Consider the following 52,552-nt stretch of genomic DNA (forward strand, 5'->3'; position numbering starts at 1 on the left):
AGCCAGCGGCCGATCAGCACACGCTGCTGGTTGCCGCCCGAAAGCGATTGCACGGGCTTGTCGACATCGGGTGTCGCGATCTGCAAGTCTTTCACGGTGCGCTCCGCGAGCTCTTGCGCACGCTTGCGGTCGATCTGTCCGAAGCGATCGCGCAGGCTCGCGATCATCGCGGTGACGACATTGTCGCGAATCGGCTTGTCGAGAAAGAGGCCTTCGTTCAGGCGGTCTTCTGGCACATAGCCGATGCGCTGCGCTTTCGCATCCGCGGGCGAATGCAGGCGCACGCGCATGCCGTCGAGCGTCACCGTCCCCATGTCGGCGGGCGCGACACCCGCAAGTGCACGCGCGAGTTCGTTGCGGCCCGAATCGAGCAGACCGGTCACGCCGAGAATTTCGCCCTTGTGCAGCTTGAACGAGACATCGGCGAACTGGCCCTTGCGGCCGAGGCCTTGTACATCGAGCACGACTTGCGTTGCGCCTGCTTCACCTTGCGCGCGATAGCGTTCCGTCGACAGATGCTTGCCCGTCATGAGCTCGCTGATCTGCGCCTTCGTGTAGTTTTCGATCGGGCCCTGCGCCATTTTCTGGCCGTCGCGCAGCACGATCACTTCGCCGCCGATCGCGTAGCACTCGTCGAGCTTGTGGCTCACGAACAGCACGGCGACGCCGTCCGCGCGCAAACGTGCGAGCACGGCGATGAGGTTGTCGACTTCCTTCTGTGTGAGCGATGTCGTCGGCTCGTCCATGATGACGAATTTCGCCTCGCTCGCAATGGCGCGCGCGATAGCGACGAGCTGACGCGTCGCGAGCGGCAACTGCTCGATGAGCGTCTTCTGGAAGTTCGCGTCGCCCGGCAGGCCGACTGCTTCGAGCGCGCGCGCGGCAGTTTGCGCAAGCGCACGACGATCGAAGGTGCGGGCGAGCCGGCCCGCATGTTCCGCGAGTTCGGACGTCAGCGCGACATTCTCCGCGACGCTCATGTTCGGCAGCAGCGACAAGTCCTGATAGACCGTCTCGATGCCCGCCGAAAGCGATTCGAGCGGCGAGAGCTTGCTGTGGCGCACGCCTTCGATCACGAGCTCGCCTTCATCGGGCGGCTGCGCGCCGGAAATGATCTTGATGAGCGTGCTCTTGCCGCAGCCGTTCTCGCCCAGCAAGTGATAGATCTGGCCGCGCTCGAACGCGAGGCTCACGCCGCGCAGCGCGTAGACGCCGGTGAAGCGCTTGTGGATATCGACGACTTCGAGGAGCGGTGTCGTTGTGGTCATGTCTGTCTTGGGCATGCGGCGCGCTCTTCAAGAAAGCGCGCCGCGCACGTCACATCAGAAGTTGTATTGCTTGTAGTTCGTCTTGTCGACATCGACCCAGCCGGTGCCTCGCACGATCACGCCCTTGCCCGGGCCTTTCGTCACGGTGACCTTGTTGTAGCCGGTGATGCCGAGGTCCGCGCCGTTTTGCACTTCCTTGCCGTCCACGAGCATCTGCGCAACCTTGTTCATCGCGAGACCGGCGAGCTTCGGATCCCAGAACGCGATGCCGTTGATCGCGCCGCTTTCGAGGAACTTGGCCGCTTCCGTCGGCAGGCCCGTGCCGTACACGCAGATCTTGCCGACCTTGCCCGCTTCCTCGACCGCGCGGCCGATGCCGATCACATCCAGCGACGACGAGCCCTGAAAGCCCGTCAGATCCGGGTGCTTGCGCAGCACTTCCTTCGCGACCTGATACGCGCGTTCGCCGTCATTGTTGGTTTCGAGTTTCGGCTCGACGAGATCCATCTTCGGATACTTGGCCTTCGCGTTGCCGATGCCGCCATCTGCCCATTGCACTTGCGAGCGCGAGCCGAGCGAGCCGACCAGCACCGCCCATTTGCCCTGCTGACCCATGCACTTCGACAGGCGCTCGTTCAGGCCCGCGCCGTATGCGGTGTTGTCGAAGGCTTCGATATCGACCATCGTGTTCTTGGCATTGTCCGCTTCATGCGTGACCACCTTGATGCCGCGGTCCATCGCCTTCTTGAGCGCGGGCTCGAGCGTCGGCGGATCGTAGGGCACGACGGCAATGGCCGTGACCTTCTTCGCGATCAGATCTTCGATGATCTTCAGTTGCTGCGCGGCGTCGGCGCGGCCCGGTCCCGTCTGATACGCGTTGATGTTCGGGTTCGCCTTGCCGAACTCCTTCACGCCCTCGTCCATGCGATTGAACCAGTTGATGCCGGTCACCTTCACGACCGTCACGATGGTTTCGTTCGTCGCGGCCTGCGCGGCCGCAATCGCGCCCGCTGCAAGTGCGATCGCCGTGAGCGCGGTGCCGAGTCTGCTGAGCTTCATTGCCTTGTCTCCGTTATGTACCGATTGGTCTCTTTGATGAATCACACGCAACACTAACGTCCCGTCGATGCGGGCGGCGGTGGAACATTGCTTTTGGGCGCGGCCCCGCCGATACCGAAGATCGCGCGCACGCGTTCGCCGCCCGCGAATGCGAGCGATGCGAGCAGCAGAAAGCCCCACGCGCAATCGCCGAAAAACTGCGATACGCCGAGCAGGTTGAAGAGGCTCGACAGAAACTGCAGGACGGTCGCGGCGAGAAACACGCAGACGATGCGTCCATAGCCGCCCGCCGGATTCACGCCGCCCATCACCGCGATCAGGATCGCAATCAGCAGATACGAGTTGCCGTAATCCCACTTGGCACTCGATGTATGCGTCGCGCTGATGAGGCCCGCGAGCGACGCGAGCACGCCGCACATGCCGTAGGTGAGAATCAGCATGCGCGCGCGCGGAATGCCCGCATAGAACGCGGCTTTCGGATTCGTGCCCATCAGATAGAGACGCAGGCCGAAAGGCGTGCGCTTCAGCACCCAGCCGAGCACCAGCACGGCGGCGACGAAGATCCACAATGAAATCGGCACTTGCAGGAAGGTGCCGTTGCCGATGTTCGACAGCGGATCGACATATTCCACGCGCACCGATGCGCCGTTGCTCAACACGACGGCGATGCCGGTGAACAGCAATTGCGTGCCGAGCGTGCAGAGAATCGGCGTGAGCTTCAGCTTCGCGATCACGACGCCGTTCAGCAAGCCGCCGATCGCGCCCATCGCCACGACGATGCAGATGAACACCGCCGTATAGAGCGCGGGCGAATCGTCAGCGGAGAGCATATGCGGCAGAACCATCGCCGCGACCATGCCGGAGAGATTCGCAAGCCCGACGCCTGAGAGATCGATACCGCCGTTGCCCGACACCATCGACAGCATGATGCCGAGCGCGAGCAGGCCGAGTTCGGGCAACTGGCCGCCCATCGACTGAAGATTGTCGATATCGAGGAACTGGCCGTGTGACAGCCACGTAGCGACGATGACGACGAGCACGTTCACGCCGATGAGGAAGTTGAACTGGCGATCAGCGAGCCACTTCGACGCTTTCATTGCGTGACGCTCCCTTGTTCGAGCAGCGCGTTGATCTCATCGAGACGCGGCATCGACGGCGCGGTGCCGGGGCGCGTCACGGAGATGCTCGCGAGCGCGCAGCCGAAACGCACCGCATCGACCGCGCTTTCGCCTCGTGCGAGCGCGGCTGCGAAGCCGCCCGTGAAACCATCGCCCGCGCCGGCCGTTTCGACGACGCGGCCGCAATCGAACGCCGGCACGAGCGTCGATTCATCCGACGTATGCAGTAGCGCGCCTGCTTCGCCGAGCGTGACGATCACCGCGCGTGCGCCCTTCTTCAGCAACACGTCGGCGGCGCGGCGCGCGTCATCGATATTGGCGATAGGCACGCCCGTCAGCGCCGTCGCTTCCGTTTCGTTCGGCGTGATGTAGTCGCACAGCGGATAGATGTCGTCGGCGAGCGGCAACGCGGGCGCCGGATTGAAGACGGTCGTCACGCCATGCTTGCGCGCGAGTTCCAGACCGCGGCGCGCAGCCGGAATCGGCTGTTCGAGTTGCGTGACGAAGACGCCCGCGCGCGCGATATCGTCCTCGATGGCATCGACGTCTTCGGGAGCGAGCGTGCCCGCCGCACCCGCCGCGACGATGATCGCGTTGCCGCCCGTGTTTTCATCGACGTAAATATGCGCCGCGCCTGTCGCAACATCGTTCATCACGGTTGCGCGCGAGGTGATGCCTTCGGCCGCCCAGGTCGCTTGTGCGATCTCGCCGAACGCATCCGCACCGATGCGCGTGCAGAAGATCACGTCCGCGCCCGCGCGTGCGGCGGCCACGGCCTGATTCGAGCCCTTGCCGCCCGGTCCCATCTTGAACGCGGAGCCCGCAACCGTTTCGCCGAGCAGCGGCATGCGTTCCGCGCGAAACGCGAGGTCCGTCACATAGATGCCGAGAATGACGACGCTTTTCATCGCGTGCCTCCTTCCGGCGCATCCGGTGCATCAGGTGCGAGCTGCACGCCCTTCTTGAAGATGAAGCAGCCGTAGCCGCGCGCTTCGCCCGTCGCGATCACGCAGTAGGCCTGCTTCGCGCGCTCGTAGAACGCGAAGCGCTCGATCGGCGCGAACGGCGTTTCACGGCCTTCCGCGTCGTCCACTTCGCGTTGCGCCTCGCGCTGCACGGCGGGCAAGGTAGTTGCATCGCCAACTATTTCCATGCGGCCCGCGGGATCGTCGACGAACGTATCGAGCGGCAGCACCGACAACACCGCGCGCACTGCACGCGGCGCGCTCGCGCCGTCGATGCGCAGCAGTTTGCCCAGCACCGTTTGCCGCGCGACGGAGTCGGCGGGAAAGTGAGCGTCGCAGATCACCACTTCGTCGCCGTGGCCCATCGCGGCGAGCGCGTAGAGGATATCGGCGTTCAAGAGCGGATCGATGTTCTTCAGCACAGCGTCTCCTCCATGCGTGGGCGTGTCTCGTCTCGAGATCTGCGCCCGTCAATGCTTCATTCAGTCTCCGTACGGCACCCAGATGTTCTTGACCTGCACGGCCTGGCGAAGGAACGGCAGTCCTTCGCTTGCGGCATCGTGCCAGTCGAACACGCGGCCCTGATCGACGAACGTGCGCTTCAGGTTGCCGGTCGATTCACGCTCGGCCATCGCCGAAAGCGACGCGCCGTGGAAGCACCAGAGCGCATCGACATCGTCGTGTTGCGCGAGCGTTTGCGCAAGAGAACGCGCATCGCCGGTGACGATGTTCAGCGCGCCGCCCGGCACGTCCGACGTCTCGACGACCTGATAGAAGTCCGTCGCCATCAACGGGCACGTCTCGCTCGGCACTACGACCACGCGGTTGCCCAGCGCAAGCGCGGGCGCAACGAGCGACACGAAACCGAGCAGCGGTGCTTCGTCCGGACACACGATGCCGATCACACCGAGCGGTTCGTGCATCGCGAGCGCGACGCCATGCAGCGGCGGCGCATGCACCGCGCCGTCGTACTTGTCGGCCCACGCGGCGTAGGTGAAGAAGCGCGCGATGGACGCTTCCACTTCACGCTTCGCATCGCGCTCGCTCGAACCCGCGCGCGCGACGAGCTGCTTCGCGAACTCATCGGCGCGCGCGCTCAGATTTTCCGCGAGGTAGTACAGCACCTGTGCGCGGTTGTGCGCGCTCGCCGACGACCACTTGGTCATGCCGCGCGCGGCGGCCACTGCATTGCGAATGTCCTTGCGGCTGCCCTCGCCCACTTCGCCGACGATCTCGCCCGCGGGCGAATGCACGAGCCGCGAATAACCGCTGTCGGGCCGCGCCTGCTTGCCGCCGATGAAGAGCTTCGCGGTGCGATCGAGCGCGCTGACGTTGCCGGCATCGACGAGCGAATCGGGTTGCGCCTGCAATGGCTTCGTTTCGCCGCGCACCGGGAGTCTGGCCCAGGCGCGCGGCTTCAGGTATTCGTAGATGCCCTCGCGTCCGCCTTCGCGACCGAACCCCGACTCGCGATAGCCGCCGAAGCCGACAGCCGCATCGAAGAGATTGGTCGCATTGATCCACACCACGCCGCATTGCAGGCGCGGCGCGACATCGAGCGCGCGGCTGATGTTCTCGCTCCACACGCTCGCGGCGAGACCGTAGCGCGTGTTGTTCGCGAGCGCGACGGCTTCTTCCGGCGTGCGGAAGCTCATCGTCACGAGCACCGGCCCGAAGATTTCTTCCTGCGCGAGCGTCGATGCGGGCGCGACGTTGGTAACGAGCGTCGGCGGAAAGAACGCGCCCCCCTCGGGGAACGTGGCACGCGCGGACTGATAGATTTCGCAGCCCTCGCTCTCGCCCTTGTCGACGAGCGCGCGAATGCGTTCGAGCTGCACGTCATCGACGACCGCGCTCATGTCGACGCCCTTGTCGAGCGAAGTCCCGACACGCAGGGTGTCCATGCGGCGCTTGAGCTTCTCGATGAAACGCGCTTCGATGCCTTCCTGCACGAGCAGGCGCGAGCCCGCGCAGCACACTTGTCCCTGATTGAACCAGATCGCATCGACGACACCTTCGACGGCGCTGTCGAGATCGGCATCGTCGAATACGATGAAGGGCGACTTGCCGCCGAGTTCGAGCGTCAGCGATTTGCCCGAACCGGCTGTCGTTGCGCGAATCTGGCGGCCCACTTCGGTCGAGCCCGTAAACGCGATCTTCGCGACACGATCATGCTCGACGAGCGCCGCGCCCGTGCGTCCATCGCCGGTGACGACGTTGAGCACGCCTTTGGGCAAGCCCGCGCGATGCGCCAGCTCCGCGAACAACAGCGCCGTCAGCGACGTGAATTCGGCGGGTTTCAGAACGACCGTGTTGCCGAGCGCGAGCGCCGGCGCAATCTTCCACGCGAGCATCAGGAGCGGAAAATTCCATGGCACGATCTGCCCGATCACCCCGAGCGGCGCCCAGTCTGCAAACTCCTTGTCCTGCAACTGCGCCCATCCCGCGTGATGCAGAAAGTGCCTTGCCACAAGAGGTATATCGATATCGCGCGATTCGCGAATGGGCTTGCCGTTGTCGAGCGATTCGAGCACGGCGAAAAGACGGCTATGCCGCTGCACCATGCGCGAGAGCGCATACAGATGCCGCGCGCGCCCCGCTCCGCCGATCGCCTGCCAGCCTTCGAGGGCGGCATGCGCGGCTTCTACGGCGGCATCGACGTCGGTCTGAGTGCCTTGCGCGATAGACGCGAGCGCGCGGCCCGTGGCCGGTTCGCGCGAATCGAATCGGTCGGCGTCGGCGCTGTCGCGCCATGCGCCGTTGATGAAGTGACCGAAGCGCCCGGCATGCTGATCGAGCCATGCGCGCGCGGCGCGATCGTCTTCCGGTGCGGGTCCGTATTCCATCGAGGAGAAGTATTCGGCAACGCTCATGAGGCTATGTATTGAAGTCCGTGAATCAGGCGACGGGATGACGGTTGAACGCCGAATAGCGTCCGCTCACATGATGTTCGAGCTGGCGTTCGATATCCGCGAGCAGGCTCGATGCGCCGATGCGGAACATGTCCGCTTCGAGCCATTCGCGCCCGAGCTCTTCCTTCATGAGGATCTGATATTCGAGCACCGATTTCGCGGTGGACACGCCGCCCGCGGGCTTGAAGCCGATCGCGACGCCGGTGCGGGCAAGGTATTCGCGAATCATGCGCACCATCACGAGCGACACATCGAGCGTCGCGTTGACGCTTTCCTTGCCCGTCGATGTCTTGATGAAGTCGGCGCCGGCCATCATGCAGATCATCGACGCCTTCGCGACGTTCGACAGCGTGCGGATATCGCCGGTCGCGAGAATCGCCTTCACGTGCGCATCGCCGCATGCCGCGCGGAAATCGCGCATCTCGTCGTAAAGCGCCTGCCAGTTGCCCGTGAGCACATGCTCGCGCGTGACGACGATGTCGATCTCCGAGGCGCCGTCTCGCACCGAGGCCTCGATCTCGCGCAGCTTGAGCTCGTGCGGATTGAGTCCGGCGGGAAAGCCCGTCGACACGGCTGCAACAGGAATGCCGCTGCCTTCGAGCGCTTTCACCGCTGTTTTAACGTAGCGGTGATAGACACACACGGCGCCTGTCGTGATCGAACCGGGCGCCATGCCGAGCGCGTCGAGCAGATCGTCGCGCAACGGACGGCGCGCTTTCGCGCACAGTCGTTCGACGCGACCGTGCGTATCGTCGCCGCTGAGTGTCGTGAGGTCGATGCAGGTAATCGCCTTGAGCAGCCACGCGGCCTGCGCATCTTTCTTCACCGCGCGGCGCGTGCCGAGCGTCGATGCGCGGCGTGCCACCGCCGACTGATTTACGCGCAACCCGTCGAGCCACGACAAATCGAACGGCACGCCGGGATTGCGCGCGCTGGCGTGAACCTGAGCCTTTCCGGGCCATGCGACGATGGACTTCGATGCAGTTTCCAGCATGAGATCGGTATGCCGGCGTCTTGTGCGACGCACAACAGTTTTTGATAGATTGATCTCAGTTTATAACATCGTTGTTAGGATCGTAACATAGGGAAAGTTCGGAGGCGCTTTGTTGAATGTTGTGGAACACAAACATTGAAACTGCCGCAATAAGTCGGGAACGAGATGTACCGGCCAACAAAAAAATCGAAACGCCAGATGCCATGGAGACGTGGAACAACCACGGCGTGGCAAACAATGGAGCAGCGAAGAGCTTCGCCATAGCCATACCGAGGAAGTACGAGGTTGCGCTCTTCTCCGTCACGTCAAGTGAACCGTAGAGAGACGAGCGGTCAATCTGTTGCCCACGCTGCCGTAGATTCGCGTACACGGCGTGCGTGCGCCACGCTCGAAATGTTATTGATCGAGTATTCGATCTCCATGTCGCCACTGCTCGTCAAGCGGCAGGAGCCCTACGCGCTGTCGCTCGTGCAGCGTCTTGCGTCCGTGCTTTGCGGACTCCGCTGACTCTCGCATTACCTCTTCGTACTTCAATCCGGTGCATCGCCGCGCGCGGCGGTGCATTCGTCCAGCCCTGCTCCCCTCTTTCAGTGCATGTCAGAAGGACGCAGTCCCGTACGTCGGGGTGCCTCACGCTGGCACGCTTCATGCCTAATGAATTTCATTCAAGTCACTTGAATGAAATTCTGGTTGTCTTCACAATAGCTCACATGCAAGGGGAGTGTCATGAACAAACGTCTTCGCCATTTGCTGACCGCGCTGACGGGCGCGCTCGCGCTCAACGCCGCCGCGCCGTCGTTTGCGCACGCGGACGATCTGCTCGCCCGCATCAAATCGAACAAGGAAATCACGATTGCGACCGAAGCGCGTTACGCGCCCTTCGAATACGTCGATAACGGCAAGATCGTCGGCTATGACGCCGATCTGATGGCCTACGTCCTCAAGTCTCTGCCCGATGTGAAAGTCAAGCAACTCGACCTGCCCTTTCAGGGTCTGCTGCCCGGTCTCGATGCAAAGCGCTTCGATGTCGTCGTGACAGCGGTGACCGTCAACAAGGACCGCGCGGATCATTTTGCCTTCACCGTGCCCGTTGCCGATGCGACCACCGGCGTACTCACCCGCTCGGCCGATGCGTCCATCAAAACTCCCAACGATCTTAACGGCAAGGTGGTCGGCTCGCAGACCGGCTCCGCGCAGTTGCAGGCGTTGATGGCGCTCGACAAGAAGCTGAAGGAAGCGGGCGGTCCAGGCCTCAAGCAGGTCAAGCAATACGTCGCGTTCGACGAAGCCTATGCGGACCTCGCCGTCGGCCGGCTCGATGCGGTCGCGCAATCCGTCGCCAATCTCGGGCCGTTGATAAAGTCGCGTCCGGGCGTGTTCGCGGTGCTGCCGCAGACAATCGGTCCGAAAAGCTACTTCGCATGGGTCGCGCGCAAGGATGCCGACAGCGCCGCCCTGCTCAAGCTTTTCAGCGATGGCATCGCGAAAGCGAACAGCGACGGGACCATGAAGAAGCTTCAGGAGAAATGGTTCGGCTCGACGATGGACGTTCCGGCCACGCTCCCCGCGCCTTCCATCTGACCTTGCCATGAACGGTCCCGATCTGCTCACGCGCTGCATCGGCTACTTGCCGCAGTTGCTCGACGGCGCGCTGACAACGCTCGTGCTGTCGTCGGTCGCCGTGTGCTGCGGCTTCTTCGTCGGCGTATTCGTCTACACGATGTCGGTCAGCGACAGCCGCCTGATGCGCGCAACGGCGCGCGTGTACGTCAGCGTGCTGCGCGGTACGCCAGTGCTCGCGCAACTGCTGGTGTTCTATTACGTGCCGTCCGCGCTCGGGCTGGAATTGCCGGGGCTCGCGGCAGCGGTGATCGGGCTGTCGCTCAACACCGGCGCGTATCAATCGCAGATTCTGGGCGCAGGTTTCCGCTCTATTGCGCCCGGACAGATCGAGGCGGCAACGACCTTCAATCTCACGCGGCGTCAGACCTTGTGGCATATCGAAGTGCCGCAGGTCGTGCGTGCGACGCTGCCGGCGCTGGTGTCCGAGATGATCGATATCGTCAAGGCGTCGGCGGTGGTGTCGGTCATTTCCGTGACGGATCTGATGCGCGTGGGACAGCAACTTTCGTCATCGACGTACCGGCCACTCGAGGTGTACGCAATGGCGGCGGTGTTTTATCTGGCGATCACGTCGCTGCTCGCGGGCGCGGGTCATGTGTACTCGCTGCGTGTAGCTCGGCGTCCGTGAGGCATCGGCATGCACAACTTCATCGCACTCATTCCGCGCTTCATCGAAGCAATGGGCATCACGCTCGAAGTGAGCGTGCTTGCGGCGCTCATCGGCATCGTCGCGGGCTTCGCGCTCAACGCGATGCGTCTCGCGCTCGGCCGTCCGTTCGCGCTCGCTTATGGCGCGTTCGTGTGGCTGGTGCGCGGCACGCCTTATCTGTCTCAACTCGTGATCGTCTATTTCGGGCTGCCAGTCATCGGCATTACCTTGTCGGCCGTGCAAGCCACGATTCTTTCGCTCGCGTTCTACTCGAGCGCTTACTTTGCAGAACTGTTTCGCGCTGCCTGGGCGTGCGTTCCGCGCGGCCAGCTCGAAGCCGCAGCCGCATTCGGCGTGAGCCGGCGCGACGCCTTTCGCTCCATCGAGTTGCCGCAGGCGCTCGCGTTCGCCGCGCCGCTGATCGCGAACCAGACCATTCTCGTCATTAAGGAGAGCGCGGTCGCGTCGATCATCACCGTGCCCGAATTGACGATGACGGCAAGCGATATCGTCGCATCGAGCTACACGTATATCGGTCCGTATGCGCTGCTGATCGCATGTTACTGGCTGCTCACGCAAGCCGTGTCGCTGATCGCGCAGGCGGCCACTTCCCGCATTTCGTTTCTGAAGAAGACATCATGAGCGACCTTCCCATTCTCAAGCTGCAAGCCGTCGGCAAGTCGTACGGGGAGAACCGCGTGCTCAAAGGCATCGACCTCGATGTCATGCGCGGCGAGATTGTCACGCTGATCGGGCCGTCCGGTTCGGGCAAGACCACTGCGCTGCGCTGCATGAACTTTCTCGAGGCCTACGACGAAGGCGAAGTGTGGATCAAAGGCCAGTTGCTGGGCTATCGATCGAAAGGACGCACGGCGAAGGACCGTGACAGCGAAGCCAGCATTGCCGACGTGCGCCGTCCCATTGCGATGGTCTTTCAGCAATTCAACCTCTGGCCGCACATGAGCGCGCTGGACAACGTCGCGACGCCGCTCGTGCTCGCCAAGAAGATGAGCAGGCGTGACGCGCGCGAGAGGGCGCAGGCCGCCCTCAGGCGCGTGGGCCTCGAACACAAGGCCGATGCCTATCCCGCGCGACTGAGCGGCGGACAGCAACAGCGCGTGGGCATCGCGCGGGCGCTGGCCATCGAACCCGAAGTGATCCTGCTCGATGAGCCTACGTCCGCACTCGATCCCGAACTCGTCGAGGAAGTGCTCAACGTGATCCGTTCGCTCGCGCAGGATGGCATGACGATGGTGATGGTCACGCACGAAATGAGCTTCGCCGCCAAGATCTCCGACAAGGTTGTGTTCATGGAGGCGGGAAAAATCGTTGAAGCCGGACCGCCCGCGCAACTGTTCGGCAATACGCGCACGCCGCGTTTGCAGCAATTCCTCAAACCGTGGCTCGAACGCAGCCTTGCGATTGCAGGCGAAGGAGCGACGTCGTGATCGCAAGACAAATAGCGGACGCCGTGAACCAAGACCGTCTCCTCGAATCGATCGATACGCTCGCCACTTTCGGTGCACGCGACGACGGCGGCGTGGACCGGCCCGCGCTCGGCGAACGCGATATCGAAGCGCGGCGCTTTCTGATCGAGCGTGCGCGCGCCCTCGGATGCGGCGTGCACGTCGACGCCTGCGCGAATCTGTTCTTCCGGCGCGAAGGCGATGCAGCACTTGCGCCGGTGATGACCGGCAGCCACATCGACACGCAGCCGACCGGCGGCAAGCTCGACGGCTGTTACGGCGTGCTCGCGGGCTTCGAAGTGCTCGCCGCAATGAACGATGCGAACGTGCGCACGCGCCGCCCGCTCGAAGTCGCGATCTGGACCAACGAGGAAGGCACGCGCTTCTCTCCGGGCGCGATGGGATCGAGCGCGTTCGTTGAGCCGTCGCGTATGGCGCGTTATGCGGACGTGCGGGATTCCGAAGGCATGACCTTGAGCGCGGCGCTGGACCATCACCGAAGCGCGTTTCCCGGATTGCCCCAACGCGCCCAGCATGAAGTCGCACATGCTTTTGTCGAACTTCACATCGAACAGGGCCCGCAACTCGAAGACGCCGATGTGCCGCTTGCCGTCGTCAGCGGCATTCAGGGCGTGCGCTGGTACGCGCTTCACGTGCAAGGCAGCGCAGCCCATGCAGGCACCACGCCGATGCCGCTGCGCCGCGACGCGATGACGCTCGCCATTGCGCTGCGTCAGGAGCTCGATGCCATCGCGCACGAACTCGGCCGCGCCGATACGCGCGTCACTTTCGGCCGCTGGAGCATCGAGCCGAACTCGATCAACACGATCCCGTCGGCGGTGAGCTTCACCATCGACTTCCGTCATCCGGAAGCGAGCGTGCTGGCCGCGTTCGACGAGCACGCGCACGCCATCGTGCAACGTCATGGCGCGCGCATCGAAGCATTGTTCACGCATGCGCCCGTCGCTTTCGATGCGTCTGTATTGTCGTGCATCGACGGAGCGTGCCGCGCACTCGATGCCCGCGCGCTGCATCTGACCTCGGGCGCGTTCCACGACGCGATGTATCTCGCGACGCATTGCCCGAGCGGGATGATCTTTGTGCCGAGCATCGACGGCATCAGCCACAACCCCGCCGAAGCAACGGACGCCGGACATCTCGCGCTCGGCGCACGCGTGCTCGCCCATTGCCTCACCACACTCTGCAACGACTAAAGGAGCCCATATGAACGCCCCCGCAACCACCCTCGCAAGCGCCGAAGACAACGGCCAGGAAAACGGCGTGAACGCCACGCTGAACGAACCGATTTCGCCGGACGGGACGCCTGAAATCGGCAGGACGTACACGGTGCCCGCGCGTTGCGGCCGCGCGGTGCGCGTGAAGGCGGGCCAGACCATCCGCATCGCGAATCCGCACGGCACTCAAGTGTGCGATACGTGGATCTTCAACGCGCAACATCTGAACGAATTCCTGTCGTTCGAACATACGCGCGCGTTCATCGACAAGATCATTCCGCAGCCGGGCGATCCGCTCGTGACCAACCAGCGACGCCCGATCGCAGAACTGGTCGCAGATACTTCGCCCGGCGTGCACGATACGCTGATCGCCGCGTGCGATCTGTATCGCTATCGCAATCTCGGTGTCGAGCATTATCACGACAACTGCGCGGACAATTTGCGGCTTGCGCTGAAGGCTATCGGTCTGCGCACGAAAGAAGTGCCCCAGCCGTTCAATCTGTGGATGAACATTCCAGTCAAGCCGGACTATTCGATCGACTGGCTGCCGCCCGTGTCGAAGTCCGGCGATTACGTGGATATCAAGGCCGCGATGGACTGCGTCGTGGTCATGTCGGCGTGCCCGCAGGATATCATTCCGATCAACGCGCTCAACCCGCTCGAAGTCGAGTTCACGGTGCTCCCGTAAGCGCGCCCTTCTCCTTTCGATGGTGTTCATTCGTGGCCAGCAAACGACCTTCCTCACCTGCAGCGCGTACTTCTCCTAAAGCCGACGCCGCGCCGGCCTCCGCCGCCGATGGCCTCGGCACGCGTCTGCGTCATGCGCGCATGGTGCGGCAGATGACGCTCAAGGTGCTCGCGGGAGCGGCGGGTTGCTCGGAAAGTCTTCTGTCGAAGGTCGAAGGCGGCCACGCGACGCCATCGCTCGCCACGCTGCACAAGCTCGCCATTGCGCTCGACACCAACATCGCGGCGCTGCTGTCCGCGCCGGCCCTCACGGCTTCGCCCGTTCAGCGCGCGAGCGAGCGGCCCTCGGTGCGCTTTCCGGGCACGCGAGCCGCTCCGGCGGCCGACAAACGCAGACGTGCCGAGGGCTCCATCCTGCTCGAACGACTCGTCGTGCCGAGTCCGGGCCAGTTGCTTCAGGGCGATATCCACGTTCTCGAACCGCTCGCGCGCAGCGACGAGCAGATTCATCACGTCGGCGAAGAGTTGGGTTATGTGCTCGAAGGCGAACTGGAACTCACGCTCGGCGATCAGAGCTATTCGCTCAAGGCGGGCGATTCGTTCTATTTTCCGAGCACCGAGCCGCACAGCTATCGAAATCCGGGCGATACGGTCGCGCGCATTCTGTGGGTCAACACGCCACCCACGTTCTGATCACTGAACTCCTATCATGGCCAGCACCGATCTTTCGCAGATGCAGTTGCCGCGCTTCGCGGGCATTCCCACTTTCATGCGCGTGCCGTTCGAGCGCGATCTCGCGGCGCTCGATATCGCGCTGGCGGGCGTGCCCTTCGATGGCGGCGTCACCGCGCGTCCGGGCGCGCGCTTTGGCCCGCGGGAAATCCGCAATATGTCGACGATGATGCGCGCCATCCATCACGTCACGCGCTTCAATCCGTTCGAAGCGTGCCGCGTGGCCGATATCGGCGATGTGCCCTTCGAGCATCTGTACGATCTCGAAGCCGCGCACGCCGATATCCGCCGCTTTTTCGAACCCGTGTTCCGTGCTGGAAAAATGGCGCTGATCGCGGGCGGCGATCACTCGATTACCTATCCGGTCTTCCAGGCCATCGCGCCGAAGCAACCGCTCGCGCTCGTGCATATCGATGCGCACACCGACACCTGGGACGCGTTCAAAGGCTCAAAGTTTACGCACGGCGCACCGTTCAGACGTGCGGTCGAAGCGGGTTTGCTCGATCCCACGCGTACTATTCAGATCGGCATACGCGGCGCGCAGAATACCGACGAAGGCTGGCGTTATTCTCTGGATCACGGCATGCGCGTGGTGTTCATCGAAGAGTTCGAGGAACGCGGGCCGGCGGCGATTGTAGAAGAAGCGCGACGGGTGGTGGGCGATGCGCCCGTCTATCTTTCGCTCGATGTCGATGGTCTCGATCCCGTCTTCACACCCGGCACCGGCACGCCGGAAATTGGTGGGCTGACGACGCGCGAAACGCTCGCGCTTTTGCGTGGGCTCGACGGGCTGAACTGGGTCGGCGGTGATGTGGTGGAAGTGTCGCCGCCGTATGATCCGAGCGGCAACACCGCGCTTGTCGCCGCAACCATGATGTACGAGATACTGTGTCTGTTCGCGGCACGTCAGGCGCGATCGAGCCGACGCTAGCACAGCTTCTGCTCGGAAGTTTAGAGAGCGGGTCGGACCGTTGGCGGCGTAGGTTCTGTACATTGGCTCATCAACAATGCCGTGCTCCTGTATCGAATCGAGTGAGCGGCTGGACCCCACGGGTAGCGTCGGTCTACCGGACTTCGTTTTGCTTTGCATGTCCCGGCGCCGCTTTTTCGGTACGAGTAACTCACGTAACGATTCCCACGTAATCGTGAACAGTTCAGCACGCGCTCGTCGAACGCAATTTTGGCTCGATCAATCTCTTTCGGCATCTTGACAGCCTGTAGCCTCGCCAGGCGGACAAGGATAGAGTTTAGGCTCCGTCGCATTCTCCACATTTCAGCAAGGCGCGTCAGGACATGGTTTCAAAGATCATTTGGGTCCTATTGCCGCTTTCGATGTATGCACTGTATGTCACCGTGTCGACGTGGCGCGGACGGACACCGTCGCGTCAGGCGCTCAATGTGCAAACCAGCCTGCTGTTGATCGCCTACCTGTTGACGACGGCAAGTCTCGGTGTGTTCTGGGTGGCCAATCAGCAGTTGCCGGTGTTCGACTGGCACTACCTGTTTGGCTACTGCACGCTGCTGCTTGTCTCCGTGCACCTGGTTTTCAATCTGCCGGCCGTGTTCCGCTGGCTGCGGCTCGCACCGTCCCAGCCAGCGCAGCAGTCCACCCGCGGTGGCAGGCACGGCCCGGTCGCGGTCGGCAAGGCGCTGACCGTCCTCGCCGCTCTCGGCATGGCGTTCTTCCTCGGCACGCGTCACGGCGCCAGCGAAGTCGCCGTCCGCTGGACCAACGCCTCCGAAGCCGGATCTGGACCAGTCGACGCCGTGGCCCGTTATCACGAATTCTCGTCCGAGTCGCGCAGCCGCGTGTTCCAGCGCGCGCCGGGGGTCGAATGGGGTGCACCGCCGCCCGCTTTCAAGCGCTACCCCGACGTGCCGCACATCGCCCTCGCGCGCGACAGGACCCACGAGCGCGGCCTGAGCGACGCGCTGCGCGCGCCCTCGTCGCGCGAACGGAGCCTGAGCGTTGCCGAGTTGGGCGAGATGCTATACCTCTCGGCCGGCATCACGGCGCGGCGCGGCGGCCTGGCGTTGCGCGCCTCTCCATCTTCCGGCGCGCTGTTTCCCAGCGAGCTCTATGTCCTGGCACACAAGGTCGAGGGCTTGCCGGCCGGGCTTTATCACTACGACCCGGAGCACGATCGGCTCGACGCGCTGGGCGCGGCTCCGCTCGCACTCGGCGCGCCTCAGGCAGACGGCGCCGACGCGGTCGTGGTGCTGACTGCGGTGTTCCGCCGCACCGGCTACAAGTACCGTGACCGGGCCTACCGCTATGCGGTTGCGGACGCTGGCCACTTGCTCGAGAATCTGCGGCTCGCGGGGCATCAGGCAGGAATGCGCGCGACGCTCGTCGCGCGCTTTGACGAGATGCTGGCCGCCAAAACCATCGGTGTTGATGGCCTCGAGGAAGGCGTGCTCGCCGTCATGGATCTGCGGCCCGCACCCAGCGCCGTGGACTCCACCGGCGAAGCTTTGCGCGCGCGCTTCGCAGCGCCGCCGGTTCCCTCCGGCCTGACAATCGGGGTGACGGGCATGGTGCACCGGGCCACGTCGCTGCAGCTATTGCCCGACGAGGCGGGCGCCGGGCATATCGCGCTACCGGCGCCTGAGCCCGCCGCCGCAGGCGTGACCGACACGATAGTCCAGCGGCGGAGCCAGCGGCGCTTCCTCGACGATGCGGTGCCGCTCGCGACGATGTCATCGATGCTGGCCGACATGGCGCTGCCGCCCCAGCTATCGGGCGCCATCCGTATCAATCTGGTCGTCAATCGTGTCGAAGGGCTTCGGCCGGGCGTGTATCGCTACCTGCCTCAGCACGCGCTGGTACGGGTGCGCGACAACGATTCCGCCGCTGCGGCTCAGGCGGCCGCATTGTCGCAGGACGTGATCGGCAACGCCGCCGTCGTGCTGGTGCTTTCCGCCGATCGCGCGCACATGCTGGCGGAAGGTGCGCGTGGTTATCGCCATGCCTTTATCGAGGCGGGGATGCTGGGCGAGCGCTGGCTGCTAGGCGCGGTCGCGCGCGGCTTGGCCGCCTGCCCGGTGGGCGGGTTTTACGACGACGAAGCGGCGGCCCTGATCGATGTCGATGGGCAAAGGGAATGGGTGTTGCACTTCGCGGCGCTCGGCGTGTCGACGGGAACGTAGAAGGCTCGCGCATGCTGACGGACGCGCTCGGGCCCACGCGCAGGTGCGCGAAGCGCGTCTCGAGGGTATGACAGGAACCGCTCACACGCGCTGGGCGACACACGGGGCGCACTCCCCGACATGCGAGGCACGCCGAAAAGCGCTTCATAGGTGACCAGCGAACGACGCCATTGAAGCCCCGCCCGAGCCGGAGCGTTGTGTCATTGTCGTGGACGAAGCGCTGCCGCCCGGCAAAGCCTCGAACGCCGCCGCAGTGGTGGCGTTCACGCTGGGCCAGCGCACAGCCATCTCGACCATTCCGTCAAAACCTTTCGAGCGGATGCACTGTGTCCCTGGTAGCCCGACGATCGTCGTCGAGTGAGTCTCATTCGATGATCGCGGCCGCGAATTCAACAACGGGCGCAAGGGATCTTGAAATGACGAATATCTTGGAGCTTCACGGTGCTCCGTCCGGCAACTGCATCCGCGCAGTGATCGTTCTGGAAGAAGCCGATTTGCTCTACACGATTCGATTCGTCGATCTCGCGACTCACGAGCAGAAGCAATCCGCACATCTGGCGCTGAACCCGGCGACAAAAGCACCTGTTTTGGTCGAGCAGACACAGGACGAAGCACCGTTCGTCGCAACCCGGTCAAGCTCGATCGTCTGCTACGGTGGAAAAGCGGCCGGTCGCCTGCTACCGGAAGATCATCGAATTCGCGCGTCGTTGACGACGACGAGTCATTCGGTCGATTTCGACGATGACCAACCTGATCGTGAAACCGATGAAAAGCGTTGCATCGGTTGGTGAAAGGCCTGGCCCGCAGCGCACGGCCATGCGCCATCACATCCGAAAGCGGTCACGCGTCGTCACGTAGTCGCTCGCGCCGAAGCGTCCCACCGGAAAGTAATGCTCCAGGCGGACGCGCCATGTATCGATATCGATGAGTTCGTCACGCGCATGAAGCATCAGCACGCGTCCGATGAAGATGTGGCGGCTCGCCGTTTCGAGCGTCTCCCATAACGCGCACTCGAACGCGACGGGCGCCTCGGCGATGCGCGGCGGCCTCACGCGCGTCGAGGCAAGCGTGCTCAAGCCCACCTGTTCGAGCTCGGAGACATCCGGGGCGAAGCGTTCGCCGCAGCGATGCATCTGCTGCGCGATGGCTTCATCGGCGAGATGCACGACGAACTCCTTTTCGCGCGGGACATTCACCGCGGTGTCCTTCAACGTCCCGTCCGCCAGCCGGTTGATGCTGATCATGACGATGGGCGGCTCTTCGCCCAGCATATTAAACATGGAGAACGGCGCGGCATTCACGGTGCCGTCCGCGCCGAGCGTCGTGACGAGCGATATGGGCCTCGGCACGATCAGACTCGCCATTAGCTGGTAACGCTGGTACTCGGTAATTGCTTCGAAATCGATTTCCATGTCACTCCACTGCGGTTCGTTGCGCGGGATCGATGCCGAGCAGATGCGCGAGTCCGTTTGCGCCCGGCATGCGCGATGTCTCGATGCGCGCCTCCAGGCTGCGCAGATGCGCCATCATGTGCGCGATCGCGCCCGCGGCATCGCGCGCTTCGAGGTGATCGAGGATGGCGGTGTGCTCGTCGTGCTCGCACGGCGCGTTGCCGGCCGGCTCGTAAGCGCCGACGATCAACGAGCAGCGTGAGATCAGTTCGCTGAGATAGTGTTCGAGGATCGCATTGCCCGCAAGCGTCGCAATACGCAGATGAAAAGCGCTCGCAAGCCGCGCCCACGATGGCTGATCGAAGCGATGCATCGCCTCGTGTTCCTCGTCGAGTTGTCCGCGCAACGCGGCGATATCGGCGGCGCTCGCGCGCTCCGCCGCGAGTTCGACGAGCGCACGCTCGACCGAACGCCGCGCCTCGAAAATCGCGCGCGTCTCCTCGCGGGTCGGCTGCGCGATCACCGCGCCCCTGTTCGGACGCAGCACGACGATGCCGTCGTATGCGAGCTTTTCCAGCGCGCGCCGCACCGCCGCGCGGCCCACGCCGAACAGCGCGCATAACTCGGGCTCGGGCAGTTTCGTGCCAGGCGCGAGCCTGCGATTGAGCACGCCTTCGAAAATCGACCGATAGACGCGCGCGTCCGCGCTCTCCTTCCCGCTCTTCATGCGGCCTGCGCCGGCATGGGCACGGCTTCTTCGACATGACGCGCGACCGCCCCGGGCGTCGCGAGCCAGATGTCCTCGCGCGCCGCTGCGATATGCGCCAGCGCACGCCGCAAATGCCGCAACCGGTACGGCTGCCCGACGATATACGGATGCAGCGCGATGCCCATCACGAGCGCCTGCGGCGTGCGCGCGCGCAGCGTCTGCTCGAGCATCTCGTCGAACTGGTCGATGATCATATCCGCGAAGTCGCGCATGTCCATGTGACGCGCCATGATCATCGGCAGGTCGTTCAGCTCCTGCGGATACGGAATCGACCACAGCGGGCCGCCGCGCGTGTTCATGCGTACGGGCCGGTCGTCGTGACACCAGTTGAGCGTGTAACGGAAACCCGTCTCGGCGAGCAGGTCCGGCGTGCGATGCGATTCGGAGATCCACGGCGAGAGCCATCCCGAAGGCGCTGCGCCGGAGCATTCGAGCATGCGTGCGCGGCAGTGCGAGAGCAGCGCGCGTTCGCCGTCTTCGTCGAGATCGCTCTGGCGCTGCGCGTTCGTGTGACCGTGCGCGATGAGTTCGTCGCCACGCGCGGCGCATGCTTCGACGAGCGCGGGACAGTGATCATAAAGCGACGTATTGATGAGCGTGCCCGCGGGCAGGTCGAGCGCATCGAACAGTTCGATGCAGCGCCACGCGCCCACACGATTGCCATACTCGCGCCAGCTGTAATTGAGCACATCGGGCTGCGGCGACAACGGCCCGAGCGCAGCGCCCAGCCCCTCGCCGAACGCGAAGTGTTCGAGGTTGAAGCCGAGATAGACCGCGAGGCCCGCGCCGTTCGGCCAGCGATATCCATCGCTTTCGTGGATCGGCCGATAGTCGAAGCGTCCATGCGTCTTCAACGGAGCGAAGTCGTTCATTGTCGAGTGTGATGAACCGGTTTGGTTATGTCGTGCCCCATAGCGGACCTGATCCGCACCTCGATCGCACACGCCAGGCGTCTGCAGATGCTGACGATCGGGGTCCGTGATCGTGTGCAATATGCGCGCCAATTCGTCGACACCTGCTGTCAGCGTATGTGGCAGCGTTCTGGTCGTGCGGCTCGACCGTGCGCCCGCGCACGAATGGCATATGTCTTGCAATGGCTTGCCCGCTGTATTCCATCAGCGTCTTCAACAGGACAAGCCTTCATGGTTCAACCGGCATCCACGGTGGTTCGCGCGAGCCCGGCCGATATCGAGCTCGTGCATGTTTCGAAGCGCTATGGCGATGCGCTCGCCGTCGACGCCATCGACCTGCGCATTCCCGGCGGAGCGTATTGCTGTCTGCTCGGGCCGTCCGGCTGCGGCAAGACGTCGACGCTGCGCATGATCGCGGGCCACGAATGGGTCTCCGAAGGCGATGTGCTGATCGGCGGGCGCAATGTCACGCGCGAGCAGCCGGTCGCGCGCGGCACGGCCATGGTGTTTCAGAGCTATGCGCTCTTCCCGCATCTCTCGGCGCTCGACAACGTCGCTTTCAGCCTCAAGGTGCGCGGCGTCGCGAAGGAAGCCCGCAGGAAGCGCGCGGGCGAACTGCTGGAACTCGTCGCGATGTCGGCCTACGCGAGCCGCAAGCCTGCGCAACTCTCGGGCGGACAGCAGCAGCGCGTTGCGCTTGCGCGAGCGCTCCTCAACGAGCCGCGCTGCCTGCTGCTCGACGAGCCGCTGTCCGCGCTCGATCCCTTCCTGCGCGTGCAGATGCGCGCCGAACTCAAGCGCTGGCAGAAGGAACTCGGCATCACCTTCGTGCACGTCACGCATTCGCAGGAGGAAGCGATGGCGCTCGCGGATCTCGTCGTCGTGATGAGTCACGGTCATATCGAGCAGAGCGGCACGCCTTTCGACGTATTCAACCGGCCGCGCACGGAATTCGTCGCGCGCTTTCTGGGCGGTCATAACGTGCTCGCCTCGAGCGGGCGGCTCTTCACGGTGCGCGCGGATCATCTGCGCATCGCGCCGCAGGGCGTCGCGCCCGGCACGAGCGCGGGCAACAGCGGTCTTCTGCGCATCGGCGGGCTCGCGTGCACGGTGCGCGAAGCGGAGTATCAGGGCACGCATCTGCGCATGACGCTCGATCCGCTCGACGGCTCTCCCGAGCTCGTCTCGATGATCAGCGACGCCGACTACGACGCGCAACGCGCCGGCCCCGGCGCGCGCGTGACGGTGTGGTGGGACGAGCAGAACGCGCATCCGCTCGCCGCGTGAACTCAGGCATTCACAACTTTAAATTCGAGGAACGTCCATGAACGACGAACAAGCCAGCGCACGCGAAGCAGACACCAAGAACGCAGGCATTTCACGCCGCACGTTCATCAAGGGCGCGGTGGCGGCGGCGGGCATCGCCGGGTTTCCGTATGTGCACGCGCAGGAGAAGATCACATTGCGCTATCTCGGCACCGCGGTGAACCAGAGCGCGGAGATCGCGAAGAAGTTCAAGGAAGATACGGGCATAGAGATTCAATACATTCCCGTCACGACCGACGACGTGACCAAGCGCATCATCACGCAACCCAATTCGTTCGATATCGTCGACACCGAATACTTCTCGCTCAAGAAGCTGATTCCCGCCGGTACGCTCGCGGGCATGGATGCGAAGCGCATCAAGCTCGCCGACAAGATCACGCCCGTATTGACCAAGGGCGAGGTGAACGGCAAGAAGATCGGCGATCAGGGCACCGCGCCGAAGAAGGTGATGTTCCTCAAGGGCGCGCGCTCGACCGAGTTCAGCGCGACGCCCACCGAATGGATGACGCTCATCCCCACGACGTACAACGCGGACACGCTCGGCATCCGCCCGGATCTGATCTCGCGGCCCGTGACGACATGGGCCGACCTGCTCGACCCGCAGTTCAAGGGGAAGGCCGCGCTGCTCAACATTCCGGCCATCGGCATCATGGATGCGGCCATGGCGATCGAGGCGACGGGTCACGTCAAGTACGGCGACAAGGGCAACATGACGAAGGCGGAGATCGACCAGACCATCAAGGTGCTGATCGAAGCAAAGCGCGCGGGACAGTTCCGCGCGTTCTGGCGCGACTTCAACGAGAGCGTGAATCTGATGGCGTCGGGCGAAGTGGTGATCCAGTCGATGTGGTCGCCCGCCGTCACCAAGGTCCGCACGATGGGCATCGCGTGCAAGTTCCAGCCGCTCAAGGAAGGCTATCGCTCGTGGGCCTCGGGCTTCGGCTTTCCCCGTTCGCTGCAGGGCAAGAAACTCGATGCCGCGTATGAATTCGTCAACTGGTTCCAGGACGGCTGGGCGGGCGCGTATCTGATGCGCCAGGGTTACTACCCCGGCGTGACCGAAACGGCCAAGTCGCACATGCAGGCCTACGAGTGGGACTACTGGATGGAAGGCAAGCCCGCGGCGCAAGACATCAAGGCACCCGACGGCCAGTTGCTGGAGAAGGCCGGCACCGTGCGCGACGGCGGCTCGTACAGCCAGCGCATGGGCGCGATCGCCTGCTGGAACGCGGTGATGGACGAGAACATCTACATGGTCCAGAAATGGAACGAGTTCATCGCCGCATAAGGGAGCGCCGCTCACGATGGCTTCAGTCGAATATCTCGAGCAGGCGAAACAGACGCCGGTGCGTCACCGGCGCGTGAGCGCGTGGCTGCAGGCGACGCCCCTCACGCTGACCTTCCTGCTGTTCTTCATCGTGCCGCTTGTGATCACGCTGATCGTGAGCTTCTGGGACTTCAACGAATATCAGATCATCCCGGCCTTCACCCTGAAGAACTACGCGGCGATATTCGACGGCTGCGGTTCGTCCACGGACGTGTGCGTGACCTTCAAGACGTACTGGTCGACACTCAGGTTCTGCGCGATCGTGTGGGCGGTGACGCTCGTGCTCGGCTTCGCGCTCGCGTACTTCCTCGCCTTTCACGTGCGCACGACCGCGATGCAGACCGTGCTGTTCCTCGTCTGCACCATTCCGTTCTGGACCTCGAACGTGATCCGCATGATCTCGTGGATTCCGCTTCTCGGGCGCAACGGACTCGTAAATCAGGCACTGATGTCGGCGCATCTCGTCGACCGGCCGATCGAATGGCTGCTGTACTCGAACTTCTCGGTCGTGCTCGCGTTCGTGCATCTCTACACGTTCTTCATGATTGTGCCGATCTTCAACGCGATGATACGCATCGACCGTGCTCTGCTCGAAGCGGCGCGCGACGCCGGCGCGAGCGGCTGGCAGGTCATCCGCGAGGTGGTGCTGCCGCTATCGAAGACGGGCATCGTGATCGGCTCGATCTTCGTCGTCACGATCGTGATGGGCGACTTCCTCACCGTGGGCGTGATGGGCGGACAGCAGATCGCCTCGGTCGGCAAGATCATCCAGGTGCAGACCGGCTACCTGCAGTTCCCCGCCGCGGCGGCCAACGCGATCATCCTGCTTGCCGTCGTGCTGATGATCGTGTGGGCGCTCACGCGCGTCGTCGATATCAGAAAGGAGCTGTGACATGGCGGGTGCAATCGCGCATCGGGAACATCGGCCCGCGAGCTTCTACTGGCTCTCGCTCCTCTTCGGGCTATTCGTGCTGTTCCTGTACGGGCCGGTCATCACGATCTTCATTCTGTCCTTCCAGGGTCCTGAAGGCGGTCTCACCTTCCCGATGCGCGGCGTGTCGCTGCACTGGTTCGCGGCGTTGCGCGACGGCGTCGGAGATATCGACATCTGGGCCGCGTTCGGACGCTCCGTGAAGCTCGCGCTCGCAGTAACGGTGCTGACCGTGCTGTTCTCACTGAGCGCGGGCCTTGCGTTCAGGCGGCGCTTTCGCGGCGATACCGCGGTGTTCTATGTCTCCGTGGCGAGCCTCATCATGCCGTCGATCATCGTATCGCTCGGCATCGGCCTCACCTTTCGCCTGCTCGATACGCTCATCAAATATCTGGCGAACGAATGGGGCTTCCAGTCGTTCGCGGATGGCTGGGCCACGTCGATGGGTCTCTTCACCTCGGCGCTCGGTGCGCATCTCACGTGGACGCTGCCGTTCGGCCTGCTCGTGATGTTCGCCGTGTTCAACCGTTTCAATCCCGCATACGAGGAAGCGGCGCGCGATCTCGGCGCTTCGCCGTGGCAGTCGTTCAAACACGTGGTGCTGCCGATCATCGGGCCTTCCGTGATCGGTGTCGGCATGTTCGGCTTCACGCTGTCGTGGGATGAAATAGCGCGAACCTCGCAGGCGATAGGCGACCAGAACACGCTGCCGCTCGAATTGCAGGGCTTGACGACATCCGTGACGACGCCCGTCATCTACGCGCTCGGCACGGTGACGACGCTGATGTCGCTTGCGGTGATGGTCGGCGGCCTGTTGATCGTGAGATCGATTGCAAAGCGCCGAAAGCTCGTCAACTGAAGGGCCTACGTCAGTTCGAGCACCCGCTCTCCCGCCACAAACGCGCTTCGGCCCGAACGCCTTCTGCGCGGCGAGCACGCCGTCGAGTCCGAATCCATCCAGCCCTTGTCCGTCTTCGAGCCGGGAATGAGCACGCCGACACGCATCGCGCCATCGGCGACGTACGCATCGGAGAGAAGGTTGCAAGCTCAACCTTGCAGCTCGCGATACTGCTCGCCCGCTCGAATATCTGCGCAAGACCAGCCGAGCGTCAGGGATTGTTTTTACTTTTCGTCACTAGGCGATTCTATGCATATAAGCCGGCAGGTCTGGATCGGGCAGCACAGCAAGCACTTTCAATCGCTGCCGCGTGCGTGTTTCGCCGTTCCTGAGGTGCGCCGCAAGCGCTTCGGACGCTGCGTCGAACTTTCCTTGCAACAACAGTTCAATGACCGTCCGGTGCTCGGTTAGCGTGCCCATTTCGGGATGCAAGCGGAACGCGTCATAGAAGGCGTGATTGACGATCAACGGCATGTGCGCATGGCTGATCGTCGCGAGCAGTTTGCGGTTCGATGCGCCCGCGAGAAACGTGTCGTGCAGCGTGGTTTCGAGGTGATGCAGCGCCGCGGCATGAACAGAGTCCGGATCGTCGATGGCGCGTTCGATATCGCGCAACGCCGCTTCGAGCTTCTCGCGCGGCAGCGTCGGACCGCTGGCGCCCAACGCGGCCGGTTCGAGCAGCACACGCAGTTCGTAATCCTGCCGCACGGCGCGCGCGGTGAGCGGTCCGCACAGCCAGTGCGAATACGCTGACTTTTCGACGAGTCCCCGATCGCGCAGACGGTTGAGCACTTCGCGCACAGTGCCGCGGCTCACGCCGAACGCTTCGGCCGCATGGCTCTCGTCGATGCGGAAATGCCCGAACACGATGCCCAACGAGATGGCGGCTTCGAGCGAGTCGTAGATGCGCTCGGCGTTGGTCGGAATATCGAGCGGCTCGGGCGGACGGTCGAAGCCCAGCGTTTCTTCGGAGATGGGCGCACGCAGCGGTTCCGGCGCGCTGCCGTCCGCACGCGCGACGAGATAGCCGCGCCCTTCGAAGGTGATGAGCAAGCCGCCCGCGTGCAGCATCTCGAACGCCTTTCGCACCGGCACGCGGCTCGTGCCGAAAATTCGTGCGACCGGCCCTTCCAGCAGCACGAGTCCCGGCGCGATATTGCCAAGTGCAATCGCCGATTTCAGTTGATCGTGAATCACGCGGTAACGAAGACGGCTGTCGGCTTCGGGCGAGACATCGGTCGAGCCGATGTCGGGCAGCCGGCGCGTTGCCGCGTCGGGTCGTGAAGATCGGGTGGCGCCTGCGCGTCTTGTCATCGTCGAACGAACTTCGCCTTCAGGACCGCATGAATTCGGTCCAGCGGCGCACGAGGTAGTTGTGCTCATCCATCACCGAATCCCAGACCGCGATTCGGCTCATGCGCGCGAGGTAGCTGCCGCCGTCCCGCATCTGACCCACGGGCACCAGATGCTTGCTGGTGGGGCCGGGAAGGTCGGCGCTCGCGCGGGCACCATCGTACCAGTAGGACCATTCGGCGGCGTCCATGTGCGCGCGCGAGCGTTCCGGATTGGAGATGTAGAAGCCCTGCCGCGCCACCGTCGCGCCTGCCCAACCTTCCTGCCACCAGTTCAGATAATCGTACGCGGCATCCAGCACACGGCCATGCGCGAGCCGCGATATGCCGATACCCCCAAACCACGCGCGATAACCCTCGCGCGGCCGAGCCAGCCGGAACTTCAAGCCCGCGCGCTCCAGTTCGATGGTCGCCGGCGACCAGATGCTTTGGATCGCCACCTTGTTCGCGATCATCAGTTGCGCGGCTTCGGCGAAACTCGACCAGAAGCCCGCGAAGTGCCCTCGCCGCTTGTAGTCTTTGAGAATGGCGATCAGCCCGTCGATTTCCTCGATATCCAGATTGCCGATGTCGTCGAAGCGCATGAGCCCGCTCGCTTCGACAGCCAGCGCCGCATCGATCGCGCCGATGGCGGCATCCGCCTGCAATGCGACGCGTCCTGACAACTCTGGCGCGAGTAACCACGCCCAGCTCTCGTCCGTTTCGGTGAGGGAGGCAGGCATGGCGTCTTCGAGATAAACGAAGCTGTCCGCGTTGTGCGTGAGGGGCAGCATGCTGATGCGCTCGCTCGCCTCGCGTCCGAGCGATCCGTCCGGCTGCACGTACAGCCGGTCGGCGGGCGCGCAGCCGGCGTTCGTGGCTTGATGTGCGGGATCCATCTGCCCCGTGCGCGGCAGGGCGTTGACTTCATTCCAGCGCCGGATGCGCGCCAGTTCGATGGGTTGCAGCGCGTGCGTCGGCCACACGCAGTCGAGGCTGTGGAACCACTGGTCGTAAAGCTCGTAGCGGTCGGGATGCATCGCGCCGTCGCGCTGTACCGCGCCGCCATCCTGCACGATAAAACGCAGCCGGATGCCGAGATCCTGCTCCGCGCGTTTGCGGATGTGCTCCTGCAGCGTCACGGTCGTGCCGAGCACCCGCAACTCGACTTTGGACGGATGCACGGCAGGCGCGGACGGACTTGGACGGACGGGTTTCAATCGACGGTTTCGGCTGTTCGGAGATGCCGGCACAGACGCCGGTAGGAATCGGCCACGGTCTCGCGCGTGAGACCCTGCGCGATGAAAACGAGCCGCGAACGACGCGCGCCTTCATCGGGCCACGCATCGAGATGCAAAACGGGGTGCACGAGATGATGCACGGCATGCACGACGACCGGTTGTGCCACACCGGTCAAGGCGAGTATGCCCTTGACGCGCAGAATGTTATCACCGTGGCGGTTGAGCAGCAGCGTGAGCCAGAGCGTGAACACGGGCCAGTCGAGCGGTGCATCGAACTCGATGCAGAAAGCGTTGAGCGCCTCCAGGCCTTCGCGGTGCCCGGGCATTGCGTTCAGTCGCGCGAGCGGGTTTTCGACCTCGCCGCGCGCGTCGTGCTCGCGCATGCCGGCGCGCCGCACGAAATCGGCGAAGTCGTGCGCGTTCGCCGCTTCGTCCAGGACGATCGATGCATCGGCGTCGTTCGTTCGCCATGCGATCCGCGCTGCCGGATTCAGTTGCGCAAGAGTCTTTTCGAGCACGCAAGCATCGCCCGCGAGATCCGCCTTGCTGATGACGATACGATCCGCCGCCGTGACCTGTGCGAGCCATTCCGGATGCCGCATGCGTTGCTGCCCCGCGTTCACGGCATCGACGACCGTGACGATCGCGGCAATCGAATAATGGCTCGACACGATACGGTCGCCCAGAAGCGTCGCGACGATCGGCGCGGGCGTCGCCAATCCCGTCGTTTCCAGTACGACGCGCGAGAACGGCGGCACTTCACCACGCGCGCGGCGCGAGAACAGCGCGGCGAGCGCATCCTTCAGTTCGCCGCGAATGGCGCAACAGACGCAGCCGTTGTCCAGTAATACGGTCTGCGCATCCACTTCGCCGATCAGCAGATGGTCCAGCCCGACCTCGCCGAATTCGTTGACGAGCACGGCGGTGTCGCGCGCGGCCTCGCCCTTCAGGACATCGGCGAGCAAGGTTGATTTACCGCTGCCCAGAAAGCCCGTCACGATGGTCACCGGAATCACGTCGTAGGCGAGGCTCATGCGTGCGCCTCCTCAGCGTCCTCAGCGTCGTCATCGTCGTCATCGTCGTCATCGAACAGGGTCAAAGGATCGAGCGGACGCCCGAGCATGCCTTCCGCCGCCTTCCACACCTGCATGAAGTCCTCGACGATGACCTGCGCGCCCGTCGGCGACGACAGCACGAACGACTGTCCGTGAAAATCCACGAGCTTCAGCCGGAAGCCTTCCAGCACACGGTTCGCATGCGCGACCTGCACGTACCGCTGCTGCCGCGCGCTCGCGCCTTCGCCCGCCGCCACCGTGTTCGACCAGTGGCGCCCGCCGCCGAGCAAACCGCACATACCGCACATTTCGCTGACTCCTTTCTTCAGGGCATGACATCGCCGGAATTGGGGCCGAGTGTCTGGCCGACGAACAGGTTGCCGCCGGGATCGGACGCGAGCAGCACGGCCGTCGGCGCGACTTCCTCCGCGCGGCCGAAGCGCCGCAACGGCAATTCCTTCGATTTCGCTTCCTTCCACGCTGCGCTGATGCCATCCACGAGCGGCGTCTCGATAGGACCCGGCGCAATCGCGTTCACGAGCACATTGTCGGGCGCGGCTTCGAGCGCGAGCGACTTGGTGAAGCCGATCACGCCCGCCTTCGCCGCCGAATAATGCGTGAGTTCCGCGCCGCCCTTGATGCCGAGCTGCGACGCCACGTTGATGATGCGCCCCCAGCGTTGCGCCGTCATCGACGGCAACGCGCGCCGCGAGCACAGGAACACGCTGCGCAGATCGACGCGCAGCATGTCGTCCCACATCCGCGTGGTGAGGTCGGTGCAGCGCGCCTGCGTCAGCATGCCCGCGTTGTTGACGAGAATGTCGATGCCGCCATACGCCGCAATGCAACGATCGACGATGCCGTGCGCGCCCGCTTCATCGCCCACATCGGCGATGACGGTGTCTACCTGCGCGCCGCTCGCGCGGCACAGGTCGGCGTGCGCGGCGAGACGCGCTTCGTTGAGGTCCGCGAGCACGAGGCGCGCGCCCGACTGCGCGTACGCCAGCGCAATCGCCGCGCCGATGCCGCTTGCCGCGCCGGTGACGACGGCGCGGCGGCGATCGAGTGAAAATGCCGATGCCATATCGTTGAGCGTCCTGTATGCGATGAATCAGCCTGGCCAGCGCACGGTCAGCCCGCCGTCCGCGATGATCGACTGGCCCGTGATGTACGACGCCTCCTCGCTCGTGAGATAGCGAATCAGCGAAGCGATTTCCTGCGGCCTGCCCACGCGCCCGAGCGGAATGCCCTTCGCGGCTTCGCGCAATCCGTCGGGTCCGAGCGAGTTCACGGCATCGAGCGATTGCGGCGTTTCGATGAGCCCCGGGATCACCGCGTTGCAACGGATGTTGCGGGGCGCAAGTTCCATCGCGATCGCGCGGCACAGGCCGGGCACGCCGGCCTTCGCCGCCGAATAGTGCGTGTGGTTCTCCCATCCGTACACGCCGCCCGCGATCGACGACACCGCCACCATCGCGCCGCCGTCCGGCATGTGACGCGCCGCCGCGCGGAAAGTGCGCATCACGCCGGACAGATCGACATCGAGCATCTGATGCCATTGCGCGTCACTCATCTCCGTCAGCGGCGACGCGCGCAGCAGCCCCGCATTCGCCACCGCGTAATCGATGCGCCCGAAGCGCTCCATCGCCGCGTTCGCGAAGGCTTCGACCTGCCCGGCCTGCGTGACGTCGACCGCATGCATCAGGCACTCGCCTCGCGCTTGCTCGACGGCATGCGCGGTGGCCTGCGGATCGTGCGGATCGCCGGGGAAATAACCGCCCGCGACCGCCACGCCGATCTGCGCGTACGCCACCGCCAGCGCCTGCCCGATACCGCTCGCCGCACCCGTAATCAAAGCTACTCTCACAGCATTCCTCCAGTCGGATTATTTGTTTTCGGCGGGATCGACGTGCCGCGCGAACAGGATCAGCACGCCGGACAGGAAACACGGCACCGCGCCGAACCAGAGCGCCGCGTGCAGCCAGTCGCCGCCGTGGCTGAGCATGTAGGTGACGCCGACGCCCGCGAGGATCGCGCCGATGGGGCCCATCGCGTGGACGATCGAACTGCCGGTGCCGCGAATGGCCGTGTGATAGCTCTCGCCGATGAAAAACAGCGCCGCCGAATACGGTCCGATCAGGAAGAACAGCCCGAGGCTGTATAGGGCGACCACGACGCCCGCGCTGCTCGGCCCGAACAGCATGCCCGCGAAAGCGAGCCCCCCGCACATCCAGCCGATGGCGAGCGTGTTGCGCCGCCCGATCTTGTCGCCGATGAAACCGTGGCTCAGATAGCCGCAATAGCCGATCACGTTCGACAGCACGAGAATCAGGAGCGAGTTTTCGAACGACACGTTATGTACCTGCGTGAGCACCGTGGTGCCGAGCACGCTGAACACCTGAATGGCCGACCAGTTCAGCAGAATGCCGCCGCCGAGCACGAGCGTCGCACGCAGCGCGCTGCCTCGGAACGCTTCGGCGAGACCGGCGCGGGCGTGCTCTTCGTAATCGACGGAATGGGTGCTCGCGAGCGAGCGCGCTTCGCCGTCCTGCCCTGCTTCGCGCAACTGCTTGATGCGCTTGTGCAGCAGGAATTGCGGGCTTTCCTTGAGCCGCCGTGTCATGAAGAAAATGACGATGGCCGGAAACGTCGCGAAGATGAAGCAGCCCTGCCAGCCGATGCGTGGCAACAGCAGCGCCGTCAGGCCCGAGGCGATCAGCGCGCCGATCGGCCAGCCGCCTTGCACGAGGCTATATATGAAGCCCTTGTTGCGATTGAGCTTCGGATCGTTCGCGGCCGAATACAGTTCGTTGAGATATGTCGCGTTGACGGTTTCCTCGGCGTAACCGAGACCCGACAGCGAGCGGATCAGCACCAGCGGCACCTGTCCCATCGCGCCGCCGACGACGGTCAGGCCCGAACATACCGCCGCCCCCGCGACCGTCCACAGGAGTCCCGCCTTGCGGCCCAGCCTGTCGAGTAACGGCCCGATGGCGAACGCGATCACCGCCGTGCCGATGGCGACCAGCGTGGCGATCTCCGCCTGCGCCGCCGCGTCCCAGTTGTAGTGCTTGCCGATTTCCGGCAACAGCGTGCCGAACAGAATGAAGTCGTAGACCGCAAAAACCCAGGCGAAGAACGCGACGACCGTCGCCCGCTTCACATCGGACGGCAGGATCTGTTCGAGCCTGAAGCCCGAAGCAGATAACGGATTCTCTTTCATCGTGTTGCTCCTCTGGAGCTCGGGAGTGGACATGGTCGGGACTCGTGTCGGTCGGTTTGGGGGCGAGGTCAGGACTGGCGGGGATGACGCCGCAGGAAGTCATCGGCGATTTCGTCGCAGGTGCAAAAGCGCACGCCCGCGTGCTTGCGCAAGTGCGCGATCAGGCGTTCGAGCATCAGCAGCACCTGCGGCCGGCCGGAGACGTCGGGATGGATCGTGATAGGGAACACCGCGTAATCGTGTTCGCGGTATACCCAGTCGAACTGGTCGCGCCACATTTCCTCGATATGACGCGGATTGACGAAGCCGTGGCTATTGGGCGCTTTCTTGATGAACATCATCGGCGGCAGGTCGTCGAGATACCAATTGGCGGGAATTTCGACGAGATCGGTTTCGCGGCCGCGTTGCAGCGGCTTCATCCATGTGTCGGGATGCTTGCTGTAGTCGATCTTCGTCCACGAATCGCCGACGCGCACGTAGTACGGGTGAAAGTCGTTGTGCATCAAACTGTGGTCGTACTTGATGCCTTTCTTCACCAGCAATTCGTTGGTCACGTTGCTGAACTCCCACCAGGGCGCGACATAGCCGGTGGGCCGCTTCCCGCTCAGCTTCGTCACCAGTTCGATGCTGCGGTCGAGCACCGCTTCTTCCTGCTCGGGCGTCATCGCAATCGGGTTTTCGTGGCTGTAGCCGTGGATGCCGATTTCATGTCCCGCGTCGGCAACCGCCTTCATCTGCTCGGGAAAAGTTTCGATCGAATGTCCGGGAATGAACCACGTCGTCCTGATCTTTTCGCGTTCGAAGAGCTTCAAGAGACGCAGCGAACCGACTTCGCCCGCGAACAGGCCGCGCGAGATGTCGTCGGGCGAATCCTCGCCGCCGTATGAGCCGAGCCAGCCCGCCACCGCATCCACGTCGATGCCGAATGCGACCAGAATTTCCTTAGCCATCTTGATGTTCTCCTTTGAGCGATTGAGCGATTCAGTTCAGGCCGACCGTCTGCTCGACGGCCAGCGCGAGCGCGATGAGCGCATCGTCGTCGTTTTGTGCGCGCATGAGTTGCACGCTGGTGGGAAGGCCCGTCGCGTCGACGCCCGTGGGCATCGCGAAGGCGGGTGTATCGAGGAAGCTGCCGGGCATCGTCATCGACAGCGTCTCGAGGTTCACGCGGGCGAAGCGTTCCGGATCGGCTTCAAGGGACGCGCATTCCGGCGCAACGTGCGGCAGCGTCGGAAGGAGCAGCGTCGCGCCCGCGAGTTCGTCGCCGAACCGGGCGATGAGACGCTCCCGGTCCGCGAGCAACTCGCCGAGACGCGATGAAGGCACACCGCGGCTTAGTTCCAGTCGCGTGCGCACGCGCTGGTCGATGCGCTCGGCATCGGCGGAATCCAGCACGCCGCGGTACGTCTCGAAGGCTTCGAGCGATCCGAACCAGCCGCGCTCGCCAATGAGATCGCAGGCGGCGTCGAAGGCGACGACCGGCGCCTCGTCCATGCGCGCGCCGGCTTTAGCCAGTCGAGCCAGGAAGCGCATGAAGTTGCCCGCGACTGCGTCGGTCACCGCGAAACGCGCCTGCCATCCGGTCGGCACGACGAAGCGCTGGCCACGCAGGTCGCGCAACGCGCCAACGGCTTCGCGGCCACGTACGACGGCGTCGAAGGCGGCGCAGTCGGCGGCTGTACGGGCGAGCGGGCCGATGGTGTCGGCGGACCGTGACAGGCCGGTCATGCCCTGCTGCGCATAGCGCGCCCGGCTCGCGCGGTAGCCGACGACGCCGTTCAGCGCGGCGGGCACGCGGATGGAGCCGGCGGTATCGGTGCCGACGGCGATCGGCACGACGCCCATCGCTACCGCGATCGCCGAGCCCGACGACGAGCCGCCCGGCGCGCGATGCCCGCCACCCTCGACGGTTGCGTCGAAGGCGGGATTGAAAGGCGTGCCGAAGTGCGGGTTCAGCCCAAGGCCCGAGTACGCGAATTCACTGAGGTTCGTCTTGCCGATGCCGACCAGTCCCGCGCGCACGCTCGCCGCGACCAGTGGCGCATCTACGGTTGCCGGAGCGCGGGCGCGGAACAGCGCCGACCCCGCCGTCGTGACGCTGCCCGCGATATCGAACAGGTCCTTCCAGGCGATCGGCACGCCGTCGAGCGCGCTCGCGGGGCATCCGTCGCGCCAGCGCGCGGCTGCGGCGCGGGCTTCATCGAGTGCGCGGGCTTCGTCGATGGAGACGAAGGCGCTGTTTGCGTCGCGCGCGGCGGCGAGCGATTGGCGCACGACCTCTTCGACATTTGCGCTTCCGTCCGCATACGCGGCGGCGAGCGTTACGGCGGACGCTGTTTGGGCAGGCTGAGTCGGCAATCGAAGCTCCTCGACCAAAATGTATTTCGTCAACAACATCCGTTTACGATGCAAACGCCAAAAAAAAACGGCAACCGAGGGATTACCCTTAGTTGCCGCTGGCGCCCTGCGTCGCGGATCGGTAGGGCTTCCCAGGCCGATCGGGCGGCGATCCGTCCATGCGCGAAGATATATTCGGTGGTTAGAACGGGCGCGATTTGGGCAAGGTTCCTCACGGGCCGGGCCAGGCGCCTGCAAAGAGAGTCAAATCGAAAGGAAACCTTAAGGAGACGGCAACGTGGTTTGGCGGCAAGAGCGAACTGCTCTCTCTCTCATTAAGCGACATTGCCCCGACGAGGTAATGCCCGCCTCCAGCGACCATCGCACGCTGCGCAAGAACAGCATCGTTTATCGGCCTGACGAATCGAGCGAGCATGTCTATCTGCTCAAGAGCGGCAGCGTCAGGCTTTACCGTTCGACCGAGGACGGACAGGATGCCGAAGGAGTTCGACGAAGACATCGAGCCGAAGCGGATCGACGCCATCGTGCATTTCGCGGCCATTGCGCGCCTTCTCGTCACGACGGACAACGAGGTGTTCCGCATTGCCGTGATGGGCACGTACAACATATTCGATGCGGCATCGAAGTACGGCATCCGCAAGGTGATCGTCGCCTCCAGCGAGACGACGTATGGCGCAGTGTTCGCGCGGACAGCTATGCCACATCGAAGTCATCAACGAAGTCACGGCGAAGGCGTTTCATGTGCGCACGGGAGCGGACATTTACTGCCTTCGCATTGGCCACGTGCCTGTCCGCGAGCCGAGAAGATCTCTTCGCACTCAGTCTGTGCCCGCCACTATGCAAATGCCTGGCGCGTCGTATTAACAAACCAATCCGACGCATCTTTTATGGCGCTCCAAGCCATCGCGAAGCGTTTCCATAGCAGCGCTTCTCATCCGCCGCTGCGGCCGGGTTTGTCGTCACCGATCCATTGATCAATTCAGGATCAAAGCTGCCCCCGGCCCGTGCCGCGGCAGCACACGCGTCGGAAGCATTCACGCAACTTTGAGCAAGACTCGAGGCGCCCTGTGCTGACCGCGAAGTGCGAATCGCCCGATGGCTTGTCACACACGAGACATATCGACCGCGATATGGCTCGCGCAATTTCCCTTGCTACCAATCCGAAGCCGATATTTAATAGCGATGGATTCCTCACGTCTTTTTCAAGGTGCTCGTCGCATCGGGTGCGCGCCACGCTCGACGCACGCTATTGCTCTAGCGACACCTCATTCAATGCTAACTCCCGGCGCCTATATTTCGTTGCATCCGAAGCACGAACGAAGGGAGCAACAGCGTGGACAACCCATTCGACGACGATCAGGGCACGTTCCGTGTCCTGATCAACGAATCGCAGCAGCGCTCGCTCTGGCCCGCTCATCTCGACGTTCCGGACGGCTGGACAGTGGAGTATCCAGACAGTTCGCGCAGGCAATGCCTGGACTACATCGAACAGAACTGGACTGCACGGTCCTGATGATTCTCGATCTGGGAGTGGGAAATGGCCAAGCACATTGTGAAAGTGATCGACCTTGTTCCGGGACGCAGCGTACAGCTTCCGTCCATCGATAATGAAACGCTCGGCCGCGGGCAATTCTGGAGCGACTATGTCTGTGCTCAGAAACCCGTTGTCATCAGGCGGGCTGTGCGCAACTGGCCCGCTCTTCAGAAATGGAATGCACCGGGTTATCTGGAAGCATTGACGGATAGCGAAGTCGGCGTCTCCGATGCGTTCAACGCCTCGCCCACCGGCCTCTGGTATGCAAATCTCCCGAAGCTGAAACTCGGTCAGGCCATCACGCGTCTGCGCAATGCAGGGCCGGACGAGACACATGCGATTCGCGCGTTGCCTATTCCGGCGGAATGGAAGCCCGATCTCGGCCATTACGATTTTCTCGAAGCAGAGCGCGATCGACCGCCGCGCGCCTACGCGCAAGACCGGCTCTTCATCTATCGGAATGCTTCAACCGAATGGCATTACCATACGACCGACGAGACGCTGACCACGCAACTCATCGGGACCAAGCGCATTTCCATGTTCAAGCTGTCCAGCGAAGACTGGCAGGCGTATGCCGTGCCGATCAAGTCCAATCTTCATCACATGGATGACAGCGCGCGCTTTTTTCCCGCGGATGGTGCACTGACGAAGTTCGAAGCGACGCTTGCGTCCGGCGACGTTCTCTATATTCCGCCGTTCTGGTGGCATGGCGTCGATCCCGCCGATAGCGATTTCGGCATCACACTCGCTCATTGTTTCAGAACGCCGCTCAATCGCATCGGTTCATTGAGCGATCCCGCCGTGAAAGACGTCATCCACGCGCAGCAAAGCGCGATGCTCGCGTTCCGCATGAGAGCGTTCGTCGCCCTCGGTTCGCTATCCCGACTCGTGACTTCGTGAGTTTCATATCCGCACCCGCGGACGATCGAGGCGCATTTTCGTCCCTCCTCGCCGCCGGATCAGTCTGACGAACACGCAGGGATCTGTGCCAGGTGGACCCGCGCGCGAACGCGCGTGCGCTTCTTCCACCGCGTTCTGGTGACCCTGTCCTTGACCATCGCTTTCCAGAGCACGCGCGTGCTCTCAACTACGGATCGACGCCATGCACGGTTTTCCCATCACGCCTGCTCAATCGGGCATCTTCTTTCGGCAGCAATTCGATTTGCACGATCCGCGCTTCAATCTGGCGCAACTCACGGAGATCATCGGGCCGCTCGATGTCGATGTGCTTCAGGCTGCGCTGCGGCAAACCGTCGACGAAGCCGAAGGCATGCGCGTGCGCCTGCTCGTCACCGACGGCTTGCCGCGTCAGATCGTGCCCGATGAGCCGTTGCACTTCACGCTGCGCGTCGTCGATGTAAGCGACGCACCCGATCCGCTGGAAGCGATCGATCGCGATGTGCAGACCGCGCTCGCCACGGCATTCGATCTCGGTCATTGGCCGCTATTCGATGCGCAGCTTTTTCAGGCGAGCCCCACGCGCTTTTTCTTCTTTCAGCGGATTCACCATGTCGCGTTCGATGGATTTTCGTTCCTGCTTTTCACGCAGCGGCTCGCAGCCGTCTATTCGGCACTGATCGAAGGACACGATCCCGCGCCGTCCGGCTGGGCGCCCCTTGCCAATCTGCTCGACAGCGACGCAGCGTATCGCGCATCCGGCGCCTTCGAAAGCGATCGGCAGTTCTGGCAGGAATACATGGAGGATTGCCCCGAGCCTGTGATCCTCTCGGCGTGCATGGCGCCCGAGCCGATGCCTGCCCACGCGTATTCGCAGGCGAGCGCGCAAATCCGTCTATCGCCCGACACGACCGCGCGCATGCGCGAGATGGCCGCACGCAACGGCACCACCTGGCCGCAAATCATGACGGCGGTGATGGCCGCCTACGTCGCACGTCTGAGCGGCCAGCCCGAAGTGGTGCTTGGCTTGCCCGTCACCGCACGCGTCGGGCGTCTGGCGAGAAGCGTGCCGGGCATGTTGTCGAATGCGCTGCCGTTGCGCGCGATCGTCGACGAACGCACGACCATCGTCGATCTTCTCGATGCCGTGTCACGGCAGAGCCGCCGGGTGCTGCGTCATCAACGCTATCGCGTGAAAGATATCCGGCGCGATGTGGGCCGCATCGAAGCCGACAGGCCGCTTTTCGGTCCCACCGTGAACATCATGCCGGAGTACAGCCGCGCGCTGAACTTCGCGGGCTGCCTCATCGGCTCGAATCGCTCGTTCTATGGCACGCCCGATGATCTCGCGCTGATCGTGCATGACCAGGGCGATGAACTCGGCATCGAATTGATGTTCGATGGCAATCCGTTGCTCTATACGCCCGAGTCCGTGGATGCGCACGCGCGCCGCTTCACGCGTCTCCTCGAACAAGTGCTCGATCAGCCCGATGCGCCGCTGCATACGCTTCAGCTTGTGCTGCCAGAAAGACAGGCGCTGCTCGAACGCTGGAACGACACAGCCGCGCCGTATCCCGAGCATGAGTGTATTCATCGGCTTCTGGAGCAGCAGGCCCGGTTCACGCCCGACGCCGTCGCACTCGTCTGCGATGGCGCATCGCTCACGTTTGCGCAGCTCAATGCGCGTGCGAACCGGCTCGCGCATCGGCTGATCGCGCTCGGCGTGCGTCCCGAAGATCGCGTCGCGTTGTGTATGGAGCGCGGCATCGGCGCAATTGTCGCGTTGTTCGGCATACTCAAGTCGGGCGGCGCGTACATTCCGCTCGATCCGGCTTATCCGGGGGAGCGCCTGAGTTACATACTCGGCGATGCCTCGCCCCTGTTGCTGGTCGCCGATGCGGCGGGCCGTCACGCGCTCGGTGATATCGGTGCGCTTGCGGTGCTCGATCCCGATGCATCGCTCGACGATGCGCTGCCGCAAACCGATCCGCATGTGCCCGGCCTCGCCTCGCATCATCTCGCGTATGCGATCTACACGTCCGGGTCGACCGGCAAGCCCAAGGGCGTCATGGTCGAGCATCGGCATGTGATGAATCTGCATCATGCGTTGCAATCGACAGTGTTCGCGCATTGCACGCCGCATGCTGGCGTTACGCTGAACGCGAGCATCGCCTTCGATGCGTCCGTGCAGAACCTTACCGCGTTGCTGTCCGGACATCGACTCGTCGTCGTTCCCGCCGATGTGCGCACCGACGCGATGGCGCTCGTCGATTTTCTCGATACATCTGATATCGACGTTTTCGACTGCACGCCGACGCAACTCGAATCGCTGTTCTCCGCTGGTCTGCTCGAACGACGGCAAACGCCACTGACCGTGCTCGTCGGCGGCGAACCACTCACCCCGCAGACGTGGAGCCGTCTCGCGCGTGCACAAGGCATACGCGCGTTCAACGTCTATGGTCCGACCGAGTGCACGGTGGATGCGACCTTCGCGGAGATCACGCACGAACAGGCGCAACCGGTCATCGGCAAGCCGCTCGCCAACACGCGCACCTATGTGCTCGACGCGCGGCGTCGCGTGGTGCCGCCCGGCGCCGTGGGCGAACTGTATATCGGCGGCGCGGGTGTTGCGCGCGGCTATCTGAATCGTCCTGAGCTCACGGCCGAGCGCTTTCTCGACGATCCCTTCGTGCCGGGCGCGCGCATGTACCGCACCGGCGATCTCGCCCGATTTCATCTCGACGGCAACATAGAATTCCTCGGACGCAACGATCTGCAGATCAAGATTCGCGGCTTTCGCATCGAGCCCGGTGAGATCGAGACGCAGATCGCGAGTCATCCGGCGGTGCGCGATGCCGTGGTGATTGCGCGTTCGCGCACGCCCGGCTCGCAGGATCAGCAACTCATCGCCTACGTCACCGCGCGCGATGAATTCGGCATCGATGCAAGCGGCTTGCGCGAGCATCTGAGTTCGCGTCTTCCCGACTACATGACGCCCGCCGCGTTCGTCACGCTCGATGCGCTGCCGCTTACGCCGAGCGGCAAGCTCGATCGCCGCGCGTTGCCCGATCCGCAAGCCGACGCCTTCGCGCTGCGTCCCTTCGAAGCACCGCAAGGTCGCACCGAAAGCGCGCTCGCCGATCTGTGGGCTGAGCTGCTGGGCATCGAACGTGTCGGCCGGCATGACAATTTTTTCGCGCTCGGCGGCCACTCGCTGCTCGCGGTGACGCTCATCGAGCGCTTGCGGCGCATCGGGCTGCAAGCGAGCGTGCGCGATCTCTTCGCGACGCCCGTGCTCAGCGCATTCGCCGATGCCATCGATTACGCCGCGCCGAAGTCCGACATCGTCGTGCCGCCCAATGCCATCACGGCCGCGAACAGCGCCATCACGCCGGACATGCTGCCGCTCATCGCGCTGACGCAGGCGGATATCGATCGCATCGTCGATCAGGTGCCTGGCGGGATCTCCAACATTCAGGATATCTATGCGCTCGCGCCGCTGCAGGAAGGCATCCTGTTTCATCACATGCTCACGACCGAAGGTGATCCGTATCTGCAAACGGCTCGCCTCGCGTTCGACAGCCGCGCCCGTCTCGATGCATGGGTCGATGCGTTGCAACAGGTCGTCGCGCGGCATGACATTCTGCGCACCGCGTTCGTTCACGAAGGCGTGACGACGGCAGCGCAGGTCGTCCTGCGTCACGCGCCCGTGACGATCGTTGAGGTCGACGATCTGACGCATCGTTTCGATGCGCGCACGCAGCGCCTCGATCTCGCTCGTGCGCCCTTGATGCAGATCGCGATCGCACGCGAGGCGTGCGGTGATCGCTGGCTGATGCAATTGAACTGGCATCATCTGATCGGCGATCATGCGACGCTCGAAGTCATGCATGCGGAAATCGGCGCGATTCTCGATGGCCGCGCGCACGCGTTGGGCGCGGCGCAACCATTCCGCGACCTCGTCGCGCAGGCCCGGCTCGGTGCGAACCGTGAAGCGCAGGAAGCCTTTTTCCGCGACACGCTCGCCGATGTCAGCGAGCCCACGTTGCCGTTCGGCTTGACCGATGTGCATCACGACGGCTCGGCCGTCGCCGAAGCGCACATCACGCTGCCCGCAGAGCTAGATGCACGTCTGCGCGCGCAGGCCCGGCATATCGGCGTGAGTCTCGCGAGTCTCTGTCATCTCGCGTGGGCGCGCGTGTTGAGCGCGGGGAGCGCGCTCGATTCCGATGGGCGCGTCGTATTTGGCACCGTGTTGCTCGGACGCATGCAGGCGGGCGTCGATCAGGCGCTCGGGCTCGTGATCAACACCTTGCCGGTTCGCCTCGACATCGACGACGCTTCCGTCGCGGACAGCGCGCGTCTTGCGCATGACCGTCTTGCCGCGCTGCTGCAGTATCAGCATGCCCCGCTCGCGCTCGCTCAACGGTGCAGCGGCGTTGCCGCGCCCGCGCCGCTCTTCAATGCGCTGCTCAACTATCGTCATAATCGCGCATCCGACGAACGGCACACCGCCTTCGATGGAATCGAACTGCTCGGCGCCGAAGAGCGCACGAATTATCCGCTGACGCTGTGCGTCGACGACAACGGCGATAGTCTCGGCCTCATCGCGCAGACCGTCGCGCCGCTGTCGCCCGAACAGCTCTGCGGATATATGGCACAGGCGTTGTCGAGCCTTGCGCAGGCACTCGAAGAGGCGCCGCAAACGCCGGTGAACCAGCTCGATGTCGTGCCGCCCGAGACGCACGACTTGCTGGTGAAGACATGGAACGATACGGCTTCGTATCCATCGGACATGTGCATTCATCAGCTCTTCGAGCAGCAGGCGAGGCGCGTGCCCGACGCGGTCGCGCTCGTCTTCGAAGATCAATCCATGACCTATGCGCAACTCAACGCGCGGGCGAACCGGCTCGCGCATCGTCTGATCGCGTTGGGCGTGGGGCCGGAAGATCGCGTCGCGTTATGCGTTGAGCGTGGCATCGGCATGATGGTCGCATTGCTCGCGATCCTCAAGTCGGGTGGCGCTTATGTGCCGCTCGATCCCGCTTATTCGGGCGAGCGCTTGAGCCACATTCTCATCGACTCGACACCGCGCCTGTTGCTCGCCGATGCCGCCGGCCGCGCGGCGCTCGGCGATACGGGCACGCTCACCGTGATCGATCCCGATGCATCGCTCGACGACGAAATCGGGCAAGACGATCCACTTACAGCCGTCGCTCCGTCGCATCTCGCTTACGTGATCTACACGTCCGGTTCGACCGGCAAGCCCAAGGGCGTGATGATCGAGCATGCGCAGATCGTTCGTCTCTTCGATGCGACGCACGACTGGTTCGGTTTCGATGAACGCGATGTTTGGTGTCTGTTCCACTCGTTCGCCTTCGATTTCTCGGTCTGGGAAATGTGGGGCGCGCTGCGTTATGGCGGCAAGCTCGTGATCGTGCCGCAACAGGTTGCGCGTTTCACGCCCGACTTTATTCGACTCCTTCAGCAGGAACGCGTGACCGTGCTGAATCAGACGCCCAGCGCATTTCGTGCACTGATACAGGCGCAGGAAACGAACGATGCGCCCACCGCGTTGCGTTATGTCGTGTTCGGCGGCGAGGCGTTGAATCCTTCGATGCTGGAGACGTGGTACGCACGTCATTCGGATCGGCAGCCGCGCCTCGTCAACATGTACGGCATCACCGAGACGACCGTGCATGTGACTTATCGACCGCTCGATCGCGAAGACTGCGCGGACAGCCACAGCCCGATCGGCGTGCGCATTCCCGACCTGACGATCTATCTGCTCGATGCGCAACAGCGGCTCGCGCCTGTCGGTGCGGTGGGCGAGTTGTATGTCGGAGGCGCGGGCGTGGCGCGCGGCTACCTCAATCGGCCCGAGCTGACCGCCCAGCGTTTCATCGACGATCCGTTCGTTCCGGGCGCGAGGCTCTATCGTACGGGCGATCTCGGACGGTATCGGCCCGATGGCAGTCTGGAGTTTTTCGGGCGCAACGATCATCAGGTCAAGATTCGAGGCTTTCGTATCGAGCTGGGTGAGATCGAAGCGCAGATTGCCAGTCATCCGGCGGTGCGCGAAGCCGTCGTCATTGCGCGTGCGCGCGATGAAGCGACGCAGGATCAGCAACTCATCGCCTATATCACCGGCGTTTCAGACACCGATACGAGCGATCTTCGCGAGCATCTCAGTTCGCGTTTGCCGGATTACATGGTGCCATCCGCGTTCGTGACGCTCGATGCCTTGCCCCTTACGACAAACGGCAAGCTGGATCGCCGCGCGCTGCCCGATCCGCAATGGCAGAACCTCGCCGTGTATGTCGCGCCGCGGACATCGCTTGAAACATCGCTTGCGGAGTGCTTTGCCAGCGTGCTCGGCCTCGAACGCGTGAGCATCTTCGATGACTTCTTTGCGCTCGGCGGTCACTCGTTGCTCGCGACGCAACTCGTCTCGCGACTGCGCGAAGCCCTGTCGGTCGAACTGTCCTTGCGCACGCTCTTCGATGCGCCAAGCGTCGCGGCGCTCGCCGACGCGCTGGAGGACACGGCTCGTCAACCCGGTGCGCGACCGCCCTTGCAAGCGTTGCCGCGTCCCGTGCAACTGCCGCTGTCGTTCGCGCAGGAACGCTTGTGGTTCCTCGATCAGCTCGATCCGGGACAATCGACGTACAACATACCGGTCGCCGTGCGCCTCTCGGGCTCGCTCGATGTTCACGCATTCGAAACAGCGTTGAACGCACTCGTGGCGCGTCACGAGAGCCTGCGCACATCGTTCGTGGAGCACGACGGCCAGGCAGTGCAATGCATTGCTTCCAGCCTGAAGATCGCGCTGCCGCTCATCGAACTCGATGAACGCGTCGCCGATGAGCAAAGCGCCGAGGTCCTCCGCCTTGCGCAAATCGAAGCCTCACGCGCCTTCGATCTCCAGCATGGACCGCTGCTTCGCGCGCAATTGCTGCGTTTGTCATCCGCTGAACACGTCCTGTTGTTCACGATGCATCACATCGTCTCCGATGGCTGGTCTATCGGCGTGCTCGTTCGTGAACTCGGCGCATGCTATACGGCTGCAGTGCGCAAGGAGCCGGTTGCGCTCCCGCCCTTGCCTGTCCAATACGCCGACTTTACGATATGGCAGCGTGCCTGGCTCGCCGATGCGGAACTGGAGCGTCAGACGCAATACTGGCGCGATCGTCTTGCCGATCTCGCGCCGCTGGATTTGCCTCTCGACCGTCCGCGCCCCGCACAGATCAGCGGACGCGGCGCAACGTTGCCTTTCGCGCTTAGCCCCGCGTCATGTGAACGGCTATATGCGTTCGCGCACCGCGAAGGCGTCACGCCTTTCATGCTGCTGCTTGCCGTGTTCCAGACGCTGCTTGCGCGACTGTCCGGACAGAACGATGTCGCCGTAGGCTCGCCCATCGCCAATCGCACGCATGCGCAGATCGAGCCGCTCATCGGCCTGTTCGTCAACACGCTCGTGTTGCGCACCGATCTTTCGGGGTCGCCCTCGTTGCGTACGTTGCTTGCGCAAGTCCGCGATACGACGCTCGCTGCTTACGCGCATCAGGACTTGCCGTTCGAGAAGCTCGTCGAAGCGCTCGCGCCGGTTCGCGACACCAGCCGCACCGCGTTGTTTCAGGCAATGTTCGTGTTGCAGAACGCACCCGCGGAGCCGCTCGCCTTGCCCGGACTCACGCTCGAGTTGCTGCCGCCGGCCGAAGCCGGCGCCAAGTTCGATCTCACATTGGACCTGACTCATACGCAAGACCATCTGACCGGCAGCCTGAACTACGCTACCGACCTGTTCGACGAACGCACCATCGCGCGCTTCGGCGAGCGCTTCGCGCGCTTGCTCGAACAGGCGCTCGATCAGCCCGATGCACCGCTCTTTGGGCTCGAGCTCGTGCTGCCCGAGGAACACGCGCTCCTCGAACGATGGAACGACACGGCAACGGCCTATCGCGACGATGTCTGTATTCAACAGCTCTTCGAAGAGCAAGTCCGGCGCACGCCCGATGCGCTCGCGCTCATCTTCGCGGATCAGTCGCTCACGTACGCGCAGCTCGATGCGCGTGCGAACCGGCTTGCGCATCGGCTGATCGCGCTGGGCGTGCAAGCGGAAGATCGCGTCGCGTTCTGCATGGCGCGCGGCATCGGCGGAATCGTCGCGTTGATGGCGATACTGAAGGCAGGCGGCGCGTATGTGCCGCTCGATCCTGCCTATCCAGGCGAACGGCTGACGCATATCCTCACCGATGCGATGCCTCGTCTGCTCATTGCCGATGCCGCCGGTCGCGAAGCATTGGGCGACACGGGTTCGCTCACGGTCATCGATCCCGATGCAGCGCTCAACGACGCGTTCCCGCAGCACGATCCGCGCCCGAACGTCGGGCCGAACAACCTCGCTTACGTGATCTACACATCGGGTTCGACCGGCAAGCCCAAAGGCGTTGCGATCGAGCACGGAACGCTCGTCGCGTCCACCTTCGCGCGGCACCGGTTCTATGAGCGCGCATCGAACGAACGCTTCCTGCTGCTGTCGTCGCTCGCTTTCGACAGCTCCGTCGCGGGCCTCTTCGGCACGCTCACGAACGGAGGCTGTCTTGCGCTCGTAGATCTCGATACCGCGCGAGACCCGGACGCGATCATCCAACTGGTGCGGCATCGCGACATCACGCGTGTGTTGTGCGTGCCGTCGCTCGGCCAGGCCATTCTCGACAGCATGTCGTCGAGCGATGCTCATAAGCTCCGCGAGATCATCGTCGCGGGCGAAGCGTGCCCGCCGGGACTCGCGAAGCAAAGCTCGACGCTGCGCCGACCGGTCGCGCTCTACAACGAATACGGTCCCACGGAAGCGACGGTTTGGGCGACCGCGTATCGGTGCCTGCCGGAAGAGTCGAACCCGGTGCCCATCGGCCGTCCCATTGCGAACACGCGCATTTATCTGCTCGATGCCGAGCGCCGCTTGATGCCTGTCGGCGCCGTGGGCGAACTCTATGTCGGCGGCGCGGGTGTTGGGCGCGGCTATCTGAATCGTCCCGAACTCAGCGCCGGGCGCTTTCTCGACGATCCCTTCGTACCGGGCGGGCGCATGTATCGCACCGGCGACATCGCACGCTATCGCGCCGATGGCAACATCGAATTTCTCGGACGCAACGATCATCAAGTCAAGATTCGCGGCTTCCGCATCGAGCTCGGCGAGATCGAAGCGCAGATCGCCAGTCATCCGTCGGTACGCGAGGCCGTCGTCATCGCGCGTGCGCGGCATGAAGCCACGCAGGATCAACAGCTCATCGCGTACGTCACCGGCACGGACGAGATCGATGCAAGCGTGTTGCGCGAACATCTTGCATCGGGCTTACCCGATTACATGGTGCCCTCGGCCTTCGTCGTGCTCGATGCCTTGCCGCTGACGCCCAACGGCAAGCTCGATCGTCGCGCATTGCCCGCCCCGCAGTGGCAGGACCAGGCCACCTATGTCGGGCCGCGCACATCGCTAGAAGATGCGCTCGCGCAATGCTTTGCCAGCGTGCTCGGCCTCGAACGTGTCAGCGTGTTCGATAACTTCTTCTCGCTGGGCGGCCATTCGCTGCTGGCCACGCAACTCGTGTCGCGCGTACGTCAGGCGCTTTCCATCGAGTTGCCGCTGCGTGCCTTGTTCGATGCGCCGAGCGTTGCCGCGCTTGCCGAAGTGCTTGCGCTCGACGAACCTTCCCGCGTCGCGAGCGCCTTGCCGCCTTTGCAAGCACGCGAGCGGCCCGCTCGTCTGCCGCTGTCCTTCGCGCAGGAACGTGTGTGGTTCCTCGAACAACTCAATCCGGGACAATCCGCCTACAACATTCCGGTCGCGGTGCGTCTGAACGGAGCACTCGATGTGCCGTCATTCGAAACCGCGCTGAACGCCCTCGTGGAGCGTCACGAAAGCTTGCGAACGACGTTCGCGCAACACGACGGACAGGCCGTGCAATGCATCGCGCCGCACTTGCACATCGCGCTGCCGGTCATCGCGCTCGATGCGCTCGCTTCCGATGCACAAGCCGCCGAACTGCGTCGACTCGCGCAGGATGAAGCCACGCGCGCATTCGATCTTCAGCGCGGTCCTTTACTTCGTGCGCTCTTGCTGCGTCTTGCGCAACACGAACATGTCTTGCTGTTCACGATGCATCACATCGTCTCCGATGGCTGGTCGACGGGCGTGCTCGTGCGTGAACTCGGCGCGGGCTATGCGGCTGCATTGCGCAATGAACCTCTCTCACTGCCGCCACTGGCCGTGCAATACGCCGACTTCACCTTGTGGCAGCGCGATTGGCTGGCGGGTGCCGAACTCGAACGTCAGACGCAATACTGGCGCAATCAGCTTGCCGAACTCGCACCGCTGAACCTGCCCGCCGATCGCCCACGTCCATCGCAAATGAGCGGACGCGGCGCGAGCGTGCCATTCGCGGTGAGTGCCGCGTTGTGCAATCGGATCGACGCGCTTGCGAATCGGGAAGGCGTCACGCCTTTCATGCTGCTGCTCGCCGTGTTCCAGACGCTGCTTGCGCGGCTATCCGGTCAAAACGACGTCGCCATAGGGTCGCCTATCGCGAACCGCTCGCATGCGCAGGTCGAGCCGCTCATCGGCCTGTTCGTCAACACGCTCGTCTTGCGCGCCGATCTTTCGGGATCGCCGTCGCTGCGTGAATTGCTCGCGCAAGTGCGTGGAACGACGCTCGCCGCTTACGCGCATCAGGACTTGCCGTTCGAGAAGCTCGTCGAAGCGCTCGCGCCGGTTCGCGATACCAGCCGCACGGCGTTGTTCCAGGTGATGTTCGTCCTTCAAAATGCGCCGATGGAGCCGCTCGCGCTGCCCGGCCTCACGCTGGAAGTAATGCGCCCCGCCGATGCTGGCGCGAAGTTCGATCTCACGCTGAACCTGACGCAAACACAAGATCATTTGCGCGGCACGCTCGCATACGCGGCCGACCTGTTCGATGAGCAAACGATCGTGCGCTTGGGCGAACGCTTCACGCGTCTGCTCGAACAGGCGCTCGATCGACCCGATGCGCCCTTGCATGCGCTCGAACTGGTGCTGCCCGAAGAGCATGCGTTGCTCGAACGATGGAACGACACGACCGCGGCGTATCCCGAAGATGTGTGCATCCATCGTCTGTTCGAACAACAGGTTCGACGCTTGCCTGAAGCAATCGCGCTTGTATTCGAAGACGAATCGCTCACATACGCCGAACTCAATGCGCGCGCGAATCGGCTTGCGCATCGGCTGGTCGCGCTCGGGGTCCGGCCGGAAGATCGGGTCGCGCTGTGCATGGAGCGAAGCATCGGCATGATCGTCGCGTTGATGGCGATACTGAAGGCAGGCGGCGCTTACGTGCCGCTCGATCCGGCTTATCCGGGCGAACGACTGAGCCACATCCTCACCGATGCAGCGCCGCGTCTCCTGCTCGCCGATGCTGCGGGCCGTGAAGCATTGGGCGACACGGGCGCGCTCGTCGTACTCGATATCGATGCATCGCTCGATGACGCGCTGTCACAAGAGAACCCGCAAACGAACGTCGCGGCGCATCATCTCGCCTACGTCATCTATACCTCCGGCTCCACCGGCAAGCCCAAGGGCGTGATGGTCGAGCATCACCATGTCGTGAATCTGCATTACGCGCTGCAATCAACGGTGTTCGCACGTTGCGCCGCCCGCTCCGGCATCGGCCTGAACGCAAGCATCGCGTTCGATTCTTCGCTGAAGAGCCTCACCGCGCTGCTTGCAGGTCATCGGCTGATCTTGATTCCCGCCGACGTGCGCACCGATAGCGCGGCGCTCATCGAGTATCTGAACAACGCCGATATCGACGTCATCGACTGCACGCCGACTCAACTCGATGTCATGCTCGCCAGCGGCTTGCTCGAGCGTCGACACTCGGAGCTGACCTTGCTTATCGGCGGCGAAGCGATCACGCAACAGACGTGGAACAGGCTCGCGCTAGCTGACCGGATTCGCGCGTTCAACGTCTATGGTCCGACCGAATGCACCGTCGATGCCGCGCTCACGGAAATCACGGCCGATCAGATGCAACCGGTTATCGGCAAGCCGATTGCCAACGCGCGCATCTATCTGCTCGACGCGCACCTTCAGTGGGTTCCGCCGGGCGCGATTGGTGAGTTGTATATCGGCGGCGCGGGCGTATCGCGTGGTTATCTGAACCAGCCCGATCTCACGGCCGAACGTTTCATCGATGATCCGTTCATCGCCGGCGCGCGCATGTATCGAACGGGCGATATCGCGCGTTATCACGCCGATGGCAATATAGAGTTTCTCGGACGCAACGATCACCAGGTCAAAATACGCGGTTTTCGTATCGAGCTCGGCGAGATCGAGACGCACGTCGCCAGTCATCCGTTGGTGCGCGAGGCCGTCGTCATCGCCCGCATGCGGCATGAAAAGACGCTGGATCAGCAACTCGTCGCATATGTCACGGCAACTGGCGATATCGACATTGACGAACTTCGGGAACATGCGAGTTCGCGTCTGCCCGACTATATGGTGCCGTCGGCTTTCGTGCTGCTCGACGCGTTGCCGCTGACGCCCAACGGCAAGCTCGATCGTCGCGCACTGCCCGATCCGCAATGGCAAGACCTCGCCGCGTATGTCGCGCCGCGCACCTTGCTCGAACACACGCTCGCGCAGTGCTTCGCCGATGTGCTCGGCCTCGAGCGCGTGAGCGTCCTCGACAACTTCTTCTCGCTCGGCGGTCATTCGCTGCTTGCTACGCAACTCGTCTCGCGCTTGCGTCAGACGCTTGCGATCGAGCTGCCCTTGCGTACGCTGTTCGATGCGCCTAGCGTCGCCTCGCTTGCCGAAGCGCTTACGCTCGATGCGCCTTCCGATCGCGCGAGCATCTTGCCGCCTTTGCGGACCCGTGAGCGCCCCACGCATCTGCCGTTGTCTTTCGCGCAGGAACGTTTGTGGTTCCTAGAGCAGCTCAACCCGGGGCAGTCTACGTATCACATTCCAGTGGCCGTGCGTCTCAGCGGATCGGTCGATGTTCGCGCGTTGCAGAGCGCGATGGATGCGCTCATCGATCGACATGAAATCCTGCGCACATGCTTCGCCCAACACGATGGTTTGCCGGTTCAACGCATCGCGACGCAAGCACGGATCACCTTGCCGCTGATCGCGCTCGATACGCTCGATGCCGATGCGCAAGCCACCGAAGTCCGCCGCCTGGCACAAGACGAAGCAACACACGCATTCGATCTTGCACGCGGTCCGCTGCTTCGTGCTGGATTGCTGCGCCTGTCTGCGCGAGAGCATGTCCTGCTGTTCACGATCCATCACATCATCTACGATGGCTGGTCGACTGGCGTGCTCGTGCGTGAACTCGGCGCGTGCTACACGGCGGCGTTGTCGAACGCGCCTGCTGCGTTGCCGCCGCTCGACGTGCAGTATGCCGACTTCACCTTGTGGCAGCGCGACTGGCTCGCCGGCGCCGAACTCGAACGACAGACACGCTATTGGCGCGATCGGCTCGAGGGGCTCGCGCCGCTCGATCTGCCGACCGATCGCCCTCGGCCGTCGCACATCAGCGGGCGCGGCGCAAGCTTGCCCTTCGCTCTGAGCCCGGTGCTTTCCGAGCGGCTGATCGGGCTCGCGCAAGGTGAAGGCACGACGCCCTTCATGCTGCTGCTCGCCGTCTTCCAGACGCTGCTCGCGCGTCTATCCGGTCAAACGGATATCGCAGTCGGCTCGCCGATCGCCAATCGCACGCACGCGCAAGTCGAGCCGCTCATCGGCCTGTTCGTCAATACGCTGGTCATGCGCGCGGATCTTTCCGGTTCGCCTTCGTTGCGTACGTTGCTCACGCAAGTGCGCGATACGACGCTCGCCGCTTACGCGCATCAGGACCTGCCGTTCGAGAAGCTCGTCGAAGCACTCGCGCCGGCTCGCGATACCAGCCGTACGGCGCTCTTCCAGGTGATGTTCGTGTTGCAGAACGCACCGGCGGAGCCCCTCGCCTTGCCCGGACTCACGCTCGAGTTGCTGCCTCCGTCCGAAGCCGGCGCGAAGTTTGATCTCACGTTGAAGCTCGCGCACACGCAAGGGCGCTTTGCTGGCAGCCTGAGCTACGCGTCCGATCTCTTCGACGAGCGCACGATTGCAAGGCTCGGGGAACGCTTCGAGCGCCTGCTCGAACAGGCGCTCGATCAACCCGATGCGCCCCTGCATGCGTTCGAGATCGTGCTACCCGAAGAGCACGCAATGTTCAGGCGATGGAACGATACCGCCGCTGCGTATCCCGAGCATCTGTGTATCCATCAGCTTTTCGCTCAACAGGTGCGACGCTCGCCCGATGCAATCGGGCTCGTCTTTGAAAACGAGTCGCTCACGTATGCGCAACTCGATGCCCGCGCCAACCGGCTTGCCCATCATCTCATCGCGCTTGGCGTCGAACCAGAGCATCGCGTCGCGTTGTGCATGGAGCGCGGCATCGACATGATCGTCGCGTTGATGGCGATACTCAAGGCAGGCGCTGCGTATGTGCCGCTCGATCCCACCACGGTAGCGGAGCGTCTCAGGTACATGCTCGACGACGCCGATGTATCGCTGCTCGTGACTCAGACATCGCTTCTCGACGGTCTTTCAGATGTCGCGCGGGACGTGCCGATCGTCTGTCCTGACAAGGACGCGAGGCGTGTCCAAGCATGTCCCGATATCGAACCCGCCATCGACATGCATGCGCACTGCCCGGCTTATGTGATCTACACGTCCGGCTCGACCGGCAAGCCGAAGGGCGTCGTATTGAGTCATCGGAATCTCTCGAACTATTTGAGCGGCGTGCTCGCGAGGATGAACGTTCGAGCGCAGTCGAAGATGGCACTTGCTTCGACCATCGCGACCGATCTGGGCAATACGATTCTGTTCGGTGCGCTGGTCGCGGGCCACGAGCTGCATGTGCTGTCGAACGAGCGCACCACCGATAGCTATTTGTTCGGGCAATACATGCGTCAGCGCGGCATCGATGTTCTCAAGATCGTGCCCGGACATCTGCGCGCGCTCGTTGACGTCACGCTCGACACCGCCCCGGCATTGCCGACGCAACTGCTCGTGCTCGGCGGAGAAGCGACGCGCGCCGACTGGATCCGTCGCGTGCAGGCGCTGAAGCCCGGCATGCGCATTCTCAATCACTTTGGGCCGACCGAGACCACCGTGGGCGTGTTGACGCATGCCTATCACGACGCCATCGCATACGGCATGTCGATTCCCATCGGGAGACCGCTTGCCAACACGCAAGCCTACGTGCTCGATGAATCCTTGCGTCCTGTGCCACTCGGCGTGACGGGTGAGTTGTATATCGGCGGCGCAGGTCTGGCGAGTGGCTATCTGCGACGCTCGGCGCTCACCGCTCAGCGCTTCGTCGCCAATCCCTTCGAATCCGGCGAGCGCATGTACCGCACGGGCGATCTCGCGCGTTATCGTGCCGATGGCAACATCGAGTTCCTCGGCCGCAAC

The 52,552-nt window shown here is 63.5% G+C and carries 37 protein-coding genes and 2 pseudogenes (1 of these 39 only partly in view); 20 read left to right on the forward strand and 19 right to left on the reverse strand.

Features of this window, described 5'->3' with window-relative positions:
- The 7 genes in view from NCR38_RS33585 to deoC are tightly spaced (at most 60 nt apart) and all read right to left on the reverse strand, a layout consistent with a single transcriptional unit that may run on beyond the window.
- Positions 1-1,268 carry the 5' portion of a sugar ABC transporter ATP-binding protein gene (locus NCR38_RS33585; RefSeq protein ID WP_086960831.1) on the reverse strand. The gene continues 262 nt to the left of window position 1, outside the view, so only the first 1,268 of its 1,530 coding nucleotides appear in the window; its start codon is at positions 1,266-1,268; its stop codon lies off the left edge, out of view.
- 54 nt (positions 1,269-1,322) lie between these two features.
- Positions 1,323-2,327: a substrate-binding domain-containing protein gene (locus tag NCR38_RS33590; RefSeq protein ID WP_061117001.1), complete on the reverse strand. Its 1,005-nt coding sequence runs from the start codon at positions 2,325-2,327 to the stop codon at positions 1,323-1,325.
- 53 nt (positions 2,328-2,380) lie between these two features.
- Positions 2,381-3,424, reverse strand: a complete 1,044-nt coding sequence (locus NCR38_RS33595) for an ABC transporter permease (RefSeq protein WP_061117002.1) — start codon at positions 3,422-3,424, stop codon at positions 2,381-2,383.
- Complete coding sequence (gene rbsK / locus NCR38_RS33600; RefSeq protein ID WP_061117003.1) at positions 3,421-4,353, reverse strand: ribokinase; 933 nt, start codon at positions 4,351-4,353, stop codon at positions 3,421-3,423. Before rbsK ends, NCR38_RS33595 begins: the two co-directional genes overlap by 4 nt.
- Positions 4,350-4,832: an RbsD/FucU family protein gene (locus tag NCR38_RS33605; protein ID WP_061117004.1), complete on the reverse strand. Its 483-nt coding sequence runs from the start codon at positions 4,830-4,832 to the stop codon at positions 4,350-4,352. Before NCR38_RS33605 ends, rbsK begins: the two co-directional genes overlap by 4 nt.
- A 60-nt stretch (positions 4,833-4,892) precedes the next feature.
- Complete coding sequence (locus NCR38_RS33610; protein WP_061117005.1) at positions 4,893-7,283, reverse strand: aldehyde dehydrogenase family protein; 2,391 nt, start codon at positions 7,281-7,283, stop codon at positions 4,893-4,895.
- A 25-nt stretch (positions 7,284-7,308) separates the two neighbouring features.
- A complete protein-coding gene (gene deoC, locus NCR38_RS33615; protein ID WP_061117260.1) occupies positions 7,309-8,316 on the reverse strand; it encodes a deoxyribose-phosphate aldolase in 1,008 nt (335 codons plus the stop codon).
- Between the two features lie 726 nt (positions 8,317-9,042).
- On the opposite strand from deoC, the gene NCR38_RS33620 reads away from it, so the two are divergent.
- From NCR38_RS33620 to NCR38_RS33670, 11 genes are all read left to right on the forward strand, one after another.
- Positions 9,043-9,897 (forward strand): transporter substrate-binding domain-containing protein, encoded by an 855-nt coding sequence (locus NCR38_RS33620; RefSeq protein WP_061117007.1) that lies wholly within the window; start codon positions 9,043-9,045, stop codon positions 9,895-9,897.
- 7 nt (positions 9,898-9,904) lie between these two features.
- Positions 9,905-10,567 carry an amino acid ABC transporter permease gene (locus tag NCR38_RS33625; RefSeq protein ID WP_061117008.1) on the forward strand — a complete coding sequence of 221 codons (663 nt, stop codon included), beginning with the start codon at positions 9,905-9,907 and terminating at the stop codon, positions 10,565-10,567.
- Between the two features lie 9 nt (positions 10,568-10,576).
- Positions 10,577-11,230 carry an amino acid ABC transporter permease gene (locus NCR38_RS33630; protein WP_061117009.1) on the forward strand — a complete coding sequence of 218 codons (654 nt, stop codon included), beginning with the start codon at positions 10,577-10,579 and terminating at the stop codon, positions 11,228-11,230.
- Entirely contained in the window at positions 11,227-12,036 is an 810-nt protein-coding gene (locus tag NCR38_RS33635; RefSeq protein WP_061117010.1) for an amino acid ABC transporter ATP-binding protein, read from the forward strand. The genes NCR38_RS33630 and NCR38_RS33635 overlap by 4 nt, the downstream gene beginning before the upstream one ends.
- A complete protein-coding gene (locus tag NCR38_RS33640) occupies positions 12,033-13,268 on the forward strand; it encodes a M20 family metallo-hydrolase (RefSeq protein ID WP_061117011.1) in 1,236 nt (411 codons plus the stop codon). The genes NCR38_RS33635 and NCR38_RS33640 overlap by 4 nt, the downstream gene beginning before the upstream one ends.
- Positions 13,269-13,278: 10 nt before the next feature.
- Positions 13,279-13,977 carry a DUF1989 domain-containing protein gene (locus NCR38_RS33645; protein WP_061117012.1) on the forward strand — a complete coding sequence of 233 codons (699 nt, stop codon included), beginning with the start codon at positions 13,279-13,281 and terminating at the stop codon, positions 13,975-13,977.
- Between the two features lie 140 nt (positions 13,978-14,117).
- The gene (locus tag NCR38_RS33650; RefSeq protein WP_061117013.1) at positions 14,118-14,669 is read left to right on the forward strand and encodes a cupin domain-containing protein; all 552 of its coding nucleotides are present in this window, start codon (positions 14,118-14,120) and stop codon (positions 14,667-14,669) included.
- A 16-nt stretch (positions 14,670-14,685) separates the two neighbouring features.
- Positions 14,686-15,639: an agmatinase gene (gene speB / locus NCR38_RS33655; protein ID WP_250478515.1), complete on the forward strand. Its 954-nt coding sequence runs from the start codon at positions 14,686-14,688 to the stop codon at positions 15,637-15,639.
- Positions 15,640-16,001: 362 nt separating this feature from the next.
- Positions 16,002-17,858: a SagB/ThcOx family dehydrogenase gene (locus NCR38_RS33660; RefSeq protein WP_250478516.1), complete on the forward strand. Its 1,857-nt coding sequence runs from the start codon at positions 16,002-16,004 to the stop codon at positions 17,856-17,858.
- Between the two features lie 202 nt (positions 17,859-18,060).
- Complete coding sequence (locus NCR38_RS33665) at positions 18,061-18,219, forward strand: hypothetical protein (RefSeq protein ID WP_311394693.1); 159 nt, start codon at positions 18,061-18,063, stop codon at positions 18,217-18,219.
- A gap of 55 nt (positions 18,220-18,274) precedes the next feature.
- Positions 18,275-18,649, forward strand: coding sequence for a glutathione S-transferase family protein (locus NCR38_RS33670; protein WP_061117016.1), 375 nt, complete (start codon positions 18,275-18,277; stop codon positions 18,647-18,649).
- Positions 18,650-18,682: 33 nt separating this feature from the next.
- On the opposite strand, the gene NCR38_RS33675 is transcribed toward NCR38_RS33670, so the two are convergent.
- Genes NCR38_RS33675 through NCR38_RS33685 form a run of 3 tightly spaced genes read right to left on the reverse strand, consistent with a single transcriptional unit; the run spans position 18,683 to position 20,890 of the window.
- Complete coding sequence (locus NCR38_RS33675; RefSeq protein ID WP_061117017.1) at positions 18,683-19,270, reverse strand: flavin reductase family protein; 588 nt, start codon at positions 19,268-19,270, stop codon at positions 18,683-18,685.
- 1 nt (position 19,271) lies between these two features.
- On the reverse strand, positions 19,272-19,976 hold the full coding sequence (locus NCR38_RS33680; protein ID WP_061117018.1) for a GntR family transcriptional regulator: 705 nt from the start codon (positions 19,974-19,976) through the stop codon (positions 19,272-19,274).
- On the reverse strand, positions 19,973-20,890 hold the full coding sequence (locus tag NCR38_RS33685; RefSeq protein ID WP_061117019.1) for a polysaccharide deacetylase family protein: 918 nt from the start codon (positions 20,888-20,890) through the stop codon (positions 19,973-19,975). Before NCR38_RS33685 ends, NCR38_RS33680 begins: the two co-directional genes overlap by 4 nt.
- Before the next feature lie 270 nt (positions 20,891-21,160).
- Here NCR38_RS33685 and NCR38_RS33690 point away from each other — a divergent pair, with 270 nt between their 5' ends.
- The 4 genes from NCR38_RS33690 to NCR38_RS33705 are packed head-to-tail and all read left to right on the forward strand — an operon-like array spanning position 21,161 to position 25,372.
- Positions 21,161-22,216 (forward strand): ABC transporter ATP-binding protein, encoded by a 1,056-nt coding sequence (locus NCR38_RS33690; RefSeq protein ID WP_061117020.1) that lies wholly within the window; start codon positions 21,161-21,163, stop codon positions 22,214-22,216.
- Between the two features lie 37 nt (positions 22,217-22,253).
- Positions 22,254-23,543, forward strand: a complete 1,290-nt coding sequence (locus tag NCR38_RS33695; protein WP_061117021.1) for a PotD/PotF family extracellular solute-binding protein — start codon at positions 22,254-22,256, stop codon at positions 23,541-23,543.
- Positions 23,544-23,559: 16 nt separating this feature from the next.
- A complete protein-coding gene (locus NCR38_RS33700) occupies positions 23,560-24,474 on the forward strand; it encodes an ABC transporter permease (RefSeq protein WP_061117022.1) in 915 nt (304 codons plus the stop codon).
- Position 24,475: 1 nt separating this feature from the next.
- On the forward strand, positions 24,476-25,372 hold the full coding sequence (locus tag NCR38_RS33705; RefSeq protein ID WP_061117023.1) for an ABC transporter permease: 897 nt from the start codon (positions 24,476-24,478) through the stop codon (positions 25,370-25,372).
- A gap of 276 nt (positions 25,373-25,648) precedes the next feature.
- Here NCR38_RS33705 and NCR38_RS33710 read toward each other — a convergent pair whose 3' ends face one another.
- From NCR38_RS33710 to NCR38_RS33750, 9 genes are read right to left on the reverse strand one after another with little or no spacing between them, the layout of a single operon-like run.
- Complete coding sequence (locus NCR38_RS33710; RefSeq protein ID WP_250478518.1) at positions 25,649-26,725, reverse strand: GntR family transcriptional regulator; 1,077 nt, start codon at positions 26,723-26,725, stop codon at positions 25,649-25,651.
- A gap of 19 nt (positions 26,726-26,744) precedes the next feature.
- Positions 26,745-27,926: a PotD/PotF family extracellular solute-binding protein gene (locus NCR38_RS33715; protein WP_061117024.1), complete on the reverse strand. Its 1,182-nt coding sequence runs from the start codon at positions 27,924-27,926 to the stop codon at positions 26,745-26,747.
- 32 nt (positions 27,927-27,958) lie between these two features.
- Positions 27,959-29,017 carry a GTP-binding protein gene (locus NCR38_RS33720; protein WP_061117025.1) on the reverse strand — a complete coding sequence of 353 codons (1,059 nt, stop codon included), beginning with the start codon at positions 29,015-29,017 and terminating at the stop codon, positions 27,959-27,961.
- Positions 29,014-29,346, reverse strand: coding sequence for a hypothetical protein (locus NCR38_RS33725; protein ID WP_061117026.1), 333 nt, complete (start codon positions 29,344-29,346; stop codon positions 29,014-29,016). Before NCR38_RS33725 ends, NCR38_RS33720 begins: the two co-directional genes overlap by 4 nt.
- 17 nt (positions 29,347-29,363) lie before the next feature.
- Positions 29,364-30,122: an SDR family NAD(P)-dependent oxidoreductase gene (locus NCR38_RS33730; RefSeq protein WP_061117027.1), complete on the reverse strand. Its 759-nt coding sequence runs from the start codon at positions 30,120-30,122 to the stop codon at positions 29,364-29,366.
- A gap of 27 nt (positions 30,123-30,149) precedes the next feature.
- Entirely contained in the window at positions 30,150-30,905 is a 756-nt protein-coding gene (locus NCR38_RS33735; protein ID WP_061117028.1) for an SDR family NAD(P)-dependent oxidoreductase, read from the reverse strand.
- 18 nt (positions 30,906-30,923) lie between these two features.
- Entirely contained in the window at positions 30,924-32,294 is a 1,371-nt protein-coding gene (locus NCR38_RS33740) for an MFS transporter (RefSeq protein ID WP_250478519.1), read from the reverse strand.
- Between the two features lie 35 nt (positions 32,295-32,329).
- Positions 32,330-33,211: a polysaccharide deacetylase gene (locus NCR38_RS33745; RefSeq protein ID WP_061117030.1), complete on the reverse strand. Its 882-nt coding sequence runs from the start codon at positions 33,209-33,211 to the stop codon at positions 32,330-32,332.
- 31 nt (positions 33,212-33,242) lie between these two features.
- Positions 33,243-34,619, reverse strand: coding sequence for an amidase family protein (locus NCR38_RS33750; RefSeq protein WP_250478520.1), 1,377 nt, complete (start codon positions 34,617-34,619; stop codon positions 33,243-33,245).
- 299 nt (positions 34,620-34,918) lie between these two features.
- Here NCR38_RS33750 and NCR38_RS33755 point away from each other — a divergent pair.
- From NCR38_RS33755 to NCR38_RS33775, 5 genes and pseudogenes are all read left to right on the forward strand, one after another.
- Positions 34,919-35,094: pseudogene (locus NCR38_RS33755) on the forward strand (cyclic nucleotide-binding domain-containing protein); the annotation flags it as partial.
- 1 nt (position 35,095) lies between these two features.
- A pseudogene (locus NCR38_RS33760) lies at positions 35,096-35,405 on the forward strand (NAD-dependent epimerase/dehydratase family protein); the annotation flags it as partial.
- A 547-nt stretch (positions 35,406-35,952) separates the two neighbouring features.
- Complete coding sequence (locus NCR38_RS33765) at positions 35,953-36,132, forward strand: MbtH family protein (protein ID WP_061117032.1); 180 nt, start codon at positions 35,953-35,955, stop codon at positions 36,130-36,132.
- A gap of 24 nt (positions 36,133-36,156) precedes the next feature.
- Positions 36,157-37,053: a cupin-like domain-containing protein gene (locus tag NCR38_RS33770; RefSeq protein WP_061117033.1), complete on the forward strand. Its 897-nt coding sequence runs from the start codon at positions 36,157-36,159 to the stop codon at positions 37,051-37,053.
- Positions 37,054-37,255: 202 nt separating this feature from the next.
- Positions 37,256-52,552 (forward strand): non-ribosomal peptide synthetase (locus tag NCR38_RS33775; protein WP_250478521.1); only part of this gene is annotated, 15,297 nt, incomplete at its 3' end.

It is taken from the genome of Caballeronia sp. INML1 (assembly GCF_023631085.1).
Classification (GTDB): Bacteria; Pseudomonadota; Gammaproteobacteria; order Burkholderiales; family Burkholderiaceae; genus Caballeronia; species Caballeronia turbans.

Bases quoted from the DNA above. Each gene is read 5' to 3' on its own strand.
- NCR38_RS33590 (WP_061117001.1), bottom strand. From the start codon at position 2,327: ATGAAGCTCAGCAGACTCGGCACCGCGCTCACGGCGATCGCACTTGCA.
- NCR38_RS33595 (WP_061117002.1), bottom strand. From the start codon at position 3,424: ATGAAAGCGTCGAAGTGGCTCGCTGATCGCCAGTTCAACTTCCTCATC.
- rbsK (WP_061117003.1), bottom strand. From the start codon at position 4,353: ATGAAAAGCGTCGTCATTCTCGGCATCTATGTGACGGACCTCGCGTTT.
- NCR38_RS33610 (WP_061117005.1), bottom strand. From the start codon at position 7,283: ATGAGCGTTGCCGAATACTTCTCCTCGATGGAATACGGACCCGCACCG.
- deoC (WP_061117260.1), bottom strand. From the start codon at position 8,316: ATGCTGGAAACTGCATCGAAGTCCATCGTCGCATGGCCCGGAAAGGCT.
- NCR38_RS33620 (WP_061117007.1), top strand. From the start codon at position 9,043: ATGAACAAACGTCTTCGCCATTTGCTGACCGCGCTGACGGGCGCGCTC.
- NCR38_RS33625 (WP_061117008.1), top strand. From the start codon at position 9,905: ATGAACGGTCCCGATCTGCTCACGCGCTGCATCGGCTACTTGCCGCAG.
- NCR38_RS33630 (WP_061117009.1), top strand. From the start codon at position 10,577: ATGCACAACTTCATCGCACTCATTCCGCGCTTCATCGAAGCAATGGGC.
- NCR38_RS33635 (WP_061117010.1), top strand. From the start codon at position 11,227: ATGAGCGACCTTCCCATTCTCAAGCTGCAAGCCGTCGGCAAGTCGTAC.
- NCR38_RS33645 (WP_061117012.1), top strand. From the start codon at position 13,279: ATGAACGCCCCCGCAACCACCCTCGCAAGCGCCGAAGACAACGGCCAG.
- NCR38_RS33650 (WP_061117013.1), top strand. From the start codon at position 14,118: ATGGTGCGGCAGATGACGCTCAAGGTGCTCGCGGGAGCGGCGGGTTGC.
- speB (WP_250478515.1), top strand. From the start codon at position 14,686: ATGGCCAGCACCGATCTTTCGCAGATGCAGTTGCCGCGCTTCGCGGGC.
- NCR38_RS33660 (WP_250478516.1), top strand. From the start codon at position 16,002: ATGGTTTCAAAGATCATTTGGGTCCTATTGCCGCTTTCGATGTATGCA.
- NCR38_RS33670 (WP_061117016.1), top strand. From the start codon at position 18,275: ATGACGAATATCTTGGAGCTTCACGGTGCTCCGTCCGGCAACTGCATC.
- NCR38_RS33675 (WP_061117017.1), bottom strand. From the start codon at position 19,270: ATGGAAATCGATTTCGAAGCAATTACCGAGTACCAGCGTTACCAGCTA.
- NCR38_RS33680 (WP_061117018.1), bottom strand. From the start codon at position 19,976: ATGAAGAGCGGGAAGGAGAGCGCGGACGCGCGCGTCTATCGGTCGATT.
- NCR38_RS33685 (WP_061117019.1), bottom strand. From the start codon at position 20,890: ATGAACGACTTCGCTCCGTTGAAGACGCATGGACGCTTCGACTATCGG.
- NCR38_RS33690 (WP_061117020.1), top strand. From the start codon at position 21,161: ATGGTTCAACCGGCATCCACGGTGGTTCGCGCGAGCCCGGCCGATATC.
- NCR38_RS33695 (WP_061117021.1), top strand. From the start codon at position 22,254: ATGAACGACGAACAAGCCAGCGCACGCGAAGCAGACACCAAGAACGCA.
- NCR38_RS33700 (WP_061117022.1), top strand. From the start codon at position 23,560: ATGGCTTCAGTCGAATATCTCGAGCAGGCGAAACAGACGCCGGTGCGT.
- NCR38_RS33705 (WP_061117023.1), top strand. From the start codon at position 24,476: ATGGCGGGTGCAATCGCGCATCGGGAACATCGGCCCGCGAGCTTCTAC.
- NCR38_RS33710 (WP_250478518.1), bottom strand. From the start codon at position 26,725: ATGACAAGACGCGCAGGCGCCACCCGATCTTCACGACCCGACGCGGCA.
- NCR38_RS33720 (WP_061117025.1), bottom strand. From the start codon at position 29,017: ATGAGCCTCGCCTACGACGTGATTCCGGTGACCATCGTGACGGGCTTT.
- NCR38_RS33725 (WP_061117026.1), bottom strand. From the start codon at position 29,346: ATGTGCGGTATGTGCGGTTTGCTCGGCGGCGGGCGCCACTGGTCGAAC.
- NCR38_RS33730 (WP_061117027.1), bottom strand. From the start codon at position 30,122: ATGGCATCGGCATTTTCACTCGATCGCCGCCGCGCCGTCGTCACCGGC.
- NCR38_RS33740 (WP_250478519.1), bottom strand. From the start codon at position 32,294: ATGTCCACTCCCGAGCTCCAGAGGAGCAACACGATGAAAGAGAATCCG.
- NCR38_RS33745 (WP_061117030.1), bottom strand. From the start codon at position 33,211: ATGGCTAAGGAAATTCTGGTCGCATTCGGCATCGACGTGGATGCGGTG.
- NCR38_RS33770 (WP_061117033.1), top strand. From the start codon at position 36,157: ATGGCCAAGCACATTGTGAAAGTGATCGACCTTGTTCCGGGACGCAGC.